Genomic DNA, 42,552 nt, shown 5'->3' on the forward strand with positions numbered 1-42,552 from the left:
ATAATTGGCCCGAAACAAACTGTGGGAGCGGGTTTACCCGCGAAGCGCCGCGCGGGCGGCGCTCGATCTCATAGGCGCCATAACTCTCAAGGCATACACTTGCTCGCCCCACCGCCTACCCCAACAAATGCACCTCCAAGGACTGACGAGACCCCAGCATGACGCTAGCCCAACTCTCCCTCACCCCCCTCGACTGGCTCCCCATCCTGCTCGCGATCGCCGTCGCCTACATCGTCTTCGGCATCGCCGGCTTCGGTACCGCGCTGGTCGCAGGCCCGGTGCTGATCCACTTCATGCCCCTGTCGCGAATCATCCCCCTATTGGTACTGCTGGACTTCGTCGCCGCCTTCGGCAACCTGCTGCCATCACGCAAGGATGTGGTGCGCAGCGAGTTGCTGCGCCTGCTGCCCTGCATGGCCGTGGGCTGCACCCTGGGCGTGGTGTTCCTGCTGCATCTGAAGTCGGATCTGCTGTTGCTGCTGATGGGCCTGTTCGTCACGGCCTACGCCATCTACGGCCTGGCGGTGAAAGTGCGCCCGGCAAACCTGTCGGGCCTGTGGGCTGTACCGATGGGCACGGTGGGCGGGCTGTTCGGCGCATTGTTCGGCAGTGGCGGCTTCCTGTATGCGATCTACCTCAGCGCCCGGCTGGAGGTGAAGGAGCAGGTGCGCGCCACCCAGAGCGCCTTGATCAGTTGCAGCACGATCGTGCGCCTGTCGCTGTTCCTGATCGCCGGTGTGTATGCCGATACCAGCCTGCTGTTGCTGGCCGCCTGCCTGTTGCCGGTGATGTTCCTCGGGCTGTGGGTTGGCAGGCGTTTGACCCTGAAGCTGTCCCGCGAAGCCTTCGTGCGCCTGGTCACCTGGCTGGTGCTGGCCAGCGGCCTGGCTTTGATCGGTCGCTACCTGAGCACGTGAGCAGGCGCTAGAATTGCGCCATTACCGCAGTCGGCAGGCCCGTTTCGTTCATGAACACCCAAAGCATCATCGTCCCCAAACTGTCCACCGTGCCGTCCCACGAAGCCCGCTCGAGGGCCATCCTGCGCTGGCTGGTGCGCGAGAAGATCGTCCAGGAGCAACTGACCACCTGCGGACGCACCGGCAATCGCATGGGCCATGCCCTGGCCGAGGGGGCGCGCAAGGTTGCCCTGCACCCGGAGAAACTGCCCTTCGGCGAGCAGGTCAACGGCCTTGAAGTGGTGCTCAAGCGCTGCATCTACACCCCCACCGACGGTTTCCTCGAAGAAGCCGGCTGCCCGGAGTGCCGGCGCGAGGTCGGCGAGCCGCTGTTCGAGAGCCTGGAGGAGTGGACGCCGGGGGTGAGCGACAACTTCACCTGCCCGTTGTGCGGCTTCGAGGACGACATCAATGGCTTCCTTTACCTGCAGCCATGTGCCTTTTCCAACCTGGGGTTCATCTTCAACAACTGGGGCGAGGCCGGGTTTACCCAGGCCTTCCTCGACAGCTTTGCCGACTGGCTCGATCAGCCGGTGGCGGTGGTGCAGGTAAAACTGCCACAAGGCTGACCGAAGGCCCTTATTTTGCATTGAGCGGCGCGCCGTGGATGAGTATAATGGCGCGCTTCCATTTTTCCCTCCCGGGAGCCCCCGCGATGCTGCGTATCAGCCAAGAAGCCCTGACTTTCGACGATATCCTCCTTGTACCTGGTTATTCCGAGGTACTGCCCAATGAAGTCAGTCTCAAGACCCGTTTGACTCGTGGCATCGAGCTGAACATTCCCCTTGTTTCCGCCGCCATGGATACCGTGACCGAAGCGCGTCTGGCCATCGCCATGGCCCAGGAAGGCGGCATCGGCATCATCCACAAGAACATGACCATCGAGCAGCAGGCCGGCGAAGTGCGCAAGGTCAAGAAGTTCGAGGCTGGCGTGGTCAAGGACCCGATCACCATCGACGCCGACGCCACCGTGCGCGACCTGTTCGACCTGACCCGCCTGAACAACATCTCGGGCGTTCCGGTCCTGGCCAACGGTGACCTGGTTGGCATCGTCACCTCCCGCGACGTGCGCTTCGAAACCCGCCTGGACGCCAAGGTCCGCGAGGTGATGACGCCTAAAGAGCGCCTGGTCACCGTGCGCGAAGGCGCCGACAAGAACGAAGTCCGCGAGCTGCTGCACAAGCACCGCCTGGAAAAAGTCCTGATCGTCGACGACAAGTTCGCCCTCAAGGGCATGATGACCGTCAAGGACATCGAAAAAGCCAAGGCCTACCCACTGGCGAGCAAGGACGACCAGGGTCGCCTGCGCGTGGGTGCCGCGGTCGGTACCGGCAAGGACACCGGCGAGCGCGTTGCCGCCCTGGTCGCCGCCGGCGTTGACGTGGTGGTGGTCGACACCGCCCACGGTCACTCCAAAGGCGTGATCGACCGCGTACGTTGGGTCAAGGAGACCTACCCGCAAGTGCAGGTGATCGGCGGCAACATCGCCACTGGTGCTGCAGCCAAGGCCCTGGCCGAAGCCGGCGCCGACGCCGTCAAGGTCGGTATCGGCCCAGGCTCGATCTGCACCACCCGTATCGTTGCCGGTGTCGGCGTGCCGCAGATCAGCGCCATCGCCAACGTCGCCGCTGCACTGGAAGGCACTGGCGTGCCACTGATCGCCGACGGCGGCATCCGCTTCTCCGGTGACCTGTCCAAGGCCATCGTTGCCGGTGCTTCCTGCGTGATGATGGGTTCGATGTTCGCCGGTACCGAAGAAGCCCCGGGTGAAGTCGAGCTGTTCCAGGGCCGTTCGTACAAGGCTTACCGCGGCATGGGCTCGCTGGGTGCCATGGCGCAGGCGCAAGGCTCCTCCGACCGTTACTTCCAGGACTCCTCGGCCGGTGCCGAGAAGCTTGTTCCTGAGGGGATCGAAGGCCGCGTGCCATACAAAGGCGCCCTGTCGGCGATCATCCACCAGCTGATGGGCGGCCTGCGTTCGTCCATGGGCTACACCGGCAGCGCGACCATCGAAGAGATGCGTACCAAGCCGGAGTTCGTGCGCATCACCGGTGCCGGCATGGCCGAGTCCCACGTGCATGACGTGCAGATCACCAAAGAAGCCCCTAACTACCGCGTAGGCTAAGGCTTCCAGCAATTACCGAACGGGGCTGTCACAAACAGCCCCGCGTCGTTTCCGATTTCCACTGACGAGATTGAGTCATGGCCCTCGACATTCACGCTCACCGCATCCTGATCCTCGATTTCGGTTCCCAGTACACCCAGCTGATCGCCCGCCGCGTGCGCGAAATCGGCGTGTACTGCGAACTGCACCCGTTCGACATGGACGATGAAGCGATCCGCGAATTCAACCCGCGCGGCATCATCCTTGCCGGCGGCCCCGAGTCGGTCCACGAAGCCAACAGCCCGCGCGCGCCGCAGGCCGTGTTCGACCTGAAAGTACCGGTGCTGGGCATCTGCTACGGCATGCAGACCATGGCCGAACAGATGGGCGGCAAGGTCGAAGGTTCCGAGCTGCGCGAGTTCGGCTACGCCCGTGTAGACGTGGTCGGCAAGAGCCGCCTGCTCGACGGCATCGAAGACCACGTCGACGATGACGGCGTACTGGGCCTGGACGTATGGATGAGCCACGGCGACAAGGTCACCCAGATGCCAGGCAACTTCAACGTGCTGGCCAGCACCCCGAGCTGCCCGATCGCCGGCATGTACGACGACGCCCTGGGCTACTACGGCGTGCAGTTCCACCCGGAAGTGACCCACACCAAGCAGGGCGGTCGCATCCTGTCGCGCTTCGTCCAGGACATCTGCGGCTGTGAAGCCCTGTGGACTCCGTCGAACATCGTCGAAGACGCCATCGCTCAGGTGCGTGAGCAGGTCGGTTCGGCCAACGTCCTGCTGGGCCTGTCCGGCGGCGTCGACTCTTCCGTGGTTGCCGCGCTGCTGCACCGCGCCATCGGCGACCAGCTGACCTGCGTATTCGTCGACAACGGCCTGCTGCGCCTGCACGAAGGCGACCAGGTGATGGCCATGTTCAAGGAGAACATGGGCGTCAAGGTGATCCGCGCCGATGCCGAGAAGCAGTTCCTCGACAACCTGGAAGGCGAAGCGGACCCTGAGAAGAAGCGCAAGATCATCGGCCGCACCTTCATCGACGTGTTCGATGCCGAAGCCAGCAAGCTGGACAACATCCAGTTCCTCGCCCAGGGCACCATCTACCCCGACGTGATCGAGTCGGCCGGCGCCAAGAGCGGCAAGGCCCACGTAATCAAGTCGCACCACAACGTCGGCGGCCTGCCGGAGGAGATGAACCTCAAGCTGGTCGAACCGCTGCGTGAACTGTTCAAGGACGAAGTGCGCAAGATCGGCCTGGAGCTGGGCCTGCCGTACGACATGGTCTACCGCCACCCGTTCCCGGGCCCGGGCCTGGGCGTGCGCATCCTCGGTGAAGTGAAGAAGGAATACGCCGACATCCTGCGTCGCGCCGACCACATCTTCATCGAAGAACTGCGCAAAGCCGACTGGTACCACAAGACCAGCCAGGCCTTCGTGGTGTTCCAGCCGGTCAAGTCGGTGGGTGTCGTCGGCGATGGCCGTCGCTACGCCTGGGTCGTGGCGCTGCGCGCCGTCGAGACCGTGGACTTCATGACCGCACGTTGGGCGCACCTGCCGTACGAGCTGCTGGAAACCGTCAGCGGCCGCATCATCAACGAAATCGCCGGTATCTCCCGCGTCACCTACGACGTGTCGAGCAAGCCGCCTGCCACTATCGAGTGGGAATAAGTTGAGCCACAAGGGCGCCGCAAGGCGCCCTTGTCGTATCTGGCTTCAGCGTTCGCGCTCGATCACCGCCTCACAACGCACCGGGAAGTTCACCGAGTTGGCGATGAAGCATTCGTGATGGGCGTCTTCATGCAGGCGCAGGGCGACTTGCGGATCCGAATCGTTGCTCACCACCACCTGCGGGCGCAGCACGATCTCCGTGAAATGTCCCTTGCGTTCGCCATCGCCTTCGACCATTCGGCCCTCTGGGTTGTCGACGTACGCCAGCACATTCACGTTGTTCACCGCGCACAGGTGCAGGTACCACAGCTTGTGGCAGGCCGATACCGAGGCGAGCAGCAGGTCTTCGGGGTTCCAGCGGCTGCGGTCGCCACGAAAAGCCGGGTCGGCCGAACCGGGCAGCGCTGGCTTGCCCTGGGCCTCGACGCTGAAGTCCCGTTGGTAAGCCGTGTAGTTGCAGGTGCCCTGGCCGGTATTGCCGGTCCAGTTCACGGTCAACGCGTAGGTATGTTCCTTCATGACCCTTCCTTGTGAGTGCGTATGGACGGGGGATGATTGCACATCACTCGCCTGGCTTGGGGTCTTTTGCAAACAGTGCCTTCTGGTACGCATCGTAGGACAGCAGGCGGTTCTTCATGGCCGTGAACGCGTCGCCTTCGACCGGCTGAGGGTTCTTCTCCTGCGGGTCGTCCTCGAGGTGGTAGCGCACGAGGGTATCCGGGCTGTACTCGTAGATGTACTTGTACGGGTGCTCCACCAGTGCAGAGGACAGCTGGTCGAAGAACGTCGACATGTAGAACGTCCGCTTGCCGTGGTCCCTGAGCAAGCTGATGCCTTGTACGTTGAACGGCGCATCGCTCACCGCGAAGAAGTCGGCAATGGTAGGGGCGATGTCGGTCTGTTGGCTGGTGGTCGATATCGGCTTGGCCAGGGTCTTGCCCTTGGCCCAGAAAATCAGCGGCACGGTCACTTCTTCCTCGTGCATGGACGAGTTGTGAATGAACAGCCCGTGTTCGCCGAACGACTCGCCATGGTCGCCTACCAGCACGAACAGGGTGGAGTCGAGCAGGCCTGCCTTGTCGTACCCCTCGAGCATCTGCCCGATCAGGGTGTCGGTGGTCTCGATGCAGGTTTCGTACTTTTCCAGCGCTGACTGCGAGGCCGAGGTGCCCGTGCAGTCGTAGGGGTAGTGCGCAGCGCTTGGGAAGTACAACGCGATAAACCCTTTGCCGGTTTTGCTGATGGCCTGCAGGTGGGGAATGCTGGATGCGTACAGCAGCTCGTCGCTCTCGCCAAAACTGCTGTTGTTCTGCGCCAGTGTGTTGGCAGGCGCGATGTCGGCGACGGCATAGGCGTTGGCAACACCGATGGATTTGAGGAAACCGTCCATGTTTTCGAACTGCAGGAACAGTGAGCTGAAGGCGACGGCCTGCATGTTCTTTTGCTGCTTCAGTGCATGGATCACGCCGGGCTGGTGCAGCGGCATCGCCTCTTTGATTTCAACGCCGGGGTAGGCGTGCTGCCCGGTGAAGATCGAGTAGTAGCCTTTGGAGGAGTGGGGCACCGTCACATACGACTTGAACAGCATGCCCTCGCGCGCAAGCCTGTCGAAGGTGGGGAAGCGCTGGGCGGTGCGGACCTCGGCACCGAAAATGCTGTTCCAGCGCACCGACTCCAGGACGATGTACACCAGATTCTTGAAGTCTGCTGCGGGTGCGTTTTCCAGCTTGCGCAGGGTGTTGATGGCGGACACGGGGTAAGCGGGTTGTTCGAAAGGCAGCAGGTTGGGGTGCAGGCTCGTATTCACCTGGGTGGCGTTCTGCAGGGCCGTGACCAGCGAGCGGGTGACGATGTTCTCGTTCAGGTCATAACGGGCGTCCTTGGCGAAGATCGCCCCCAGCAACAGGCCGCACAGCAACACGACCAAGCCCAGTGTGCCTGCCCTTGCCGGCGCGGCGGGCGGGCGCTTGAACGCCTGGTAGGTGGCCAGGCCCACCAGTCCCCAAGCGGCCAGGTAAGCCAGGAACAGCACGAACACGATGAAGCGGAAGGTCAGGCCAAAGCCTGCCAGTTGGTTGAGGAACACCGGCGCCCCCGACGTCAGGTTGCTGGCGTTCTCGAGGCTGTATTGGATCAGCGACCAGTCCAGCGGCTTGAGCCAGAGCTCCCTGACACGCATGTCGATCAACAGGAACAGCAGCAAGGCGCCGCACAGGATGCTGACCAGGAAAAAGTTGTACTTGTGCCTGCGCAGCGTGGTGACGGCGACCAGATAGACCAGGCCCGCCAGCAGCAGGTCCTGCAGCAGGTACAGGGCAATACTGGCAAGGTCGGTGTCGATCCAGCGGTTGGAGAAGTAGCTGATCAGGATGATCTTCGGCACCAGCAGCAGCGCAACGGCAAACAGCAGCGCAACCTCAAGCAGATGGTTTCTTCGCTCCATGGTGCTTCGCTCCCCGAGTCCCTGCACAGGCCAATGACATCACTTAAGCAGCGCGTCCCTGTTTGGGCAAGAAAGCCCCGGGGTGGCGTTGTACAAGGCTGCGACAAGACTTCACTTAATATTTCGCAAATGCAGGTGTATCGTATTCGCCCTTCATCGCCAGCCGCTGCTGGCAGACTGATTGCGCGAGAACGAGGTACCCGCACCGATGTCCTTTACCCGTCGACAAATGCTCAAGGGCCTGACCGGCCTGGTGGTGGTAGGCCTGGGCGCCGGGGGCGCAGCGCGCTACTGGCTGGGCAAGGTCGAGGATGACAACGCCGGGCACGACTACGAGCTGATCGCCGCACCCCTGGATGTCGAACTGGTGCCGGGTTTCAAGACCGAGGCCTGGGCCTTCGGCCCGTCGGCGCCGGGTACCGAGCTGCGGGTGCGCCAGGGCACCTGGTTGCGGGTGCGCTTCATCAACCACCTGCCGGTGGAAACCACCATTCATTGGCACGGCATCCGCCTGCCGCTGGAAATGGACGGTGTGCCTTATGTGTCGCAGTTGCCGGTCAAGCCGGGCGAGTACTTCGACTACAAGTTCAAGGTGCCGGATGCGGGCAGTTACTGGTACCACCCGCACGTCAGCAGCTCCGAAGAGCTTGGCCGTGGGTTGGTCGGCCCGCTGATCGTCGAGGAGCGCGAGCCGACCGGCTTTGCCCACGAGCGCACCCTCAGCCTTAAAAACTGGCATGTCGACGAGCAGGGCGCCTGGATGCCCTTCAGCGTGCCGCGCGAGGCTGCGCGCAACGGCACCGCAGGCCGGCTGATCACCATCAATGGCCAGCCCGACTCGGTGACCGAGCTGCCGGCCGGGCAGGTGGTGCGGGTGCGCCTGCTGAACCTGGACAACACCTGGACCTACCGTCTCAACCTCAAGGGCAACTGCGAGGCGATGATCTACGCCCTCGATGGCAACCCGGTCACGCCGCGTCCGCTGGACGACGATTACTGGCTCGGGCCGGGCATGCGGATCTGCCTGGCCATCCGTATCCCCGAGGCGGGCGAGGAGATTTCCCTGCGTGACGGCTTCGTGCGCCTGGGTACCCTGCGTTCGGTGGCCAGCAGCCAGGCTCCGGGCGACTGGCCCAGGGCGCTGCCGGCCAACCCGATTGCCGAGCCGGACCTGGACAATGCCGAGAAGCTCAACTTCAACTTCGAATGGGTCGGCAAGGTCTCGGTGAACACCGACAACGGCAAGCCGCCGAGCCTGTGGCAGATCAACGGCCAGGCCTGGGACATCACCGACAAGACCTGCGCCGACCGACCGATCGCCACGCTGCAGAAGGGCAAGAGCTACATCTTCGAGCTGAAGAACATGACCCAGTACCAGCACCCGATCCACCTGCATGGCATGAGTTTCAAGGTGATCGCGTCCAATCGCCGCAAGATCGTCGAGCCGTGGTTCACCGACACCTACCTGCTGGGCAAGAACGAGCGTGCCCAGGTGGCCTTGGTGGCCGATAACCCGGGGACCTGGATGTTCCATTGCCATGTCATCGACCACATGGAAACCGGCCTGATGGCCGCGATTGCGGTGGTCTGATGCGCCCACAGATCATCGATCGCAGCCGCGATCAGGAATTCATGCGCCTGGCGCTGCAACTGGCCGCCGAAGGCGCGAGCCTGGGCGAAGTGCCGGTGGGTGCGGTGCTGGTGCAGCACGGCCAGGTGATCGGCCAGGGCTACAACCGGCCGATCATCGACAGCGACCCCAGCGCCCATGCCGAGATGGTTGCCATCCGTGCTGCGGCGAAGTCCGCCAGCAACTACCGGCTGCCGGGCAGCACCCTTTACGTAACCCTGGAGCCCTGCAGCATGTGTGCGGGGTTGATCGTCCATTCGCGGGTGGCACGGGTGGTGTTTGGCGCGCTGGAGCCCAAGGCCGGCATCGTGCAGAGCCAGGGGCAGTTCTTCGGGCAGGGCTTTCTCAACCATCGGGTGATGGTCGAGGGTGGGGTGTTGGCCGAGGAGTGCGGGGCGATCTTGAGTGAGTTCTTCAAGGCCAGGCGGGCGAAGGGGTAGCTCAATCGCGGGGCAAGTCGCAGCGGCGCACCGCCGCTCCCACGCAGGCAACAACCTCGTGGGAGCGGCGGTGCGCCGCTGCGACTTGCCCCGCGATCATTCACATAGCCGGCGACTGCTCCGCCGGCTTGTCCTTGTTCACCCCTGGCACATGCAGGTTGCCTTCGGCCACCTGGCCCTCGAGCTGCGGCTGGGTCACCCAGGTGAGGATGTCGTAGTAACGGCGGATGTTGGCCACGAAGTGCACAGGCTCTCCGCCACGGGCATAGCCGTACTTGGTCTTGCTGTACCACTGCTTCTGCGACAGGCGCGGCAGCATCTTCTTCACGTCCAGCCACTTGTTCGGGTCGAGCTTCTCGCGCTTGGCCAGGATGCGGGCGTCTTCCAGGTGGCCGCCGCCGACGTTGTAGGCGGCCAGGGCGAACCAGGTGCGGTCGGGCTCCTTGATGCTGTCGTCGAGCTCTTCCTTGATTTTCATGAAGTACTTGGCACCGCCCTGGATGCTCTGCTTGGGGTCGAGGCGGTTGGACACCCCCATGGCCTGGGCGGTGCGCTGGGTGAGCATCATCAGGCCGCGCACGCCGGTCTTGGAGGTGACCTCTGGTTGCCACATGGATTCCTGGTAGCCGATGGCCGCCAGCAGGCGCCAGTCCACTTGCTCGACCTTGGCGTAGCTCTTGAAGTGCTTTTCGTACTTGGGCAGGCGCTGCTGCAGGTGCTGGGCGAAGGTGTAGGCGCCCACGTAGCCGAGTACATCGACGTGGCCGTAGTAACGGTCTTTAAGGCGCTGCAGGGTGCCGTTCTTCTGCGCCTTGTCGAGGAACTCGTTGACCTCGTTGAGCAGGCTGTTGTCGTCACCGGCGGCCACCGCCCAGCGCTGGTCGCGGCTGTCGCCCAGGTCGAAGGCCACGCGTACGTTGGGGAAGTAGACCTGGTTCATCGCCAGCTCGTTGGAGTCGACCAGGGTCAGGTCGATCTGGCCTTCGTCGACCATGCGCAGCAGGTCGACCACCTCGACGGCGTCGGACTCTTCGTATTCCAGGCCCGGGTTCTGCTTTTTCAGTTCCGCCAGCTGGTCGGCGTGGCTGCTGCCCTTGAGCACCATGATCTTCTTGCCCACCAGGCCTTTGGCATTGGTGGGGCGCGAACGGCCATTGCGGTAGATGACCTGGGGCGTGACTTCAAGGTAGGGGTGGGAGAACCTTGCCTGGGTGGCGCGCCGCTCGCTGCTGACCAGGCCGGCGGCGGCCAGCACCGGGCCGGACGGCTTGCCCAGCTGGTCGAACAGTTGGTCGAGGTTGTCGGCGGTCTCGATCTGCAGCTTCACCCCAAGGTCGTCGGCAAAACGCTTGACCAGCTCGTACTCGAAGCCGGTTTCGCCGTTGCGGTCCTGGAAGTAGGTGGCCGGGCTGTTGCGGGTAATCACGCGCAATACGCCGTCCTCCTTGACGCGTTCGAGGGTGCTGGGTTTTTCAACGCAGGCACCGAGCATCAGGAAGAGTCCGGTTGCGAAGAGCCATTTGGCGCAACGCTGGCGCAAAGCAGTGTGGGCGAACATAGCGTGCAGTATACGCAAAGGACTGCTGGTGCCATATCTCGACAATATGCGGGTTGTCTGGTAGCGGATTGTCCGCCATTAGCGCCATTAGCGCCATTGGGCCGGGTGTGGCAGCGGGATTGCCCTGCGATTGAAGGCCTGCCTGGGTTTCAGATCTCACCGCAGGGCAAGTCAGTACCCACAAATATTTCAGATTTTTCTGACCCCGAAGTCCGGTTCCACCGCCCGGCACCATTGGCTTAGAGCGGGTGCCGAAAGCCTGCAAATTAGGCTAGAATGCACGGCCTCTAAGCACACCCCTTCCTGAGGCTGTCCCGACGATGTTGATCCTGCGCGGCGCTCCTGCCCTTTCTGCCTTTCGCCACGGTAAATTACTCGAGCAACTGAGCCAGAAAGTCCCCGCTGTTACTGGTTTGTATGCCGAATTCGCCCACTTCGCCGACGTCGACGGCGAGCTGACCGCCGACCAGCAGCAGGTGCTGGGCCGTCTGCTCAAGTACGGCCCGAGCGTGCCGGTGCAGGAGCCGACCGGCCGCCTGTTCCTGGTGGTCCCGCGTCTGGGCACCATCTCGCCTTGGGCCTCCAAGGCCAGCGACATCGCCCACAATTGCGGCCTGCAGTCGATCCAGCGCCTGGAGCGCGGCATCGCCTACTACGTCGCCGGTGAACTGTCCGACGCCGACGCCCAGCTGATCGCCGCCGAGCTGCACGACCGCATGACCCAGCGCGTGCTGGCCAAGCTCGAAGGCGCCGCCGACCTGTTCAGCCACGCCCAGCCCAAGCCGATGACCTCGGTCGACGTGCTGGCCGGTGGCCGCGCGGCCCTGGCGCAAGCCAACATCGACCTGGGCCTGGCCCTGGCCGAAGACGAGATCGACTACCTGGTCAATGCCTTCCAGGGCCTGAAGCGCAACCCGAACGACATCGAGCTGATGATGTTCGCCCAGGCCAACTCCGAGCATTGCCGCCACAAGATCTTCAACGCCAGCTGGGACATCGACGGCGAAGAGCAGGAAAAAAGCCTGTTCGGCATGATCAAGAACACCTACCAGATGCACAGCGAAGGCGTGTTGTCCGCTTACAAGGACAACGCCTCGGTGATCGTCGGTTCGGTGGCCGGCCGCTTCTTCCCGAACCCTGAAACCCGCCAGTACGGCGCGGTACAGGAGCCGGTGCACATCCTGATGAAGGTCGAGACCCACAACCACCCGACCGCCATCGCTCCGTTCTCCGGCGCCTCCACCGGCTCCGGCGGCGAAATCCGCGACGAAGGCGCCACCGGCCGCGGCGCCAAGCCCAAGGCTGGCCTGACCGGCTTCACCGTGTCCAACCTGCGTATCCCGGGCTTCGAACAGCCTTGGGAAAAAGCCTATGGCAAGCCGGAGCGCATCGTCGACGCGCTGGACATCATGATCGAAGGCCCGCTGGGCGGCGCTGCGTTCAACAACGAATTCGGCCGCCCTGCACTGACCGGCTACTTCCGTACCTTCGAGCAGAGCATCAACACCCCCCACGGCGAAGAAGTGCGCGGCTACCACAAGCCGATCATGCTCGCCGGCGGCATGGGCAACATCCGTGAAGACCACGTGCAGAAGGGCGAGATCACCGTCGGCGCCAAGCTGATCGTGCTCGGCGGCCCGGCCATGCTGATCGGCCTGGGCGGCGGCGCCGCTTCGTCGGTGGCCACTGGCGCCAGCTCCGCCGACCTGGACTTCGCCTCGGTACAGCGCGAAAACCCGGAAATGGAGCGCCGTTGCCAGGAGGTCATCGACCGTTGCTGGCAGCTGGGTGACAAGAACCCGATCGCCTTCATCCACGACGTGGGTGCCGGCGGTATCTCCAACGCCTTCCCCGAGCTGGTCAACGACGGTGGCCGCGGTGGCCGCTTCGAACTGCGCAACGTGCCCAACGACGAGCCGGGCATGGCCCCGCACGAGATCTGGAGCAACGAATCGCAGGAGCGCTACGTGCTGGCGGTCAGCGCCGAAGACTTCGAGCGCTTCCAGGCCATCTGCGAGCGCGAGCGCTGCCCGTTCGCGGTCGTTGGCGAAGCCACCGAAGAACCGCACCTGACCGTCACCGACAGCCACTTCGCCAACACCCCGGTGGACATGCCGCTGGACGTGCTGCTGGGCAAGCCGCCGCGCATGCACCGTTCGGTGACCCGCGAAGCCGAGCTGGGCGATGAGTTCGACCCGAGCACCCTGGCCCTGGCCGATTCCGTCGAGCGCGTCCTGCGTCACCCGGCCGTGGCCAGCAAGAGCTTCCTGATCACCATCGGCGACCGCACCATTACCGGCCTGGTCGCCCGCGACCAGATGGTCGGCCCTTGGCAGGTCCCGGTGGCCGACTGCGCCGTCACCGCCACCAGCTTCGACGTCTACACCGGCGAAGCCATGGCCATGGGCGAGCGTACTCCGCTGGCACTGCTGGATGCCCCGGCGTCCGGTCGCATGGCCATCGGCGAAACCCTGACCAACCTGGCTGCCTCGCGTATCGAGAAACTGTCCGACATCAAACTGTCGGCCAACTGGATGTCCGCCGCTGGTCACCCGGGTGAAGACGCCCGTCTGTACGACACCGTCAAGGCCGTGGGCATGGAGCTGTGCCCTGAACTGGGTATCACCATCCCGGTCGGCAAAGACTCGATGTCGATGAAGACCAAGTGGAGCGAAGCGGGCGCCGAGAAGAGCGTCACCTCGCCGATGTCGCTGATCATCACCGGCTTCGCCCCGGTCACCGACATCCGCAAGACCCTGACCCCGCAATTGCGCATGGACAAGGGCGAAACCGACCTGATCCTGATCGACCTGGGTCGTGGCCAGAATCGCATGGGCGCCTCGATCCTGGCGCAGACCCACGGCAAGCTGGCCAGTGCCGCCCCTGACGTCGACGACGCCGAAGACCTCAAGGCGTTCTTCGCCGTGATCCAGGGCCTCAACGAAGACGGTCACCTGCTGGCCTACCACGACCGTTCCGACGGCGGCCTGATGACCACCGTGCTGGAAATGGCGTTTGCTGGCCACTGCGGCCTCGAGCTGGAACTGAACACCCTGACCAGCAAGCGTGAAAAGGTTGCTGCGATCCTCTTCAACGAAGAGTTGGGTGCGGTGATCCAGGTGCGTCAGGACGCCACCGGTGAAGTGCTGGCACAGTTCAGCGCCGCCGGGCTGGGTGAAGACTGCGTCGCGGTGATCGGCCAGCCGATCAACAACGGCGAAGTCCTGATCAACTTCGAAGGTGAGGAACTGTTCAAGGGTGATCGTCGCCTGCTGCAGCGTCAGTGGGCCGAGACCAGCTACCAGGTCCAGCGCCTGCGCGACAACGCCGACTGCGCCGACCAGGAATTCGACCTGCTGCTCGAAGAAGACAACCCTGGCCTGTCGGTCAAGCTCGGCTACGACGTCAACGACGACATCGCCGCCCCGTACATCAAGAAAGGTGTGCGCCCGCAAGTGGCGATCCTGCGCGAGCAGGGCGTCAACGGCCAGGTCGAGATGGCTGCCGCCTTCGACCGCGCAGGCTTTGCTGCCGTCGACGTGCACATGAGCGACATCCTCGCCGGCCGTGTCGATTTCGAAGCGTTCAAAGGCCTGGTGGCCTGCGGTGGCTTCTCCTACGGCGACGTGCTCGGTGCCGGTGAAGGTTGGGCCAAGTCGGCGCTGTTCAACGCCCGTGCCCGCGATGCCTTCCAGGCGTTCTTCGAGCGTACCGACAGCTTCGCCCTGGGTGTGTGCAACGGTTGCCAGATGATGTCCAACCTGCACGAACTGATCCCGGGCACCGAGTACTGGCCTCACTTCGTGCGCAACCGCTCGGAGCAGTTCGAGGCGCGCGTGGCCATGGTCGAGGTGCAGAAGTCCAACTCGATCTTCCTGCAGGGCATGGCCGGTTCGCGCATGCCGATCGCCATCGCCCACGGTGAAGGCCATGCCGAGTTCGCAAGCGAAGAGGCACTGCTGGAAGCCGACCTGTCCGGTTGTGTGGCCCTGCGCTACGTCGACAACCACGGCAAGGTCACCGAAGCCTACCCGGCCAACCCGAACGGCTCGCCGCGCGGGATCACCGGCCTCACCAGCCGCGACGGCCGCGTGACCATCATGATGCCGCACCCGGAGCGTATGTTCCGTGCCGTGCAGAACTCCTGGCGCCCGGACGAGTGGCAGGAAGACGCGGCCCTGATGCGCATGTTCCGTAACGCGCGCGTCTGGGTGAACTAAGGGTGCACAAGCTCGCCTTCTTCGTCCCTGACAGCCATGTCGAAGAGGTCAAGGCCGCTGTGTTCGCCGCTGGTGGCGGACGCATCGGCGACTATGACCACTGCGCCTGGCAGACCCTCGGCCAGGGCCAGTTCCGCCCGTTGGACGGCAGCCAGCCGTACCTCGGGCAGGCCGGCCAGGTCGAGGTGGTCGAGGAGTGGAAGGTGGAGCTGGTGGTGGCTGACGAGCTGATCGTTGAGGTCGTCGGCGCGCTCAAGCGCAGTCACCCCTACGAAACACCGGCCTACGAGGTCTGGCCGCTGGCCGATTTCTGAAGTTCGCCGCACTCTCCATCGCGGGGCAAGCCCGCTCCTACGTGCCATACAGGCCCGTGGGAGCGGGCTTGCCCCGCGATGCGTTTCAGGCCGTGCCTATCTCCCCGCCATCAAGCCGCTGAATCACCACGGTCGATGAGCGCGGCCGCACCTTGCTACCCGCAGCCGTGACAACGGTCGCCACATCGGTGGACGGCCAGTTCTCCGGGTGCTGGATATTGACGAACAAGGTCTTGTTATCCGGCGTGAAAGTGATACCCGTCACCTCGCAGCCATTGGGCCCGACGAAAAAGCGACGCAGGTCCGCCTGGTTGCTGGGGTTGACCGGAATCTGCCTGCCGCTGCCATCCACCAGGTCGGTGGGAATCACCGCCAGCAGCTGGTCGTTGGTATAGCTGGTCACGCTCTGTTCGCCGTTGTCGGTCTCGAACCACAGCACGCCGCGGCTATCGAAGCGCATGCCGTCGGGGCTGGCGAACTGGTTCATCTCGGTCAGGCCGGAGCGGTTGATGTCGGGGCCACCGGCGGCGTTGGCGCCGAACACGAAGATGTCCCAGCTGAAGCGCTGGTGATCGTCGCTTTCGTGCCAGCGGATGATGTGGCCGTGGCGGTTGGGGCCGCGCGGGTTGGCCGCATCGACCTTGTCCGGGCTGCGCGCGCTGTTGTTGGTCAGGGTGAGGTAGGCGTCGCCATTGAGCGGATTGACGGCGGTCCATTCGGGGCGGTCCATCGGCGTTGCGCCCACGGCGTCGGCGGCGCCACGGGTATTGAGGATGATGCCGGCCAGGTCGCCATAACGTGCCCCCAGGGTGGCGCCGTCCGTGGTGGCGGTTGCGGCATCGAGCAGCAGCCACACACCCTTGCCGTCGGCATCGAAGCGCGCCACGTAGAGCTTGCCCTTGTCCAGGTATTTGGCGCCGGTGGCCAGGCGGTCGGCAGGCTTGGCGTCGGCCGGGTCCCACGGCGCGTCCGAGACGAACTTGTACAGGTACTCGTTGTTGGAGTCGTCGCCGGTGTACCAGACCAGCGGCTTGCCGGCCATGGCCAGGCCCGGGCAGCAGCCCTCGTGGCGGAATCGGCCCAGCGCGGTGCGCTTCACCGCACGGGTGGCGCTGTTGTACGGGTCAATCTCGACGATGTAGCCGTAGGTGCTGGCCTCGTTGCGGAAGTCGTCGCTGGCGCTGGCACCGCTCGGGGTGAGGTTGAAGCGGGCGAATTCGTCGTCGAACTCGCTGGCGTCACCGGCGGCGGTTTCCCAGCTGTATTGGCCCGTGGTGGCGGAGACGCCGATGCGCACCTGGTCGGCAGGGCGGGTAGCGGTGTTGACGAAGATGCCCGGCCAGTTCTCCTCGCAGGTCAGGTAGGTGCCCCAGGGGGTATAGCCGTTGCCGCAGTTGTTGTTGGTGCCACGGCATTCCATTCCACTGGGCGAGAAGCGGGTCTTGACGTGCTCTGTGCCACGCAGGGGGCCGGCGATGTCCATCACCGTGGCGGTGGTGAAGCGCCGGTTCAGCGGGTCGTTGTCGACGACCTGCCAGCGCCCGCCGACCTTGCGTATGCGCACCACACCGGCGCCATGAGCGTTGATTTCCTTGCGCACCTCTTCGGCCGGGCGTTTGCCGTCGACCATGGTAGGGCCGGCCGGGTGCAGCGCGGCAGTGTCGATGTATTCGAAGTTGATCGCCAGCAGGCCGTCGTCGGAGCTGCCGTCGATGGGGAAGAAATGCATGCCGTCATGGTGCATGCCCATGGCATTGGCCTGATCGGCGGCGCTGTTGCTGCCGTCCGCTTGCCAAGGTTTGCCGCTGCTGTTGAGTGGCGTGCCCCAGGGCGCCAGTACATAGGCGCTGTAGCCGGCGGCAACGACGCAGGCGTCAGTGCGCGAGCCCTTGATCGACTGGAAGCCGAGTTTGGGCGTGGCAGGTTTCGGCGTAGGGGCAGGGCTGCTGGTGCCGCTGTCGAAGCAGCCGGCCAGGCCGGCGCCTGCGATCATGGCGATCGCCGCGCCAAGGCCGCCGCGTACCACGGCCCGACGGCTCAGGTAGGTGTCCATGACGCTGGCCATCGGCAGGTTGCCGCTCTGGTTGCGGTCCAGGTTGTCGCCGCTGTCTCGACTCATCAGGCTGTCCTTTGTTCGCTGATTTTGTGGCAAACCGCGACTTTAAGACGCCAATGTGATGATTGTTTGGCAGAAATGTTACCGAGAGTGATTCGCTCGGCTCAGGGGCGGATTTCGATCAGTGTGCCGTCCTTGACCATGCTCCACACCTCGCGCATGTCGTCGTTGCGCATGGCGATGCAGCCCTCGGTCCAGTCGAGGGTGTGGAAGTACCACTCCGGGTATTCCTCGTTGATCGGGGTGCCGTGGATCATGATCATGCCACCGGCCTCGACCCCTTCACGGCGGGCTTTGGCGGCGTCGGTGATGTTCGGGTAGGAGATGTGCATGGCCAGGTTGTAGCGGTCGCTGACCTTGCGCCAGTCGAGCCAGTACAGGCCTTCGGGGGTTTTCTTGTCGCCCTCGCGCCCCTTGGCGCCCTTGGGTTGCTTGCCCAGGGAAATGCGGTAGGTCTTCAGCGGTTCGCCACGGCTGATCAGTTGCAGGCGCCGTTCGGACTTGAGCACCAGCACTTTGTCGATCAACGGCCCCTGCACCACGGCGCTGGCGGGTGAAACGGTCTGCACGACCGGTTGTGGCTTGCGAATGATGGTTTCGGTGAACGCGGCATGCGACACCGAGGCGACACTGAGGCAGAAGAGGGCAAGCAACCAGCGCATGAAACCGTATCCCTGAAAACTTAAGTGGTGGACGACGCGACATTCATCGGCGGCAGGTATTCATGGCCTATCGGGTAGTGCTGCCTGACGCGGTCGCGATAGTAGCATTCTAGTGTGCGTGTGACGGTGCGGAAAGCCAGCTCATCCCAAGGCACCTCGTGTTCCTCGAACAATCGCACCTCCAGGCTCTCGACGCCGACGGCGAAGTCCAGGTCGGCCAGTTCCGCGCGGAAGAACACGTGCACCTGGTTGATGTGCGGCAGGTCGAACAACTGGTACAGGCTCATTTGCGTTACCCGGGCGCAGGCCTCTTCGACGGTTTCGCGACGAGCGGCGGCGTCGAGGGTCTCGCCGTTCTCCATGAAGCCAGCGGGCAAGGTCCAGAAGCCGCGGCGTGGCTCGATGGCTCGGCGGCACAGCAGCACCTGGCTGCCCCAGGTGGGCAACACCCCGGCAACGATGTTGGGGTTCTGGTAATGGATGGTCTGGCAGTGGTCGCACACATACCTTGGGCGGCTGTCGCCCTCGGGGATTCGCTGGATGACCGGCTGGCCGCACGCGCTGCAGAATTTCATGCTTTCATCATTCCTGTGGGGTCTGGCTATCTTGGCGCGCGCGGTCGGCCCACTGCAAGCAGCCCGGGGCAGGGCTTGGGTGCCCGCAGGCTTTGGTGCATCATGCACGGCAGGCCTTGGAATCGAGAGTGCGTAATGCTGGACGAGCTTCTTCGCCGAATGAGCAACCACACCCCTGCGTCACTGCAGGTGGACAGCCGCTTTCCGGAAGCGGCAGTGCTGTTACCCATCACCCGCAGCGATGAGCCCGAGCTGGTGCTCACCCTGCGTGCCAAGGGCTTGTCCACCCACGGTGGCGAAGTGGCGTTCCCTGGCGGGCGGCGCGATCCGGAAGACCCGGACCTGGTGTTCACGGCCCTGCGTGAAGCAGAAGAAGAGATCGGCCTGCCACCCGGCCTGGTCGAGGTGATCGGCCCGCTCAGCCCGCTGATCTCCTTGCATGGCCTGAAGGTGACGCCATTCGTCGGGGTGATCCCCGATTACGTCGAGTATCACGCCAACGATGCGGAAATTGCCGCCGTATTCACGGTGCCGCTGGCGTTCTTTCGCCAGGACCCGCGCGACCACACCCACCGTATCGATTACCAGGGCCGCAGCTGGTACGTGCCCAGCTACCGCTATGGCGACTACAAGATCTGGGGGCTGTCGGCGATCATGATCGTCGAACTGGTCAACCTGCTGTTCGATGCCGGCATCAGCCTGCACAAGCCGCCAGAGCGTTTCATCCAGAACTGAGCGGGGCACACCCCGCCACCGGCGTTCAACCGTGAGGAGCGACACATGAAATACCGCCTGGGCGACCTGCGGGTCGAGACCCATCCCACCAGCTGGGCCGCGCCCAATGCCACGCTGATCGGCAAGGTACGCCTGCAGGCGCGTGCCAGCGTGTGGTTCGGCGCGGTGCTGCGCGGCGACAACGAGCTGATCGACATCGGCGAGGACAGCAACGTCCAGGACGGCACGGTGATGCACACCGACATGGGCTCGCCGCTGACCCTCGGCAAGGGCGTGACCATCGGCCATAACGCCATGCTGCATGGCTGCACGGTGGGCGACTACAGCCTGATCGGCATCAACGCGGTGATCCTCAACGGTGCGCGCATCGGCAAGCACTGCATCATCGGCGCCAATGCGCTGATCCCGGAAGGCAAGGAAATCCCCGACGGCTCGCTGGTAATGGGCTCGCCTGGCAAGGTGGTGCGCGAGCTGACCGAGCAGCAGCAGCGCATGCTCGAAGCCAGCGCTGCGCATTACGTGCACAAAGCCCAGCGTTACGCCCGTGAGCTGGTGCTCGATGAAGACTGACGAACGGCCCGTGGCCTCGCCCTGCGTCAGTGTTTGCGCCCTGGACGAGCAGGATATCTGCACCGGGTGCCAGCGCACGGTGAGCGAGATCACTCGCTGGGGGCGGATGGACAACCAGGAGCGCCGTGAGGTGCTCAAACGCTGCCATGAGCGGGCAGTGGCGGCGGGGCTGATCATCGGCTTGTGAACCGTTGCGGTTTCATTCGCGGGGCAAGCCCGCTCCCACAGGCTTACCGAAAAACCTGTGGGAGCGGCGGTTCGCCGCTGCGGTTTACCCGCGAAGAGTCTGGCGCTGACTGCAAATTCAAGTAATCTGTGCGGCTTGCCCACCACACATGCAGACCATGTTCTATCTCATCGCCTATATCAGCAGCGTGGTGCTGATCAACTACGCCTTCTCCAGCGCGCCGCACCTGGATGTGATCTGGTCCGCCTGGGGCGGGTTGGTGTTCATCCTGCGCGACATGGTGCAGACCCGCTACGGCCATGGTGCGCTGCTGGCCATGCTGGTGGCGCTGGTGCTCTCGTATGCCACCTCGGAGCCTGCCATCGCCCTGGCCAGCGCTACGGCGTTCTTCGTCTCCGAACTGATCGACTGGCTGGTATTCAGCGTCACCCGCCGGCCCCTGCGCGACCGCCTGTGGCTGAGCTCGGCGCTGAGCATCCCGGTGGACACCTTCATCTTCTTCGGCATGATTGGCGCATTGACCCCCGTGGTGATCGGCACGGCGCTGGCGTCGAAGTTCGCCGGGGTCACCGCGGTGTGGCTGATCATGGCCTGGCGCGCCCGGCGCGCGGTGGTCGCATCCTGATGTAGAATGCGGGTCCAATTTTCAGCGGGCGGCAGCCAGCGTGGCGCGGCCCCGGACGCCTTCGAGGACCTGAAATGACCCGTATCGGAACCCCATTGTCGCCCACCGCGACCCGTGTACTGCTGTGCGGCTGCGGCGAGCTGGGCAAGGAAGTGGTGATCGAGCTGCAGCGCCTGGGCGTCGAGGTGATCGCCGTCGACCGTTACGCCAATGCCCCGGCCATGCAGGTCGCGCACCGCAGCCACGTGATCAACATGCTCGACGGCGTGGCCCTGCGCGCGGTGATCGAGGCGGAAAAGCCGCACTACATCGTCCCCGAGATCGAGGCCATCGCCACCGCCACCCTGGTGGAGCTTGAGAACGAAGGCTTCAATGTCGTTCCCACCGCCCGCGCCACCCAACTGACCATGAACCGCGAAGGCATCCGCCGCCTGGCCGCCGAAGAGCTGGACCTGCCGACCTCGCCTTACCACTTCGCCGACACCTTCGAGGACTACAGCAAGGCCGTCGCCGACCTCGGCTACCCGTGCGTGGTCAAGCCGGTGATGAGCTCGTCGGGCAAGGGCCAGAGCCTGCTGCGCAGCGCCGATGACCTGCGCAAGGCCTGGGACTACGCCCAGGAAGGCGGCCGCGCCGGCAAGGGCCGGGTGATCATCGAGGGCTTCATCGACTTCGAATACGAAATCACCTTGCTGACCGTGCGCCATGTGGGCGGCACCACCTTCCTCGAGCCGGTCGGCCACCGTCAGGAGAAGGGCGACTACCAGGAATCCTGGCAGCCTCAGGCCATGAGCCCGAAAGCCCTGGCTGAGTCGCAGCGGGTGGCCCAGGCGGTCACCGACGCCCTGGGTGGGCGTGGCCTGTTCGGCGTCGAGCTGTTCGTCAAGGGCGACCAGGTGTGGTTCAGCGAAGTGTCGCCGCGCCCGCACGACACAGGCCTGGTGACCTTGATTTCCCAGGACCTGTCGCAGTTCGCCCTGCATGCCCGGGCGATCCTCGGTCTGCCGATCCCGGTGGTGCGCCAGTTCGGCCCGTCGGCTTCGGCGGTGATCCTGCCCGAAGGCCAGTCGCAGCAGACCAGCTTCGCCAACCTTGGCGCCGCCCTGAGCGAGCCGGATACCGCCATTCGCCTGTTCGGCAAGCCTGAGATCAACGGCACTCGCCGCATGGGCGTGTGCCTGGCGCGCGACGAGTCGGTCGAGGCCGCCCGGGCCAAGGCGACCCGCGCCTCGCAGGCGGTCAAGGTCGAGTTCTGATCTGAAATGCATCGCGGGGCAAGCCCGCTCCCACGCCAATAGCTGCAAGGCGTGGGAGCGGGCTTGCCCCGCGATTGTTTCAGCGGTTCAAAGCTCGGTATTGCGGGTTTCTTTCAGGCACAACACGGCAATCAGGCTGATCACCGCCGCCGCCGACACATACCCCCCCACCCAGCTCAACCCCCCCATGCTCACCAGCTTCTGGGCAAAGAACGGTGCCGCCGAGGCGCCGACGATGCCGCCCAGGTTGTAGGCCGCCGAGGCGCCGGTGTAGCGCACGTGGGTTGGGAACAGCTCTGGCAGCAAGGCGCCCATCGGCGCGAAGGTCACCCCCATCAGGAACAGCTCGATGCTCAGGAACAAGGCCACGCCAGTGGTCGAGCCCGAGGTCAGTAGCGGCTCCATGGCGAAGCCCGAGGCGATGGCCAGCAGCGCACCGACGATCAATACCGGCTTGCGCCCGTAGCGGTCGCTGAGCCAGGCCGACAGTGGCGTGGCCAGGGCCATGAACACCACGGCGAAGCACAGCAGGCCGAGGAAGGTCTCGCGGCTGTAGCCCAGCGTCGACACGCCGTAGCTCAGCGAAAACACCGTAGAGATGTAGAACAGCGCATAGCACACCACCATCGCCGCCGCGCCCAGCAGGGTCGGTAGCCAGTACTGGGCGAACAGCTCGACCACCGGCATCTTGACCCGCTCCTGGCGCGCAACAGCCTTGGCGAATACCGGGCTTTCCTCGAGTTTCAGGCGCACGTACAGGCCGACCAGCACCAGCGCGGCGCTGAGCAGGAACGGAATGCGCCAGCCCCAGTCGCGGAACTGCTCGTCGCTGAGCACCAGGGCCAGGGTGAGGAACAGGCCGTTGGCGGCCAAAAAGCCGATCGAGGGGCCCAGTTGCGGGAACATGCCGAACCAGGCGCGCTTGCCTTCGGGGGCGTTCTCGGTGGCCAGCAGCGCCGCGCCACCCCATTCGCCGCCCAGGCCCAGGCCTTGGCCAAAGCGCAGGATGCAGAGCAGGATCGGCGCCCACACGCCGATGCTGTCATAGCCCGGCAGCACGCCAATCAGCGTGGTCGAGACCCCCATCAGCAACAGCGAAGCGACCAGGGTCGACTTGCGCCCGATACGGTCGCCGAAGTGGCCGAACAGCGCCGAGCCCAGTGGCCGGGCGAGGAACGCGATGCCGAAGGTGAGGAAGGCCGCGAGCATCTGCGCGGTGCCTGACCCGGACGGGAAGAACACCGGCCCGATCACCAGGGCGGCGGCGGTGGCGTAGACGTAGAAATCGTAGAACTCGATGGCGGTGCCGATGAAACTGGCGGTGGCCACCCGCGCAGGCGAGTTGACCGGGGCCGCCGAGGCAGGTTCGGCGTAGGTGCTGCTGGTAGTCATGCGTAGGTCCCTGACAGTCGATGCTCCATGGGGCACGGCCCATGTGGCGGGCACACGGGAGCCGGAGCGTATTGTTGTGAGTCGCGTGACTGACGATAGCCCAGGGGGTAGGGAGGGGCGGGCGCTGTTCGGGGTGGTGACGCAGGGCCGTGGGGCGTGTCAGTGCTGCGCACTGGCCGTGGGGCGCCGGGTGCGGGTAGCAGGCGGGACGGCAGGGCTGGGTAAGCGTTGGCCGAGTATAACTATCGGGTCACGGTCCAGACCAGCACCTTGCTGGCGCAATTGTCCTCGGTTTCGAGGATTTCCAGGCGATAACGGCCGATCTTCAGGCATACCGCCGTTGCCGGGATGCTTTCCAGTGCCTCGGTGACCAGGCCGTTGAGGGTTTTCGGCCCGCCATCGCAGGGCAGGTGCCAGCCGAGGGTGCGGTTGATTTCACGCAGCGAGGCGGTGCCCTCGATGATGAAGCGGCCATCGCCCTGCGGGTGCACGTGCGGGTTGTCGAGGCTGTGTTCGTCTTCGAATTCACCGACGATCTCTTCGAGGATATCTTCGAGGGTGACGATGCCCAGCACTTCGCCGTACTCGTCCACCACCACGCCCATGCGCCGCTGTTGCTTGTGGAAGTTCAGCAGCTGCATCTGCAGGGGCGTGCTTTCGGGGACGAAGTAGGGCTCGTAGCAAGCGGCCTGGAGCTTTTCGAAGGTGAGTTCGGCACGCGGCAGCAGGTGGCTGATCAGCTTGGTGTTGAGTACCGCTTCCACCTGGTTGATGTCGTTGTGATAGACCGGCAGGCGGGTGTGGCGGCTGACGATCAGTTGCTCGACGATGCGCTCGATGGGGTCGTCGAGGTTGATGCCGTCGACTTCGTTGCGCGGTACCAGGATGTCGTTGACGGTGATCTTGTCCAGGGCCTGCAAGCCTTCCAGCAAGCCATTGCGGGACGGGGCATGCTGCTCGTCATCATCGAAGTCGTCTTCCTGCGGGTGCAGCGCCACCGCGATGGGCTGCACGCGGAACGGGCGCAGGATCAACCTGGCGCAGCCGTCGAGCAGGCAGGCCAAGGGTTGCAGTGCGGTCAGCGGTACCTTGAGCAGGCTGGCGCCAAGGCTGATGAATGCCTGCGGATTGCGCCGCGCCAGGCGTCGCGGCAGGTACTCGGCGAGCACCAGCAAGGCTGCGGTAGCGGCCAGCCCGGCGAGCCAGAAACCGTGTTCGCCGCTGTAGCGCTGGCCGATCAGGCAGGCCAGGCCCAGTACCAGCAGCTTGCCGAGGCTGGCGCAGAGCACCAGGGCCTGGGCGGGCAAGGTCGGGTCGGCGTGGCCGTTCTGTTGCTGGCGAGCGCAGTCCACGGCAGTGAACAGCGCTGACCATAGCAGTGCCAGTACCAGTGTGCCGAGCAGCGGGGCGTACGGCAGGGTATCCATGGGCGGCCGTCAGATATGCAAGATGAATTCGCGGACCAGCTTGCTGCCGAAATAGGCCAGCATCAGCAGGCAGAAACCGGCGAGGGTCCAGCGGATCGCCTTGTGGCCACGCCAGCCCAGGCGGGTGCGGCCCCACAGCAACACACTGAACACGATCCACGCCACGCAGGCCAGCAGGGTCTTGTGCACCAGGTGCTGGGCAAACAGGTTGTCGAGGAACAGCCAGCCGGAGATCAGCGACAGCGACAGCAGCCCCCAGCCGGCCCAGAGGAAGCCGAACAGCAGGCTTTCCATGGTCTGCAGCGGTGGGAAGTTGCGGATCAGCCCGGAGGGGTGCTTGTGCTTGAGCTGGTGGTCCTGCAGCAACAGCAGCAGGGCCTGGAACACGGCGATGGTGAACAGGCCATAGGCGAGGATCGACAGCAGGATGTGCGCGAGGATGCCTGGCTCTTCATTGATCAGCGGCACCGTGCCGGGCGGGGCGAACTGCGCCAGCAGCGCGGTTACGGCACCGAGCGGGAACAGCAGCACCAGCAAGTTTTCCACCGGAATGCTCAGGCAGGCGATCAGCGTCAGGCCGATCACCGCCACGGCGATCAGGCTGGCGGCGCTGAAGAAGTCCAGGCTCAGGCCCAGCGGGGTGATCAGCTGGAAGAACAGCGCGCCGCCCTGGGCGAGCACCGCCAGTGCGCCGAGCAGGCCGAGCAGCCGCTTGTCGGCGCGGGCGCCACGGGCCAGGCCGGTGGCCTGGTAGACGGTCGCGGCCAGATAAAGGAAGGCGGCGATCAGGTTGGGAATGAGGCTGGGTGAAGAGAGCATAAGTCCTGGCAGGCAAGCCTTAAAGGGACGGAGTTTGGCATAGAACGCGGTGGGCAAGGAAGACTGCTTCGCTGCGCCGGCCTTTTCGCGGGTAAACCCGCTCCCACAAGGGTTGCGCTGAACCTGTGGGAGCGGGTTTACCCGCGAAGACGACATCCAGGCCACCGATTATCCAGAGCCTCTGCACCAAGGTGTGCGCCAGCGCCGCTCTCCGCTATAATCGCCGCCTTGTTGTGCCCAGCGCGTGTGCATTTCCACCTGGGCGCCTGAAAAACCTCGGCTTCACTGGGCCTGAAAGGATCACCATGTTCGAAAACCTGACCGACCGCCTGTCACAGACGCTGCGCCATGTCACCGGCAAGGCCAAGCTGACCGAAGACAACATCAAGGACACGCTGCGCGAAGTGCGCATGGCCCTGCTCGAGGCCGACGTTGCCCTGCCGGTGGTCAAGGATTTCGTCAACAGCATCAAGGAGCGCGCGGTCGGCACCGAAGTGTCGCGCAGCCTCACCCCAGGCCAAGCCTTCGTCAAGATCGTCCAGGCCGAGCTGGAGCGCCTGATGGGCGCGGCCAACGAAGAGCTGACGCTCAACGCCGCACCACCCGCAGTCGTGCTGATGGCCGGCCTGCAGGGTGCCGGTAAGACCACCACCGCCGGCAAGCTGGCGCGCCACCTGAAAGAGCGCAAGAAGAAAAGCGTGATGGTGGTGTCCGCCGACGTTTACCGTCCGGCGGCGATCAAGCAGCTGGAAACCCTGGCCAACGACATCGGCGTGACCTTCTTCCCGTCCGATATCAGCCAGAAGCCGGTGGACATCGCGCAAGCGGCGATCCGCGAAGCCAAGCTTAAGTTCATCGACGTGGTGATCGTCGACACCGCCGGCCGCCTGCACGTCGACGCCGACATGATGGACGAGATCAAGGCACTGCACGCTGCGGTCAAGCCGATCGAAACGCTGTTCGTGGTCGATGCCATGACCGGCCAGGATGCCGCCAATACCGCCAAGGCCTTCGGCGACGCGCTGCCGCTGACCGGTGTGATCCTGACCAAGGTCGACGGTGATGCCCGTGGCGGTGCCGCCCTGTCGGTGCGTGCCATCACCGGCAAGCCGATCAAGTTCATCGGTATGGGCGAGAAGACCGAAGCCCTCGAGCCGTTCCACCCTGATCGTATCGCCTCGCGCATCCTCGGCATGGGTGACGTGCTCAGTCTGATCGAGCAGGCCGAGCAGACCATCGACAAGGCCAAGGCCGACAAGCTGGCCAAGAAGCTGAAGAAGGGCAAGGGCTTCGACCTCGAAGACTTCCGTGACCAACTGCAGCAGATGAAGAACATGGGCGGCCTCGGCGGGCTGATGGACAAGCTGCCGAACATGGGCGGCGTCAACCTGTCGCAGATGGGCAACGCCCAGGGCGCGGCCGAGAAGCAGTTCAAGCAGATGGAAGCGATCATCAACTCCATGACCCCGGCCGAGCGTCGCGACCCTGACTTGATCAGCGGTTCGCGCAAGCGCCGCATCGCCATGGGTTCCGGTACCCAGGTGCAGGACATCGGCCGGCTGATCAAGCAGCACAAGCAGATGCAGAAGATGATGAAGAAGTTCTCCGCCAAGGGCGGCATGGCCAAGATGATGCGCGGTCTTGGCGGCATGCTGCCGGGCGGCGGCATGCCCAAGATGTAATCGAATTTGGGAGGCTGCCTTTATAGGAAGGCGGCCACCCAACCCCCGCTTCGGCGGGAAAAGCGCCGCAAAACAGCGGCTTAACCGGCAGATCTGAACGGTGGGTCAAGCGCTCGCCGAAAAAGGCATTTGCAAATGTCCGTGTATTCCCCGAGAATATGCGGCCTTTTGGGCACCCGTGTGCCCATTGGGCATTCAGTTTTGCAGCACCGACTATAGGAACGATGTTCACATGGTAACCATCCGTCTTGCCCGTGGCGGCTCGAAAAAGCGCCCTTTCTACCACCTGACCGTGACCAACTCGCGTAACGCCCGTGACGGCCGTTTCGTTGAGCGCGTTGGCTTCTTCAACCCGATCGCATCGGGCGCCGAAGTCAAGCTGTCGGTCAACCAAGAGCGCGTCACCTACTGGCTGAGCCAGGGCGCACAGCCGTCTGAGCGTGTTGCTCAGCTGCTGAAGGAAGCTGCCAAGGCTGCAGCCTGAGCAGTATGAACGCGACGCCAGAAAAGGCTGACGATCTCATCGTCGTTGGCAAGATTTTTTCGGTTCACGGCGTTCGCGGCGAGGTGAAGGTGTACTCCTTTACCGATCCGATTGAAAACCTGTTGGATTATCCGCGCTGGACGCTCAAGCACGAAGGCAAGGTAAAGCAGGTCGAGCTGGTTAGCGGTCGTGGCTCCCAAAAGGGCCTGGTCGTGAAATTGAAAGGCCTCGATGATCGTGATGAAGCCCGGCTTCTGAGCGGTTACGAAATCTGCATTGCGCGGAGCCTTTTGCCCAACCTGGCAGCCGACGAGTACTACTGGTACCAGTTGGAAGGCCTGAAGGTCATCAATCAGGACGAACAGCTGTTCGGCACGATCGATCACCTGTTGGAGACCGGCGCGAACGATGTAATGGTGGTCAAGCCTTGCGCAGGCAGCCTGGATGATCGCGAGCGACTGTTGCCCTATACGGAGCAATGCGTGCTGGCAATCGACCTTGAAGCCGGTGTGATGCGAGTCGAATGGGACGCGGATTTCTAAACGATGGGTAACCTTCGCGTAGACGTCATCACGTTGTTCCCCGAGATGTTCTCGGCCATCACGGAGTACGGCATTACCAGCCGTGCGGTGAAACAGGGGTTGCTGCAAGTGACCTGCTGGAACCCGCGGGACTACACCACTGATCGCCACCACACCGTGGATGATCGGCCGTTTGGCGGTGGTCCGGGCATGGTGATGAAAATCAAGCCTCTGGAAGACGCGCTGGTTAACGCCAGGCAAGTCGCCGGAGCAACGGCAAAGGTGATCTACCTTTCGCCGCAAGGCCGCAAGCTGACTCAGCAAGCGGTCAAAGGCCTGGCCGAACAGGAATCTTTGATCCTGATCGCCGGTCGTTATGAAGGCATCGACGAGCGCTTTATCGAGGCTCATGTCGATGAGGAGTGGTCGATTGGCGACTATGTGCTTTCCGGTGGCGAGCTGCCGGCCATGGTACTGATCGATGCGGTTACGCGGCTGCTGCCCGGAGCTTTAGGGCATGTGGACTCGGCGGAGGAAGATTCTTTCACCGACGGTCTGCTGGATTGCCCGCACTACACCCGACCTGAGGTGTATGCGGATCAGCGTGTACCCGACGTGTTGCTTAGTGGCAACCATGCACACATCCGGCGTTGGCGGATGAAGCAGTCCCTTGGTAGGACCTTCGAACGACGCGCCGATCTTCTGGAAAGTCGCTCGCTTTCTGGAGAAGAGAAGAAGCTGCTCGAGGAATACCTCCGCGAGCGGGACGATAGTTAAACGTATCGATGGTGGATCGCGTTATCCATCTTAGGAGCACAGCATGACCAACAAGATCATCCAGCAGCTCGAAGCCGAGCAGATGAGCAAGGAAATCCCGACCTTCGCACCAGGCGACACCATTGTCGTCCAGGTCAAAGTGAAGGAAGGCGACCGCTCGCGTCTGCAGGCGTTCGAAGGCGTCGTTATCGCCAAGCGTAACCGCGGTCTGAACAGCGCCTTCACCGTGCGCAAGATCTCCAGCGGCGTTGGCGTAGAGCGTACCTTCCAGACCTACAGCCCACAGATCGACAGCCTGGCCGTGAAACGTCGTGGTGACGTGCGTAAAGCCAAGCTGTACTACCTGCGCGACCTGTCCGGCAAAGCCGCTCGCATCAAGGAAAAACTGTCCTGAGTGCAGTTTGACCGGTGGCCTTGGCCATCTTGCGAGAGAAAAAGCAGCCTTCGGGCTGCTTTTTTGCTTTTTGTACCTTGCCTTAGCGATGTGACCCGAACATGACAACTCGAGACCAGGAAATCCTGCGCCGCACCGAACTGTCGGTGACCCGTGTGACCAAGGCGGTGTTCCCCAACACCACCAACCACCACAACACCCTGTTCGGCGGTACGGCCCTGGCGTGGATGGACGAAGTGTCGTTCATCGCTGCCACGCGTTTTTGCCGCCTGCCGCTGGTGACCGTGTCCACCGACCGCATCGACTTCAAGCACCCGATCCCGGCGGGCTCGATCGTCGAGCTGGTGGGTAGCGTGATCAAGGTCGGCAATACCAGCCTGCAAGTGCAGGTGGATGTGTTCGTCGAGAACATGTACCTCGATGGCCGCGAACGCGCGATCCATGGGGTATTCAGCTTCGTCGCCATCGACGAGGACAAGCGCCCGGTGCCGGTGCTGCCGCAGGCCTGATTGCGTCTGTTGCCGGGCGTGGCCTCATCGCCGGCAAGCCGGCTCCCACCTGACTGTGCCGAACTCAAGACCTGCAGTCTGCCTGTGGGAGCCGGCTTGCCGGCGATCGGCCTCGGCCAGTCATTGAACCGTGGCCTCAGGCTCTATCAGCGCCACCAGCGTCCAGCCCGGCTGCGGCTGCAGCGGGTGTTCCGGGGTGGCCACATGCACCCAGCCGTGGTTGTCACGGGCGAACATCAATGTCGCCCGCTCACCGTGCAATTGCTGGTAGGCATCCCAGGTGAACGCATCGGTCAGGGTCGTGCTGTACAGCTCTGCCCCCTGATTCAGTAGCTTGGCCAATTGGTTGTAGGTCATCGCGCGGGCGCCCAGTGGCTGGCCACGATGCTCCTCGCTGGCCCGGTGCTTGTCGCTGCGCTGTTTCTCCAGGCCGCTGGCCAGTACGAACAGCCGGCCATGGCCGAAATCGTGGCGAAACCGTGCGCAGGCCAGGGCGTTGATTTCGCCGGCCGGTGACAGGCCGAGCAGATGACCCAGGCCCACCAGGTCCAGGTGAGCGTCGGCATGTTGCGAGGCCGGGTTGCCGAAGTAGGTGGGCAGGTTGTCCATGCGCGCGGCACGGATGTTCTCCCAGCTCGAATCAGTCAGCAGCACTCGGCAGCCAAGTTGTTGCAAAGCCTTGGCAATGGCCCGGGCAGGCGGGTTGGCGCCCACCATGAGAAAGCCGCTGGGGGCCGGCTCGGCGACCTTGAGCAGGCGCGCCAGGGGCCTGGCTGTGGCGCTTTGCAGCACCACCGTGCCGATGATCACGGCGAAGGTCAGTGGCACCAGCAGCAGCGCCCCTTCGTGGCCGGCCTCATGCAGGCGGATGGCGAAGATCGCCGATACCGCCGCCGCGACAATGCCACGCGGGGCGATCCAGGCCAGCAGCGCGCGTTCGCGCCAGTTCAGCGTCGAGCCCAGGGTCGAGATGAACACGTTCAGTGGCCGCGCCAGCAACTGGATTACCAGCAGCAGGGCGAGTACCGCCGGGCCCAGGCCGAGCATGGCATGCAGGTCCAGGCGTGCGGCCAGCAGGATGAACAGGCCGGAGATCAGCAGCACGCTGAGGTTTTCCTTGAAGTGCAGGATCTGCCGCACATCCACCCCTGGCATGTTGGCTAGCCACATGCCCATCACCGTCACGGCCAGCAGCCCGGACTCGTGGACGATCTGGTTGGCGGCGATGAAGATGCCCAGCACAGCGGCCAGCGAGGCCAGGTTGTGCAGGTATTCCGGTAGCCACTGGGCGCGCATGATCTGCCCCAGCAACCAGCCCCCGGCGGCACCCAGGGCGCCACCGCAGAAGATCACTCCGGCGAAGGTGCCCAGGCTCTGGATCAGCCCGTCGCTGTCGCCGCGGGCGATGATGAAGCTGTACACCACCACCGCCAGCAGCGCACCGATCGGGTCGATGACGATACCCTCCCAGCGCAGGATGTTGGCGATGGTCGCGTTGGGCCGCACCACCCGCAGCATGGGCACGATCACGGTGGGCCCGGTGACCAGCGTCAGGGTGCCGAACAGGATCGCCAGCGGCCAGTCGAAACCCAGCAGCCAGTGGGTGGCCACGGCGATCACCAGCCAGGTGCTCAGGGCACCGACCGTGACCAGGCGGTGGACCACGCTGCCGATCTCACGCCATTGCGAGATATGCAGGGTCAGGCTGCCCTCGAACAGGATCAGGGCCACCGCCAGCGACACCAGCGGCATCAGCAGTGGGCCGAACAGCTCCTGTGGCTGCAGCCAGCCCAGCACAGGCCCGGCGAGGATGCCGGACAGCAGCAGGAACAGGATCGCCGGCAGCTTCAGGCGCCAGGCCAGCCACTGACAGGCGAGGGCGGCGGCGCCGATGCCACCGAAACTCAGGAGAATCTGCTGTTCGCTCATGCGGGCTCCCTATGCTGGCGTGGTTATGAAAGACTAAGCGCCATTTCGCCGTTTGCCACCGAGTCTTCATGCCCGCCCTCGACCACCCCCTGATTGACCAGTTCCTCGATGCCCTGTGGCTGGAAAAGGGGCTTTCCGACAATACTCGCGCCTCTTACCGCAGTGACCTGGCCTTGTTCAATGGCTGGTTGCAGGAGCACGGCGTGGCGCTGCCCGATGCCGGGCGCGAGTTGATCCTCGATCACCTTGCCTGGCGTTTCGACCAAGGCTACAAACCCCGCTCCACGGCGCGGTTTCTCTCTGGCGTGCGGGGGTTCTTCCGCTACCTGCTGCGCGAGCGATTGATCGCCGTCGACCCGACCCTGCAGGTGGACATGCCGCAATTGGGGCGTCCGCTGCCAAAGTCGCTGTCGGAGGCCGACGTCGAGGCGCTGCTGCAGGCGCCGGACCTGGGCGAAGCCATCGGCCAGCGTGATCGGGCCATGCTCGAAGTGTTGTACGCCTGCGGCCTGCGGGTGACCGAGCTGGTCAGCCTCACCCTCGACCAGGTCAACCTGCGCCAGGGTGTGCTGCGGGTGATGGGCAAGGGCAGCAAGGAGCGCCTGGTGCCGATGGGCGAAGAGGCGGTGGTTTGGATCGAGCGCTACCTGCGCGATGGCCGTGCCGAGCTGCTCAGTGGTCGCCCCAGCGATGTGCTGTTCCCCAGCCTGCGCGGCGAGCAGATGACCCGCCAGACCTTCTGGCACCGTATCAAGCACCAGGCACGGGTGGCCGGTATCGACAAACCGCTGTCGCCGCATACCCTGCGCCACGCGTTCGCCACGCACCTGCTCAACCACGGTGCCGACCTGCGCGTGGTGCAGATGCTGCTGGGCCACAGCGACCTGTCCACCACGCAGATCTACACCCATGTGGCCAAGGCGCGGCTGCAGCAGTTGCACGCCCAGCACCATCCGCGTGGATGAATGATTTTCATGTTCCGCTCACCGGTGCCTGAGGAGCCTTTCTGCGCGGGCCTGTTGTGGTAGGCTTGGACGGTTTGTTGCACGGGCCGACCGTTCGCCACCTCTGAAGCGTAGGCGACGCCCCTCCGGCCCCGTCCGTCTTCAGGAGTACCCCCATGCGTGTCACCCGTATTTTTGCCGCCGCCGCCCTGGCGTTGGTCAGCACCTTTGCCGCCGCTGCCGCAACCGAGCCCGCGGCCGGTGCCGAGCAGGCGATCCGCAAGTCGCTGCAGAACCTGGCCCTGGAAGTTCCGGTCGAAAGCGTTTCCAGCAGCCCGCTCAACGGCCTGTACGAAGTGAAGCTGCAGGGCGGTCGCGTGCTGTACGCCAGCGCCGATGGCCAGTTCGTGATGCAGGGCTACCTGTACCAGATCCAGGACGGCAAGCCGGTCAACCTCACCGAGAAGACCGAGCGCCAGGGCATCGCCAAGTTGATCAACGGCATCCCGGCGGCAGAAATGGTCGTTTACCCGGCCAAGGGCGAGACCAAGTCGCACATCACCGTGTTCACCGACACCACCTGCCCGTATTGCCACAAGCTGCACGCCGAAGTGCCGGAGCTCAACCGTCGCGGTATCGAAGTGCGCTACGTCGCTTTCCCGCGCCAGGGCCTGGGCTCGCCGGGTGATGAACAGCTGCAGGCAGTGTGGTGCTCCAGCGACCGCCGCGCGGCGATGGACAAGATGGTCGAGGGTAAGGAGATCAAGGCGGCCAAGTGCGCCAACCCGGTCGGCAAGCAGTTCCAGCTCGGCCAGTCGATCGGCGTGAATGGCACGCCCGCCATCGTCCTGGAAAGTGGCCAGGTGATTCCGGGCTACCAGCCGGCACCGCAAGTGGCCAAGCTGGCACTGGCAGAGCGCAAGTAATCAATTCAATACGCCATCGTCATGGGGTGATGGCATGTTTCACGGTCGGCGCAAGTGCCGGCCGTTCAATGGGGAGTTCACAGTGAAACCGGTCAAAGTAGGCATCTGTGGGTTAGGGACCGTCGGTGGCGGAACCTTCAACGTACTTCAGCGCAACGCCGAGGAGATTGCCCGCCGTGCCGGGCGCGGTATTGAAGTGGCACAGATTGCCATGCGCTCGCCCAACCCGAACTGCCAGATTACCGGTACCCCCATTACCGCTGATGTGTTCGACGTGGCGAGCAACCCAGAAATCGATATCGTCATCGAGCTGATCGGTGGCTACACCATCGCCCGCGACCTGGTGCTCAAGGCCATCGAAAACGGCAAGCACGTGGTCACCGCCAACAAGGCGCTGATTGCCGTGCACGGCAACGAGATCTTTGCCAAGGCCCGCGAGAAGGGCGTCATCGTCGCCTTCGAGGCCGCCGTCGCCGGTGGCATCCCGGTGATCAAGGCGATCCGTGAAGGCCTGTCGGCCAACCACATCAACTGGCTGGCCGGGATCATCAACGGCACCGGCAACTTCATCCTCACCGAAATGCGCGAAAAAGGCCGTGCCTTCCCCGACGTGCTGGCCGAAGCCCAGGCGCTGGGCTATGCCGAGGCCGACCCGACCTTCGACGTCGAGGGCATCGACGCCGCGCACAAGCTGACCATCCTGGCGTCCATTGCTTTCGGCATCCCGCTGCAGTTCGACAAGGCCTACACCGAAGGCATCACCCAGCTGACCACTGCCGACGTGAACTACGCCGAAGCCCTGGGCTACCGCATCAAGCACCTGGGCGTGGCCCGTCGCACCGCCGAAGGCATCGAGCTGCGCGTGCACCCGACCTTGATCCCCAGCGACCGCCTGATCGCCAACGTCAACGGTGTGATGAACGCGGTGATGGTCAACGGTGACGCCGCCGGTTCCACCCTGTATTACGGTGCCGGCGCCGGCATGGAGCCAACCGCCTCGTCGGTGATCGCCGACCTGGTCGACGTGGTCCGCGCCATGACCAGCGACCCGGAGAACCGTGTGCCGCACCTGGCCTTCCAGCCGGACTCGCTGTCGGCCCACCCGATCCTGCCGATCGAAGCCTGCGAAAGCGCCTACTACCTGCGCATCCAGGCCAAGGACCACCCGGGTGTGCTCGCGCAGGTCGCCAGCATCCTCTCGGAGCGTGGCATCAACATCGAGTCGATCATGCAGAAGGAAGCCGAGGAGCAGGACGGCCTGGTGCCGATGATCCTGGTCACCCACGGCGTGGTCGAGCAGCGCATCAATGATGCCATCGTCGCCCTGGAATCCCTGCAGGACGTGGTTGGCCCGGTCGTGCGCATCCGCGTCGAACAGCTCAATTAATTCAAGCGGCGGGCCGCGACGGCGGCCCGCCTTCAGAACCGAAGGTTTGCATATGCGCTATATCAGTACCCGCGGCCAGGCTCCGGCCCTGAACTTCGAAGACGTGCTGCTCGCCGGCCTGGCCAGTGACGGTGGCCTGTACGTCCCTGAGAACCTGCCACGCTTCACCCAGGAAGAGATCGCTTCCTGGGCCGGCCTGCCGTACCACGAGCTGGCGTTCCGGGTGATGCGCCCGTTCGTCGCTGGTAGCATCGCCGACGCCGACTTCAAGAAGATCCTCGAAGAAACTTACGGCTCGTTCGCCCATGCCGCTGTTGCGCCGCTGCGCCAGCTCAACGGCAACGAGTGGGTGATGGAGCTGTTCCACGGCCCGACCCTGGCGTTCAAGGACTTTGCCCTGCAATTGCTCGGCCGCCTGCTCGACCACCTGCTGGTCAAGCGTGGCGAGCGCGTGGTGATCGTCGGTGCCACCAGCGGTGACACGGGTTCCGCCGCCATCGAAGGCTGCCGCCGTTGCGACAACGTCGATATCTTCATCCTGCACCCGCACCAGCGTGTGTCGGAAGTGCAGCGCCGTCAGATGACCACCATCCTCGGCGACAACATCCACAACATCGCCATCGAGGGCAACTTCGACGACTGCCAGGAGATGGTCAAGGCCAGCTTCGCCGACCAGTCGTTCCTCAAGGGCACCCGCCTGGTGGCGGTCAACTCGATCAACTGGGCGCGGATCATGGCCCAGATCGTCTACTACTTCCACGCCGCCCTGCAGCTCGGCGGCCCGGCGCGTTCGGTGGCGTTCTCGGTGCCGACCGGCAACTTCGGCGACATCTTCGCCGGTTACCTGGCCCGCAACATGGGCCTGCCGATCAGCCAGCTGGTGGTCGCGACCAACCGCAACGACATCCTGCACCGCTTCATGAGCGGCAACCAGTACGTCAAGGAAACCCTGCACGCGACCCTGTCGCCATCGATGGACATCATGGTCTCGTCGAACTTCGAGCGCCTGCTGTTCGACCTGCACGGCCGCAACGGTGCCGCCATCGCCGAGTTGATGGACACCTTCAAGCAAGGTGGCGGCTTCAGCGTCGACCAGGACCGCTGGACCGAAGCGCGCAAGCTGTTCGATTCGCTGGCGGTGACCGACGAGCAGACCTGCGAGACCATCGCCGAAGTCTTCGCCAGCACCGGTGAAGTGCTTGACCCGCACACCGCGATCGGCGTCAAGGCCGCCCGCGAATGCCGTCGCAGCCTGGATACGCCAATGGTGGTGCTGGGTACCGCGCACCCGGTCAAGTTCCCGGACGCGGTCGAGAAGGCTGGCGTCGGCAAGGCCCTGGAGCTGCCGGCCCACCTCAGCGACCTGTTCAGCCGCGAAGAGCGCTGCACGGTGCTGGCCAACGACCTGAAGGCCGTGCAGGCCTTCGTCAGCCAGCACGGTAACCGCGGCAAGCCGTTGTAAGCCTGGTTGCGACTGAAAAAGCCCGTCCTCGGACGGGCTTTTTTGTGCGCGCAATTTTTTTGCGATTTTTCTCAGGGCTTTCCAGAATTTTCCTGTTTGGCGTTGTCGAAGTGCCTACTAAAGTGCGGCATCGAACCGCCAAAGCGCCTCGTCGAGGGAAACGTCCATGCATCAATTTCAGGTTCTTATCCACCAGCCCCGTCCGTTCCACCAGATTGTCCTGCACCAGGCATTCAATGCCCAGGGCGTCTACAGCGTGCGCCTGACCGAGGACATGCCGGGTACCCTGGCCTGCCTGAACCAGGAACGGCCAGTGGATGTGCTGGTGCTCGATCACGACATGCCGATCAGCAGCGCGCAGTCGTTGTTCCGCCACCTGGCGACTGAAGGGGCGGCACAGGCGCTGCTGTTCGTCGGCCAAGGCCAGGGCAATGGCCCGGATCTGGCCCGGGAGGCCCGCAAGCTGGGCTTGTGGGTGCTGGATGAGCTGCCATGGCCGATGTCCACCGTGGCGTTGGGCAAGGCGTTAGGGCGTCTGCCGCCACCGATTGGATAACTGGGCGCCCAGGGCATTCAAACTGTCATCTTGGCCGCGCATGCTCGTTGCAAGGGCCTGTCGTGGCGAACTTTGCGTCAGGCCTGATGGTCAGTTCCTCCATGCCCATAAGCCAGCGAGTGATCCGGATGGAAAGAGTCTGCAGCCTGCTCAACGATGCCCTGACCCCCTACCTGGCCGCACTTGGCGCTGTCGACGCCAGCGGTAATCGCCAACTGACCCTCTACGACCCCCACGGTGGCGTGACTTTGCAGCGCCAGGTGGCTGAGCGCCAGCTGCAGGAGCAGCAGTTGCTGGTCGATCTGGTCGATGGTCTGCACCGTGACCTGCAGATTGCCGAGGGCCGCCTGCAGCCCTGTGTGATCGCCGCGTTGCAGCATCAACGCCCCACCCAGGGAACCTTTGCCTGACAGTCGCATCAGATTCGGCAACGCCAGTTTGACGGTGCTTGGCTCCGGTAGTGTCAGGCTGTCGCGGGAAGCCCGCATTGGCTTTCGCTTGACCCCGGTCGTCTTCCCCAGCGGCCGGGGTTTCTTTTTGCCTGCTTCAGGGCTGTGGTGCCGAGGCGCCGTTGCTGTCGTCGAAGAAGTGACGCGCCTGTTGCAGGTAGTCCTCACGCAGCGCCGGGTCCAGCCAGCGGGCGTATAGGGCGGGCAGGGTGTCGCGGCGCAGGGCCGGCAGCAGCTGGTCGATGTGGGCGATGGCTTCGCGCCCTAGCGCTGTGTCCGAGCAACCCACATGCAGGAACTGGTAGTGGTTTACGCCGCTGATGGGATAAAAGCGGTAGTCGTCCAATGAGCCGCCTTGCTGCTCGATCAGGTAGCGCACCTCTGGCCAGTAGCCGAGCACCAGCTGCAGGCGACCCAGTTGCTGCATCTGCAGCAGGCTGGCGGTCGCTTCGTTGCCGAAGTGGCGGCTGAAGGCGCTGTCGGGCAGTTGGCGCAGCATTTCGTCGACCTGTGCGCTGTAGCTGCGCTCGGCGACGATGCCCAGTTTGAGGCGGGTCTTTTCGAGCAAAGGTTTGAGTTCGACCTGCTGGCCGTCGAGGAAGGGTTCCAGCAATGCCTGGTCCTGCTTGCGCACGACCAGCCCGCTGCTCAGCACCCCCAGCGAAGGCTTGGAGAAATGCACGTACCTGGCGCGCTCGGGTGTCCAGAGCAGGGTCGGATCGCAGGTGAAACTCGGTTCCATGAGCATCTGGATGCCTCGGGCGCGGTTGACCCGCACGATGCTGTGGTCGTACTCCGGCATCTGCGCGATCAGCTTCGGCAGCATCAGGTCCACTACGCCCTGGCCCTTCTCGGCACCTTCGAAAATGGTGAACGGCGGCAGGTCACGCACCAGCCACAACAGTCGCTCCCTGGCGTGCGCCACCGGCATCGCCAGCAGCAGGCAGAGGATGACGGGCAGGCGCGCAAGGCGCCTGCACCCGGCTGTCGTGCGAGTCAGACCGTGCCCGCCTGGCGCAGGCCGGCGATGGCGGCGGCGTCGTAGCCCAGGCTGGCCAGCACGCTGTCGGTGTGCTCACCCAGGGCCGGGCCTACCCATTCGGTGGAGCCTGGGGTGTCGGAGAGCTTGGGTACGATGCCGGGCATCTTGAACGGCTTGCCGTCCGGCAACTTGGCCTGGAGGAACATCTCGCGGGCCAGGTACTGCGGGTCGCTGAACATGTCTTCGGCCGAAAAGATCCGGCTGGCCGGCACTTCGGCGTCATTGAGTACCTGCATGACGCTGTCCAGCGGTAGGCCGTTCGCCCAACGGTCGATCACCCCGTACAGCTCGTCGCGGCGTGCGTCGCGGCCATCATTGCTGGCCAATGCCGCATCGTTCGCCAGGTCGTCGCGGCCGATGGCCTGCATGAAGCGCTTGAAGATCGCGTCGCCATTGGCGCCGATCTGCACATGGCGGCCGTCGGCGGTGGTGTGGATGGAGGAGGGGGTGATGCCGGGCATGATGTTGCCGGTGCGCTCGCGGATGAAACCGAACACGTCGAACTCCGGGACCATGCTCTCCATCATGGCGAAGATCGCCTCGTACAGCGCCACATCCACCACCTGGCCTTGGCCGCCGTTCACCTCGCAGTGACGCAGGGCCATCAGCGCGCCGATCACGCCCCACAGGGCGGCGATCGAGTCACCGATGGAGATCCCCGTGCGCACTGGCGGGCGGTCTTCGAAACCGGTGATGTAGCGCAGCCCGCCCATCGACTCGCCCACCGCGCCAAAGCCCGGTTGGTCTTTCATCGGGCCGGTCTGGCCGAAGCCCGACAGGCGCACCATCACCAGGCGAGGGTTCAGCGCGTGCAGCACATCCCAGCCCAGGCCGAGTTTTTCCAGCACGCCGGGGCGGAAGTTCTCGATCAGGATGTCGGCCTCGGCCAGCAGGCGCTTGAGCACCTCGCGGCCTTCCGGGTGCTTGAGGTTGAGGGTCAGCGACTGCTTGTTGCGCGCCTGCACGAACCACCACAGCGACGTGCCTTCATACAGCTTGCGCCACTTGCGCAGCGGGTCGCCGCCGTCGGGCGACTCGACCTTGATCACCTCTGCACCGAACTCGGCGCAGATACGCGAGGCGAACGGGCCGGCGATCAGAGTGCCGAGTTCGATCACTTTCAGGCCGGCGAGGGGTTTGCTGGGCGTGGTCATGGGGCATCCGTGGCAGCTGGGCGTGATCGCAGGTTGTATCACAGCTCGGCAGCGGCAGGTACTGTCGCCGCGCACTCGCGATGGGCAAGGGCCTTCGTCTGCCAGATCGGTTAAACTGTGCGACTTTCTTTTCTACGAAGCCCCGCGCCCATGGCCCAGCCGTCCACCACCTACAAGTTCGAACTGAATCTGACCGACCTCGACCGCGGCGTGTACGAGAACGTTCGTCAGACCATCGCCCGTCACCCTTCGGAAACCGAGGAGCGCATGGCCGTGCGCTTGCTGGCCTATGCCATCTGGTACAACGAGCAGCTCTCGTTTGGCCGTGGTCTGTCGGATGTCGACGAAGCCCCACTGTGGGAAAAGAGCCTGGACGACCGCATCCTGCACTGGATCGAAGTCGGCCAACCGGATGCCGAGCGTCTGACCTGGTGCTCGCGCCGCACTGAACGTACCAGCCTGCTGGCCTACGGCAGCCTGCGGGTGTGGCGGACCAAGGTGGGTGATGCGGTCAAGGGCCTGAAGAACCTGAACATCGCCGCTGTGCCGCAAGAGGTGCTGGAGACCCTGGCCACCGACATGCCACGTACCATCAAGTGGGACGTGATGATCAGCGAAGGCACTATTTTCGTCACCGACGACCGCGGCCAGCACGAAGTGCAGCTGGAGTGGCTGCTAGGCGAGCGCGGCTGAGCCGCCCCAAACACTGATTACCGAAGACCCCATGCGTATCGAACCCCGCCCCCTGCCGTCGACCCTGCCATTTTTGGGTAACCTGCCGCCCTTGCTGACCCGCCTGTATGCCGCCCGTGGCGTGCAGTCCGAAGCCGAGCTGGACAAAGGTCTGGCCCGGCTGCTGCCGTACCAGCAGCTCAAGGGTATCGAGGCGGCGGTGGACTTGCTGGTCGAAGCCCTCGATCAGCGCCAGCGCATCCTCATCGTCGGCGACTTCGATGCCGACGGCGCCACCGCCAGTACGGTCGGTGTGCTGGGGTTGCGCCTGCTGGGCGCGGCGCATGTCGATTACCTGGTACCCAACCGGTTCGAATACGGCTACGGCCTGACACCGGAGATCGTCGAGGTCGCCCTGCAGCGCCAGCCGCAGTTGCTGATCACCGTGGACAACGGTATCTCCAGCGTCGAAGGCGTGGCGGCGGCCAAGGCAGCCGGGCTCAAGGTGCTGGTCACCGACCACCACCTGCCGGGCCAGCAGTTGCCCGATGCCGATGCCATCGTCAATCCGAACCAGCCAGGCTGCGCGTTCCCGAGCAAGTCGCTGGCGGGCGTTGGGGTGATCTTCTATGTGCTGATGGCCCTGCGCGCTCGCTTGCGCAGCCTCGGCCGCTACGACAGCCGGCCGCAACCGAACATCGGTGAACTGCTCGACCTGGTCGCGCTGGGCAGCGTCGCCGACGTGGTGCCGTTGGATGCCAACAATCGCATCCTGGTGCACCAGGGCCTGGAGCGCATCCGTGCTGGCCGCGCCCGCCCTGGGCTGAAGGCGATCCTCGAGGTGGCCCGCCGCGACCACCAGCGCATCACCTCCACCGACCTGGGTTTCATCCTCGGCCCGCGGCTCAACGCCGCGGGGCGTCTGGACGACATGAGCCTGGGCATTGAATGTCTGCTGTGCGACGACGCAGCGCTGGCATTGGATATGGCCCAGCAACTGGATGGCCTGAACCAGGACCGCAAGTCCATCGAGCAGGGCATGCAGCGCGAAGCCCTGGCGCAGCTCAAGGATCTGCCGGTCGAATCGATGCCCTATGGCCTTTGCCTGTTCGATGCCGATTGGCACCAAGGGGTGATCGGGATCCTCGCATCACGACTGAAGGAGCGTTACCACCGGCCGACCATCGCTTTTGCCGATGCCGGGGAGGGCATGCTCAAGGGTTCGGCGCGTTCGGTGGCGGGGTTCCATATTCGCGATGCGCTGGATGCGGTGGCGGCGCGGCATCCTGCGTTGATCAGCAAGTTCGGTGGGCATGCCATGGCGGCGGGGTTGTCGTTGCCCGAGGCGAATTTCCCGGCGTTTGCCGAGGCGTTCGACGAGGAGGTTCGTCGGCAATTGCGGGAGGAGGACCTGACGGGGCGGTTGCTGTCGGATGGGACCTTGGCGGTCGAGGAGTTTCATCTGGACCTGGCGCGGGCTTTGCGCAATGCCGGGCCTTGGGGGCAGCACTTTCCTGAGCCGTTGTTCCATGGGGTGTTTCAGTTGGTCGAGCAGCGGGTCGTGGGTGAGCGGCATCTGAAGGTGGTGCTCAAGAGCGAGTGTGGGGCGGTGCGGTTGGACGGGATTGCCTTTGGGATTGATCGGGAGGTTTGGCCGAATCCTACGGTGCGGTGGGTGGAGTTGGCTTACAAGTTGGATGTGAATGAGTTTCGTGGGAATGAGAGTGTGCAGTTGATGATTGCTCACATGGAAGCGCGGTGACTGGGGTTTAGCTGGTTAGTTAGTTAGTTAGTTAGTTAGTTAGTTAGTTAGTTAGTTAGTTAGTTAGTTAGTTAGTTAGTTAGTTAGTTGGTTGGTTGGTTGGTTGGTTTTTGTGGTTGTATGCGCATTCATTTGCGATGTCGACGCATAGTCACCTTTCCGCCCTTACGGCGGGTTACTTTGGTCTTGGCCAAAGT

The 42,552-nt window shown here is 64.1% G+C and carries 39 protein-coding genes; 27 read left to right on the forward strand and 12 right to left on the reverse strand.

What is annotated here, in order from left to right:
* The first annotated feature begins 158 nt into the window (after positions 1–158).
* From F6X61_RS21665 to guaA, 4 genes are all read left to right on the forward strand, one after another.
* A complete protein-coding gene (locus F6X61_RS21665) occupies positions 159–917 on the forward strand; it encodes a sulfite exporter TauE/SafE family protein (RefSeq protein WP_153788467.1) in 759 nt (252 codons plus the stop codon).
* A 50-nt stretch (positions 918–967) separates the two neighbouring features.
* Positions 968–1,525, forward strand: coding sequence for a sugar ABC transporter ATPase (locus F6X61_RS21670; RefSeq protein WP_153788468.1), 558 nt, complete (start codon positions 968–970; stop codon positions 1,523–1,525).
* Positions 1,526–1,611: 86 nt separating this feature from the next.
* Entirely contained in the window at positions 1,612–3,081 is a 1,470-nt protein-coding gene (gene guaB / locus F6X61_RS21675) for an IMP dehydrogenase (protein WP_110993278.1), read from the forward strand.
* A 77-nt stretch (positions 3,082–3,158) separates the two neighbouring features.
* Positions 3,159–4,736 (forward strand): glutamine-hydrolyzing GMP synthase, encoded by a 1,578-nt coding sequence (guaA, locus tag F6X61_RS21680; protein WP_125465272.1) that lies wholly within the window; start codon positions 3,159–3,161, stop codon positions 4,734–4,736.
* 45 nt (positions 4,737–4,781) lie between these two features.
* Here guaA and F6X61_RS21685 read toward each other — a convergent pair whose 3' ends face one another.
* Together F6X61_RS21685 and F6X61_RS21690 are read right to left on the reverse strand one after the other, a co-directional pair.
* Positions 4,782–5,255: an OsmC family protein gene (locus tag F6X61_RS21685; RefSeq protein ID WP_153788469.1), complete on the reverse strand. Its 474-nt coding sequence runs from the start codon at positions 5,253–5,255 to the stop codon at positions 4,782–4,784.
* Positions 5,256–5,298: 43 nt separating this feature from the next.
* Entirely contained in the window at positions 5,299–7,179 is a 1,881-nt protein-coding gene (locus tag F6X61_RS21690) for a sulfatase-like hydrolase/transferase (RefSeq protein WP_153788470.1), read from the reverse strand.
* 208 nt (positions 7,180–7,387) lie between these two features.
* Here F6X61_RS21690 and F6X61_RS21695 point away from each other — a divergent pair, with 208 nt between their 5' ends.
* Together F6X61_RS21695 and tadA are read left to right on the forward strand one after the other, a co-directional pair.
* Positions 7,388–8,770, forward strand: coding sequence for a multicopper oxidase family protein (locus F6X61_RS21695; protein ID WP_153788471.1), 1,383 nt, complete (start codon positions 7,388–7,390; stop codon positions 8,768–8,770).
* Positions 8,770–9,249, forward strand: a complete 480-nt coding sequence (gene tadA / locus F6X61_RS21700) for a tRNA adenosine(34) deaminase TadA (protein WP_153788472.1) — start codon at positions 8,770–8,772, stop codon at positions 9,247–9,249. Before F6X61_RS21695 ends, tadA begins: the two co-directional genes overlap by 1 nt.
* A 100-nt stretch (positions 9,250–9,349) precedes the next feature.
* On the opposite strand, the gene mltF is transcribed toward tadA, so the two are convergent.
* Complete coding sequence (gene mltF / locus F6X61_RS21705) at positions 9,350–10,807, reverse strand: membrane-bound lytic murein transglycosylase MltF (RefSeq protein ID WP_153788473.1); 1,458 nt, start codon at positions 10,805–10,807, stop codon at positions 9,350–9,352.
* Between the two features lie 320 nt (positions 10,808–11,127).
* Here mltF and purL point away from each other — a divergent pair, with 320 nt between their 5' ends.
* Positions 11,128–15,027, forward strand: a complete 3,900-nt coding sequence (purL, locus tag F6X61_RS21710) for a phosphoribosylformylglycinamidine synthase (protein WP_153788474.1) — start codon at positions 11,128–11,130, stop codon at positions 15,025–15,027.
* 2 nt (positions 15,028–15,029) lie between these two features.
* Positions 15,030–15,341, forward strand: coding sequence for an NGG1p interacting factor NIF3 (locus F6X61_RS21715; RefSeq protein ID WP_153788475.1), 312 nt, complete (start codon positions 15,030–15,032; stop codon positions 15,339–15,341).
* 85 nt (positions 15,342–15,426) lie between these two features.
* Here F6X61_RS21715 and F6X61_RS21720 read toward each other — a convergent pair whose 3' ends face one another.
* From F6X61_RS21720 to F6X61_RS21730, 3 genes are all read right to left on the reverse strand, one after another.
* The gene (locus F6X61_RS21720) at positions 15,427–17,460 is read right to left on the reverse strand and encodes a PhoX family phosphatase (RefSeq protein ID WP_153788476.1); all 2,034 of its coding nucleotides are present in this window, start codon (positions 17,458–17,460) and stop codon (positions 15,427–15,429) included.
* A gap of 101 nt (positions 17,461–17,561) precedes the next feature.
* Positions 17,562–18,119, reverse strand: a complete 558-nt coding sequence (locus tag F6X61_RS21725; RefSeq protein ID WP_153788477.1) for a murein L,D-transpeptidase family protein — start codon at positions 18,117–18,119, stop codon at positions 17,562–17,564.
* 20 nt (positions 18,120–18,139) lie between these two features.
* Positions 18,140–18,694, reverse strand: coding sequence for an NUDIX hydrolase (locus tag F6X61_RS21730; RefSeq protein WP_153788478.1), 555 nt, complete (start codon positions 18,692–18,694; stop codon positions 18,140–18,142).
* Between the two features lie 135 nt (positions 18,695–18,829).
* Here F6X61_RS21730 and F6X61_RS21735 point away from each other — a divergent pair, with 135 nt between their 5' ends.
* The 5 genes from F6X61_RS21735 (at position 18,830) to purT (ending at position 22,067) form a co-directional block, all read left to right on the forward strand.
* Positions 18,830–19,429 (forward strand): CoA pyrophosphatase, encoded by a 600-nt coding sequence (locus F6X61_RS21735; protein ID WP_153788479.1) that lies wholly within the window; start codon positions 18,830–18,832, stop codon positions 19,427–19,429.
* Between the two features lie 45 nt (positions 19,430–19,474).
* The gene (locus F6X61_RS21740) at positions 19,475–19,999 is read left to right on the forward strand and encodes a gamma carbonic anhydrase family protein (RefSeq protein WP_153788480.1); all 525 of its coding nucleotides are present in this window, start codon (positions 19,475–19,477) and stop codon (positions 19,997–19,999) included.
* The gene (locus F6X61_RS21745; protein WP_153788481.1) at positions 19,989–20,186 is read left to right on the forward strand and encodes a DUF1289 domain-containing protein; all 198 of its coding nucleotides are present in this window, start codon (positions 19,989–19,991) and stop codon (positions 20,184–20,186) included. The genes F6X61_RS21740 and F6X61_RS21745 overlap by 11 nt, the downstream gene beginning before the upstream one ends.
* A gap of 157 nt (positions 20,187–20,343) precedes the next feature.
* Positions 20,344–20,811, forward strand: coding sequence for a VUT family protein (locus F6X61_RS21750; RefSeq protein ID WP_153788482.1), 468 nt, complete (start codon positions 20,344–20,346; stop codon positions 20,809–20,811).
* A 74-nt stretch (positions 20,812–20,885) separates the two neighbouring features.
* On the forward strand, positions 20,886–22,067 hold the full coding sequence (gene purT, locus F6X61_RS21755; protein ID WP_153788483.1) for a formate-dependent phosphoribosylglycinamide formyltransferase: 1,182 nt from the start codon (positions 20,886–20,888) through the stop codon (positions 22,065–22,067).
* Positions 22,068–22,154: 87 nt separating this feature from the next.
* Here purT and F6X61_RS21760 read toward each other — a convergent pair whose 3' ends face one another.
* The 3 genes from F6X61_RS21760 to F6X61_RS21770 form a co-directional block, all read right to left on the reverse strand.
* Positions 22,155–23,459 carry an MFS transporter gene (locus tag F6X61_RS21760; protein ID WP_153788484.1) on the reverse strand — a complete coding sequence of 435 codons (1,305 nt, stop codon included), beginning with the start codon at positions 23,457–23,459 and terminating at the stop codon, positions 22,155–22,157.
* Between the two features lie 242 nt (positions 23,460–23,701).
* Positions 23,702–24,886, reverse strand: coding sequence for a transporter associated domain-containing protein (locus F6X61_RS21765; protein ID WP_153788485.1), 1,185 nt, complete (start codon positions 24,884–24,886; stop codon positions 23,702–23,704).
* A gap of 9 nt (positions 24,887–24,895) precedes the next feature.
* Entirely contained in the window at positions 24,896–25,705 is an 810-nt protein-coding gene (locus F6X61_RS21770; RefSeq protein ID WP_153788486.1) for an inner membrane protein YpjD, read from the reverse strand.
* A 305-nt stretch (positions 25,706–26,010) separates the two neighbouring features.
* On the opposite strand from F6X61_RS21770, the gene ffh reads away from it, so the two are divergent.
* The 6 genes from ffh (at position 26,011) to F6X61_RS21800 (ending at position 30,072) form a co-directional block, all read left to right on the forward strand.
* Positions 26,011–27,387 (forward strand): signal recognition particle protein, encoded by a 1,377-nt coding sequence (gene ffh / locus F6X61_RS21775; protein ID WP_153788487.1) that lies wholly within the window; start codon positions 26,011–26,013, stop codon positions 27,385–27,387.
* Between the two features lie 232 nt (positions 27,388–27,619).
* On the forward strand, positions 27,620–27,871 hold the full coding sequence (rpsP, locus tag F6X61_RS21780) for a 30S ribosomal protein S16 (protein ID WP_011535318.1): 252 nt from the start codon (positions 27,620–27,622) through the stop codon (positions 27,869–27,871).
* 5 nt (positions 27,872–27,876) lie between these two features.
* Positions 27,877–28,413 carry a ribosome maturation factor RimM gene (rimM, locus tag F6X61_RS21785; protein WP_153788488.1) on the forward strand — a complete coding sequence of 179 codons (537 nt, stop codon included), beginning with the start codon at positions 27,877–27,879 and terminating at the stop codon, positions 28,411–28,413.
* Between the two features lie 3 nt (positions 28,414–28,416).
* Positions 28,417–29,169, forward strand: coding sequence for a tRNA (guanosine(37)-N1)-methyltransferase TrmD (gene trmD, locus F6X61_RS21790; protein ID WP_110993301.1), 753 nt, complete (start codon positions 28,417–28,419; stop codon positions 29,167–29,169).
* 43 nt (positions 29,170–29,212) lie between these two features.
* Entirely contained in the window at positions 29,213–29,563 is a 351-nt protein-coding gene (gene rplS, locus F6X61_RS21795; protein ID WP_023629812.1) for a 50S ribosomal protein L19, read from the forward strand.
* 101 nt (positions 29,564–29,664) lie between these two features.
* Positions 29,665–30,072, forward strand: a complete 408-nt coding sequence (locus F6X61_RS21800) for an acyl-CoA thioesterase (protein WP_025337914.1) — start codon at positions 29,665–29,667, stop codon at positions 30,070–30,072.
* Between the two features lie 120 nt (positions 30,073–30,192).
* Here the strand turns inward: F6X61_RS21800 and F6X61_RS21805 are convergent, their stop codons facing one another.
* Positions 30,193–32,001, reverse strand: a complete 1,809-nt coding sequence (locus F6X61_RS21805) for a sodium:proton antiporter (protein WP_153788489.1) — start codon at positions 31,999–32,001, stop codon at positions 30,193–30,195.
* A 68-nt stretch (positions 32,002–32,069) separates the two neighbouring features.
* On the opposite strand from F6X61_RS21805, the gene xerD reads away from it, so the two are divergent.
* The 6 genes from xerD (at position 32,070) to F6X61_RS21835 (ending at position 37,686) form a co-directional block, all read left to right on the forward strand.
* Positions 32,070–32,966, forward strand: coding sequence for a site-specific tyrosine recombinase XerD (gene xerD, locus F6X61_RS21810; protein WP_110993304.1), 897 nt, complete (start codon positions 32,070–32,072; stop codon positions 32,964–32,966).
* A 155-nt stretch (positions 32,967–33,121) separates the two neighbouring features.
* Entirely contained in the window at positions 33,122–33,871 is a 750-nt protein-coding gene (locus F6X61_RS21815; RefSeq protein WP_153788490.1) for a thioredoxin fold domain-containing protein, read from the forward strand.
* An 82-nt stretch (positions 33,872–33,953) separates the two neighbouring features.
* The gene (locus F6X61_RS21820) at positions 33,954–35,258 is read left to right on the forward strand and encodes a homoserine dehydrogenase (protein WP_125859944.1); all 1,305 of its coding nucleotides are present in this window, start codon (positions 33,954–33,956) and stop codon (positions 35,256–35,258) included.
* A 52-nt stretch (positions 35,259–35,310) separates the two neighbouring features.
* On the forward strand, positions 35,311–36,720 hold the full coding sequence (thrC, locus tag F6X61_RS21825; RefSeq protein WP_153788491.1) for a threonine synthase: 1,410 nt from the start codon (positions 35,311–35,313) through the stop codon (positions 36,718–36,720).
* Positions 36,721–36,886: 166 nt separating this feature from the next.
* Positions 36,887–37,276, forward strand: a complete 390-nt coding sequence (locus F6X61_RS21830; protein ID WP_153788492.1) for a histidine kinase — start codon at positions 36,887–36,889, stop codon at positions 37,274–37,276.
* Positions 37,277–37,404: 128 nt separating this feature from the next.
* The gene (locus F6X61_RS21835) at positions 37,405–37,686 is read left to right on the forward strand and encodes a DUF3509 domain-containing protein (protein ID WP_153788493.1); all 282 of its coding nucleotides are present in this window, start codon (positions 37,405–37,407) and stop codon (positions 37,684–37,686) included.
* 136 nt (positions 37,687–37,822) lie between these two features.
* On the opposite strand, the gene F6X61_RS21840 is transcribed toward F6X61_RS21835, so the two are convergent.
* Positions 37,823–38,725, reverse strand: coding sequence for a TIGR02285 family protein (locus F6X61_RS21840; protein WP_371923749.1), 903 nt, complete (start codon positions 38,723–38,725; stop codon positions 37,823–37,825).
* On the reverse strand, positions 38,722–39,921 hold the full coding sequence (locus tag F6X61_RS21845; protein WP_153788495.1) for a CaiB/BaiF CoA-transferase family protein: 1,200 nt from the start codon (positions 39,919–39,921) through the stop codon (positions 38,722–38,724). The genes F6X61_RS21840 and F6X61_RS21845 overlap by 4 nt, the downstream gene beginning before the upstream one ends.
* A 150-nt stretch (positions 39,922–40,071) precedes the next feature.
* Between F6X61_RS21845 and F6X61_RS21850 the strand changes: the two genes are divergently transcribed.
* Positions 40,072–40,614, forward strand: a complete 543-nt coding sequence (locus F6X61_RS21850; protein ID WP_153788496.1) for a YaeQ family protein — start codon at positions 40,072–40,074, stop codon at positions 40,612–40,614.
* A 31-nt stretch (positions 40,615–40,645) separates the two neighbouring features.
* The gene (gene recJ / locus F6X61_RS21855) at positions 40,646–42,355 is read left to right on the forward strand and encodes a single-stranded-DNA-specific exonuclease RecJ (RefSeq protein ID WP_153788497.1); all 1,710 of its coding nucleotides are present in this window, start codon (positions 40,646–40,648) and stop codon (positions 42,353–42,355) included.
* The last annotated feature ends 197 nt before the right edge of the window (positions 42,356–42,552 follow it).

Origin of the sequence: Pseudomonas sp. EMN2, from assembly GCF_009650555.1 — a bacterium.
Taxonomy (GTDB): Bacteria; Pseudomonadota; Gammaproteobacteria; order Pseudomonadales; family Pseudomonadaceae; genus Aquipseudomonas; species Aquipseudomonas sichuanensis.

Excerpts from the sequence above, each read along its gene's own strand:
- rimM (WP_153788488.1), top strand. The coding sequence starts at position 27,877 with ATGAACGCGACGCCAGAAAAGGCTGACGATCTCATCGTCGTTGGCAAG.
- F6X61_RS21735 (WP_153788479.1), top strand. The coding sequence starts at position 18,830 with ATGCTGGACGAGCTTCTTCGCCGAATGAGCAACCACACCCCTGCGTCA.
- rpsP (WP_011535318.1), top strand. The coding sequence starts at position 27,620 with ATGGTAACCATCCGTCTTGCCCGTGGCGGCTCGAAAAAGCGCCCTTTC.
- F6X61_RS21770 (WP_153788486.1), bottom strand. The coding sequence starts at position 25,705 with ATGCTCTCTTCACCCAGCCTCATTCCCAACCTGATCGCCGCCTTCCTT.
- F6X61_RS21805 (WP_153788489.1), bottom strand. The coding sequence starts at position 32,001 with ATGAGCGAACAGCAGATTCTCCTGAGTTTCGGTGGCATCGGCGCCGCC.
- F6X61_RS21740 (WP_153788480.1), top strand. The coding sequence starts at position 19,475 with ATGAAATACCGCCTGGGCGACCTGCGGGTCGAGACCCATCCCACCAGC.
- F6X61_RS21695 (WP_153788471.1), top strand. The coding sequence starts at position 7,388 with ATGTCCTTTACCCGTCGACAAATGCTCAAGGGCCTGACCGGCCTGGTG.
- F6X61_RS21720 (WP_153788476.1), bottom strand. The coding sequence starts at position 17,460 with ATGAGTCGAGACAGCGGCGACAACCTGGACCGCAACCAGAGCGGCAAC.
- F6X61_RS21725 (WP_153788477.1), bottom strand. The coding sequence starts at position 18,119 with ATGCGCTGGTTGCTTGCCCTCTTCTGCCTCAGTGTCGCCTCGGTGTCG.
- guaB (WP_110993278.1), top strand. The coding sequence starts at position 1,612 with ATGCTGCGTATCAGCCAAGAAGCCCTGACTTTCGACGATATCCTCCTT.
- F6X61_RS21830 (WP_153788492.1), top strand. The coding sequence starts at position 36,887 with ATGCATCAATTTCAGGTTCTTATCCACCAGCCCCGTCCGTTCCACCAG.
- F6X61_RS21665 (WP_153788467.1), top strand. The coding sequence starts at position 159 with ATGACGCTAGCCCAACTCTCCCTCACCCCCCTCGACTGGCTCCCCATC.
- purL (WP_153788474.1), top strand. The coding sequence starts at position 11,128 with ATGTTGATCCTGCGCGGCGCTCCTGCCCTTTCTGCCTTTCGCCACGGT.
- F6X61_RS21745 (WP_153788481.1), top strand. The coding sequence starts at position 19,989 with ATGAAGACTGACGAACGGCCCGTGGCCTCGCCCTGCGTCAGTGTTTGC.
- F6X61_RS21845 (WP_153788495.1), bottom strand. The coding sequence starts at position 39,921 with ATGACCACGCCCAGCAAACCCCTCGCCGGCCTGAAAGTGATCGAACTC.
- F6X61_RS21685 (WP_153788469.1), bottom strand. The coding sequence starts at position 5,255 with ATGAAGGAACATACCTACGCGTTGACCGTGAACTGGACCGGCAATACC.
- F6X61_RS21670 (WP_153788468.1), top strand. The coding sequence starts at position 968 with ATGAACACCCAAAGCATCATCGTCCCCAAACTGTCCACCGTGCCGTCC.
- F6X61_RS21750 (WP_153788482.1), top strand. The coding sequence starts at position 20,344 with ATGTTCTATCTCATCGCCTATATCAGCAGCGTGGTGCTGATCAACTAC.
- recJ (WP_153788497.1), top strand. The coding sequence starts at position 40,646 with ATGCGTATCGAACCCCGCCCCCTGCCGTCGACCCTGCCATTTTTGGGT.
- trmD (WP_110993301.1), top strand. The coding sequence starts at position 28,417 with ATGGGTAACCTTCGCGTAGACGTCATCACGTTGTTCCCCGAGATGTTC.
- F6X61_RS21760 (WP_153788484.1), bottom strand. The coding sequence starts at position 23,459 with ATGACTACCAGCAGCACCTACGCCGAACCTGCCTCGGCGGCCCCGGTC.
- ffh (WP_153788487.1), top strand. The coding sequence starts at position 26,011 with ATGTTCGAAAACCTGACCGACCGCCTGTCACAGACGCTGCGCCATGTC.
- F6X61_RS21835 (WP_153788493.1), top strand. The coding sequence starts at position 37,405 with ATGGAAAGAGTCTGCAGCCTGCTCAACGATGCCCTGACCCCCTACCTG.
- F6X61_RS21765 (WP_153788485.1), bottom strand. The coding sequence starts at position 24,886 with ATGGATACCCTGCCGTACGCCCCGCTGCTCGGCACACTGGTACTGGCA.
- tadA (WP_153788472.1), top strand. The coding sequence starts at position 8,770 with ATGCGCCCACAGATCATCGATCGCAGCCGCGATCAGGAATTCATGCGC.
- thrC (WP_153788491.1), top strand. The coding sequence starts at position 35,311 with ATGCGCTATATCAGTACCCGCGGCCAGGCTCCGGCCCTGAACTTCGAA.
- guaA (WP_125465272.1), top strand. The coding sequence starts at position 3,159 with ATGGCCCTCGACATTCACGCTCACCGCATCCTGATCCTCGATTTCGGT.
- xerD (WP_110993304.1), top strand. The coding sequence starts at position 32,070 with ATGCCCGCCCTCGACCACCCCCTGATTGACCAGTTCCTCGATGCCCTG.
- F6X61_RS21800 (WP_025337914.1), top strand. The coding sequence starts at position 29,665 with ATGACAACTCGAGACCAGGAAATCCTGCGCCGCACCGAACTGTCGGTG.
- F6X61_RS21850 (WP_153788496.1), top strand. The coding sequence starts at position 40,072 with ATGGCCCAGCCGTCCACCACCTACAAGTTCGAACTGAATCTGACCGAC.
- F6X61_RS21690 (WP_153788470.1), bottom strand. The coding sequence starts at position 7,179 with ATGGAGCGAAGAAACCATCTGCTTGAGGTTGCGCTGCTGTTTGCCGTT.
- F6X61_RS21815 (WP_153788490.1), top strand. The coding sequence starts at position 33,122 with ATGCGTGTCACCCGTATTTTTGCCGCCGCCGCCCTGGCGTTGGTCAGC.
- mltF (WP_153788473.1), bottom strand. The coding sequence starts at position 10,807 with ATGTTCGCCCACACTGCTTTGCGCCAGCGTTGCGCCAAATGGCTCTTC.
- rplS (WP_023629812.1), top strand. The coding sequence starts at position 29,213 with ATGACCAACAAGATCATCCAGCAGCTCGAAGCCGAGCAGATGAGCAAG.
- F6X61_RS21730 (WP_153788478.1), bottom strand. The coding sequence starts at position 18,694 with ATGAAATTCTGCAGCGCGTGCGGCCAGCCGGTCATCCAGCGAATCCCC.
- purT (WP_153788483.1), top strand. The coding sequence starts at position 20,886 with ATGACCCGTATCGGAACCCCATTGTCGCCCACCGCGACCCGTGTACTG.